Here is a 53,649-nt window from a genome sequence, read left to right on the forward strand (position 1 = left end):
CAGCGCAGCCAGGCGTCCTGGACCACGTCCTCGGCGTCGGCGACACGGCCGAGCATGCGGTAGGCGACGCCCGTGAGGACCGGGCGGTGTTCTTCGAAGAGGGCAGTCGCGGTATCGGTGGCCACGCGCCCCATCCAAGGCCGCGCGAGCGCCGCTGTCCAGGCACTTCCGCCCGTCGTGGCGCGGCGCACACAACCGCCGGACGGCGGGCGGCGGGCCTCCGGTTCTTGAACTGGGGGCTACCCAGGGGTAATTGTTGCTGACAAGCTGTCTACGACCCACCGGCGCCCTGACGAGGAGCAGCATGACGGCCCCTGTGTCCTTCACGTCCTTCACCATCGACACCGCGCACGGACCGCGCCCCGTGACCGTGGCGTACCGGCGCGCGGGCGCGGGCGAGCCGCTGCTTCTGCTGCACGGCATCGGGCACCATCTGCAGGCCTGGGACCCGGTGTTCGAGATCCTGGCGGCCGAGCGGGACGTGATCGCCGTGGACCTGCCGGGCTTCGGAGCCTCGCCCGCACTGCCCGAGGGCGCCACGTACGACCTGCCGACCGTCGTCGCCGCGCTGCGCGGGCTCTGCGAGGATCTCGGCGTGGGCACCCCGCATGTCGCGGGCAACTCGCTCGGCGGGCTGCTCGCCCTGGAGTTGGGCCGCGACAAGCTGGCGCGTTCGGTGACGGCGCTCTCGCCGGGCGGGTTCTGGAGCGAGGCGGAGCGGCGGTACGCCTTCGGTGTGCTGCTCGGCTTGCGGCGGGGAGCGCGGCTGCTTCCGCTGCCCGCGATCGAGCGGCTCTCCCGTACGGCGGCGGGGCGTTGGGTGCTGACGAGCACCATCTACGCCCGCCCGTGGCGCCGTCCACCGGAGGCGGTCGTCGCGGAGACGCTGGCGCTGCGGGACGCGTCGGGCTTCGAGCAGACGCTGGCCGCGGGCCGCGACGTGGTCTTCCGGGACGACGTGCGGGGCCTGCCGGTCACGGTGGCGTGGGGCACGAAGGACCGGCTGCTGCTGCGCCGCCAGGGAGTGCGCGCCAAGTACGCGATGCCGGATGCGCGCCTGGTCCGTCTGCCCGGCTGCGGGCACGTGCCGATGAACGACGACCCGGCCGCGGTGGCCCGAGTGATCCTCGACACGAGCCGCTGACCGGCCGGCCGCCCGGACGCGCCCGGCGGCACCCGCCGACAGGCCCGCCGTGACGCGGCGAGCGGTGCGGCGGCGGCGGGCGCCGGGCGGAAGATCACGGGGCGGCGGGAGTTGTGAGTCGGCTCACCCGAAGGCCTTACGGTCACGTCCGCACGGGCCGTCGAGAGCATCAACTCACCATGAGTGTGCCCGAGTTGAGGCCTTCACCCCGGCGGTTCCCACTTACGCCGGGCTGACACGGGTGTTCCGTACTCTGGCGGACATGGCCAGTTTCTCCTCGTACCGTCGAGCGCCGCGCTCCGCCGCGTCGGTGAACGCGGACATCCGTGCGCTCTGGGCGCGCGCCCGCGGACGGCTGTCCGCCGATGAGCGGGTGGCTTATGACCGGCTCGTCGTCGAGTGGGCCGCCGCCGTGCGCGGCGAGCAGCACCGCGCCGCCTGAGCCGGGCGCAGGCACGTCATGCGCCGCATCGATATCCGTACCCTTGTCCGTTCCATCCGTAAATCGCCAACCCCTTCGCCGCGCACACCGGCACCCCCGTCGCCCCGCCGTGTCCGGTCCCGGCTCGCGCAGGCGCCCGTGCTCGGGCTGCTGGGCGCGCTGGGTCTGGTCGTGGTGATCCGGCTCGACAGCGCGGCCGGGCCCACGACGGCCCGGCTCGCGCTCGTCGCCTGGGCCTCCGCGGGCACGGGCGTCCTGGTCGCGGCGATCCTCACGCACTGCCTGGCGCGCCGGAACGGGCGCGTCCGCGGCGACCGCCCACCGGGCGCGCCCGACCGTGCGCGGACACCGCGCGGCACGGTCACGTGACCCTCGGTTCAGCCTCCCTTCACCCATGACCGCAGCCTTGTGGCGCCCGACCTAGTAGCGTGCGGGCACCCGGGGCGGGCGTCGGCCGTCCCGTACGTGGATCGTCGTAGCCGTCACAGGAGGCGCATCGATGTCGCAAGGTCTGCCGAGCAACTCCCCCGGCCGTCGTGCCGTGCTCCGTGGTTCGGTCGCCGCTTCGGCCGCGCTGGCGCTTCCCGCGCTCGGCGGGGCCGCGCCCGCGCTCTCGCTGTCCGGGCGGCCGCGCGCGGCGTGGGGCGTGCAGGCCGGTGACGTCGGCGCGCACTCCGGGCTCGTCTGGGTGCGCTCGGACCGGCCCGCCCGGATGATCGTGGAGACCTCCGCCACCGAGTCCTTCCGCAACCCGAAGCGGTGGCACGGCCCGCTCCTCGGCCCCGGCACCGACTTCACCGGTACGACGCGGCTGCGCGGACTGCCGCCCGGCGAGCAGGTGCACTACCGGGTGTGCCTGGCCGACCCGGACGACCCGCGCCGCACGGGCGAGGCCGTCACCGGCACGTTCCGTACCGCGCCGGTGCGGCGGTCCGACGGGGTCCGGTTCCTGTGGTCCGGCGACATCGCGGGGCAGGGCTGGGGCATCAATCCGGAGCGCGGCGGCTACCGCGTGTTCGAGGAGATGCGCCGCCTGGACCCGGACTTCTTCCTGTGCAGCGGCGACACCGTCTACGCCGACGGCCCGATCCAGTCGAGCGTCACGCTCCCGGACGGCCGGGTGTGGCGGAACGTCACGACGGAGGAGAAGTCCAAGGTCGCCGAGACCCTCGCGGAGTTCCGCGGCAACTTCCGCTACAACCTGCTCGACACGAACCTGCGCCGCTTCAACGCGCAGGTGCCGTCGATCGTGCAGTGGGACGACCACGAGGTGCGCAACAACTGGTACCCGGGCCAGATCCTGGACGACGAGCGGTACACGGAGAAGGACGTCGACGTACTCGCGGCGCGTTCGCTGCGGGCCTTCGGCGAGTACTTCCCGGTGTCGTCACTCGCGTCCGGCGACCGGGAGGGCCGGATGTACCGGGTCGTACGGCAGGGCCCGCTGCTCGACGTGTTCGTGCTCGACATGCGGACGTACCGCAACGCCAACTCGCCCGGCCGACAGGTCGAGGACCCGGTCGGGATTCTCGGGGCCGAGCAACTCGACTGGCTGAAGCGGGAGTTGTCGCGGTCGCGGGCCGTGTGGAAGGTGATCGCCTCCGACATGCCGCTGGGGCTCGTCGTACCCGACGGCAAGGAGAACTTCGAGGCCGTCGCGCAGGGCGACCCGGATGCGCCGCTCGGCCGTGAACTGCAGATCGCGGAGCTGCTCCGGCACATCAAGCGCCGCCGGATCACCGGCACCGTGTGGCTGACGGCCGACGTCCACTACACCTCGGCGCAGCACTACGCCCCGGAGCGGGCGGCGTTCAAGGACTTCGCGCCGTTCTGGGAGTTCGTCTCGGGACCGCTGGCGGCGGGCGGGTTCCCGGCGCTGAAGCTGGACGGCACGTTCGGCCCGGAGCAGTCCTTCGTCAAGGCGCCGACGCGCGCGAACGTCTCGCCTGCCGAGGTGCCGCCGTACTTCGGTGAGGTCGAGATCGACGGCGGCAGCGGGGAGTTGACGGTACGGCTCCGGCAGGAGGGCGGCGGCGTGCTGTTCACCAAGGTGCTGCAGCCGGGACGGGTCGGGCAGTAGCGGCTCGGCCCGGACGGCGGCCGCGCGGTAAACACCAGCAATTCGGACAGAAGCCCTCTTAACCGATCAGTCACAAAGCGTTCGTGATCACGCAACACCGGTGGTCCAGAGTGCAGACATGACTGATCCGACCTCCGCGAAGCGCGCCCGCCGCACCCAGCACCACTGGCGGCGGGACGTCGTCGAACTCGCCGCCCTGTTCACGGCCGTGACCGTGGCCGACACCGTCGCCAAGACCGTGGTGCACGGCCCCGAGGGGCCCACCGCCCTGATCTTCTCGGCGGTGGCCCTGCTCGTCACGGCCGGCCTGCACACCTGGTGGGCGCGGCGCCAGGGCCACGCTCCCCCGAAGCCCGATACGAGCAGCGATACGGGCGGCGATACCGGCACCCCGCCCGCCGCGGGGACCACCGGGCAGACCGAGGCCGCGGGGACCACCGGGCAGACCCAGGCCGCGGGGACCACCGGGCAGACCCAGGCCGCGGGGACCACCGGGCAGACCCAGGCCGCGGGGACCACCGGGCAGACCCAGGCCGCGGGGACCGAAGAGCAGACCGAGGCCGCCCCGACCAGCCTGTGGCGGATGCGTACCACCGTGCGGGACGAGCCGGGCTCGCTCGCCGCGCTGTGCACGGCGCTCGCCGAGCGGCACGTCGACATCCTCAGCCTGCAGACGCACCCGCTCGCCACCGGCACCGTCGACGAGTTCCTGCTGCGCGCCCCCGGCGAGCGCACCGTCGCCGAGCTGACGCGTGCCGTCTCCGCGGCCGGCGGCTCCGGCACCTGGATCGAGCGCGCCGACGCCCACGACCTGGTCGACGCGCCGACCCGGATGCTGAACCTCGCCACCCGCACCGCCCTCGACGCGGCCGAACTCCCGCTCGCCCTGCGGCAGTTGCTGGGCCGCTGCACCATCCGCTCGACCCCCGCAGAGGCGCCGTCGAGGTCTCGGACGACGAACACGGCGGACGTCCCCGTGGAGGGCGTGCTCGACGGCACCCTGATGCGGCTGCGCGACCAGTCCGGCGGGCTGATCACCGTGGAGCGGGCGTATCTGCCGTTCACGCCCACCGAGTTCGCCCGGGCCCGCGCCCTCGTCGAGCTCGACTCCCGGCTCGGTCCGCGGATGCCGCGCAGCCAGGACGTCCTCACGCTGCCCGAAGGCCCGGACATCACGGTGCGCCGCGCCGACCTCGACGACCTGGAGGGCGCCAAGGCGATGCACGAGCGCTGCTCGAAGCGGACCCTGAGCATGCGGTACCACGGCCCCGTCGGCGACGCGGACCGCTACCTCAACCACCTGCTCAGCCCCCGCTTCGGCCGCACGCTGACCGTGCAGGCGCCCTCCGGCCGGCTCGTCGCACTCGGCCACCTGCTGTGGGACGGCGACGAGACCGAGGTGGCGCTGCTCGTCGAGGACGACTGGCAGCGCCGCGGCATCGGCTCCGAACTCCTCGGCCGACTGGTCGGGTTGGCGTTCGAGGCGGGCTGCGAGAGCGTCTACGCGGTCACGCAGTCGTCCAACACCGCGATGGTCGCCGCGATGCGCGGGCTCGGGCTTCCGCTGGACTACCAGATCGAGGAGGGGACGCTGGTGGTGACGGCGCGTCTGCAGGCGGCTCCGGTTGGTGCGGAGAAGGGTGCGGCTCCGTTGTAGGCACCCCCAGGGGGCTCCGCCCCCGGCCCCTGCTCCTCAAACGCCGGAGGGGCTGATTTTCAGCCCGCCGCCATCCCCCGAGCCACACCGACCCGCCCCGCTCCCTCTCCCGCCCCGCCCAGCGCCCTGTCAAGGTCCGCCCAAAGGTCCTCGACATCCTCAAGCCCCACCGACATCCGCAGCAGCTTCTCCCCGACCCCCGCCGCCCGGCGATCCCCCTCGGCCACGACCCGATGGCTGATGGACGCCGGGTGCTGGATCAGCGTGTCGACACTGCCGAGGCTGACCGCCGGGGTGATCAGCCGCACCCCGGCGATCACCTCGTGCGCCTCGCCGGTGACCTCGAAGGACACCATCGCGCCGCCGATCCGCGGGTAGTGCACCCGGCTCACCCGCGGGTCGGCGGCGAGGCGCCGCGCCAGCTCGGCGGCGGTCGCGGAGGCGGCCCGCATGCGTACGGGCAGGGTGGCGAGGCCGCGGTGCAGGAGGTACCCGGCGAGCGGGTGCAGCACCCCGCCGGTGGCGAAGCGCACCTGGCGCAGCGAGCGCGCGAACTCCTCGTCGCAGGCCACGACCCCGCCGAGCACATCGCCGTGGCCGCCGAGGTACTTGGTCGCGCTGTGCAGTACGAGCCGGGCACCGCTCTCCACGGGCCGCTGCAGGACGGGCGTGGCGAAGGTGTTGTCGACGAGCAGCGGCACCGTCCCGCACGCGTGCGCCACGGCCCGCAGGTCCAGCTCGGCCAGCGTCGGGTTGGCGGGCGACTCGACCAGGACAAGGCCGGTGTCTGGACGGATGGCCTCGGCTATCCCGGCCGGGTCGACCCAGGTCACCTCGGAGCCGAGCAGTCCGGCCGTCAGCAGGTGGTCGCTGCAGCCGTAGAGCGGCCGTACGGCCACCACGTGCCGCAGCCCGGCCGCGATGCGGACCATCAGCACCGCCGTCAGGGCGGCCATGCCGCTGGCGAACGCGACGGCGCTCTCGGCGCCCTCCAGGCGCGCGAGCCCGGTCTCGAACCGCCCGACGGTGGGGTTGCCGAGCCGCCCGTACACGGGCGGGCCCTCGTCCAGCACCCCGGTCGCGGCGAACGTGTCGATGCGCTCGGCCTCCGCACGGCTGTCGTACGAAGGGTACGTGGTGGACAGGTCGAGGGGTGGGGCGTGCAGGCCCAGTCCGGCGAGGTCCTCGCGGCCGGCGTGCACGGCTTCGGTGGTCAGGGCCCGCCGCGCGAAGGCGGGGTGTGCGGCGTGCGAGTCCCCGGCGTCTGTGTCCCTTGTGGAGTCCATGCCCAGAGCCTGAACACTGGCCGGGGCTATGGGGCAGAATCCCGTGCTACGTTCGACCGATGGCCGATTCCGTCGTACTGGACCCGGTGGACCTGCACATTCTGCGACTGCTGCAGAACGACGCACGGACCACTTACCGCGACCTCGCCACCCAGGTCGGAGTGGCCGCCTCCACGTGCCTGGACCGGGTGGCCCGGCTGCGGCGCGCGGGCGTGATCCTCGGACACCAGCTGCGGCTCGACCCGGCGCGCCTCGGGCGAGGCCTGCAGGCGCTGCTCTCCGTACAGCTGCGGCCGCACCGCAGGGAGATCGTCGGGCCGTTCGTGGAGCGGATCCGGGGTCTGCCCGAGGCCCTCGCGCTGTTCCATCTGGCGGGTCCCGACGACTACTTGGTGCATGTCGCCGTCGCCGACACCGCCGACCTGCAGCGGCTCGTCCTCGACGAGTTCACGTCCCGGCGCGAGGTGGCCCGCGTCGAGACCCGGCTGATCTTCCAGCGCTGGGACTGCGGGCCCCTTCTGCCGCCCGCGGCGCCTGGCACGCCCGGAGCGCACGGCCCGGCCGGAACGCCCGGAACCGTCGGAACCGCCGGAACCCCCGGCACCCCCGTAACGAAAACCGGCTCCCTACCCGACGAGCCCGGCGGCGTCACGGAAAAGTAGCCGAGAGCAGACCGGGCACGCCCAGAGCAGAATCGACTGACGCGAACCGGCCCGTCGTACGAGGATGTCCGCATGCCAGACACGACGCGCACCCCACTGCCCCGCCAGGTCGCCGACGCGTATGTCGACGCCCTCATCGCTCTCGACCCCATCACCGGCACCTTCCTCGGGGTGCGGGAGTGCTCGAACGCGCTGCCCGACCTCTCCCCCGCGGGCGCGCAGGCGCTCGCGGACCTCGCCCGCACCACCCTCGACCGGCTCGCGGAGGCCGAACGCGCCCCGGGCGGCGACAGCGACGCGGAGCGGCGCTGCGCCCGGCTCCTGAGGGAGCGCCTCACGGCGGAGCTGGCCGTGCACGACACCGACGAACATCTGCGCGCGGTCAGCAATCTCAGCTCGCCCGTGCACGCGGTGCGGCAGGTCTTCACGGTCACCCCGGTCGACTCCGAGGAGGACTGGGCGGCGGTCGCGGAGCGCCTCGCCGCGGTGCCCGCCGCCCTCGACGGCTACCGCGAGAGCCTCGCCCTCGGCCTGGACCGCAAGCTGCACGGCGGTCCGCGCGCCACCGAGACGTTCATCGACCAGCTCGCCGAGTGGTCCGGGGCGGACGGCGGCAAGGGCTGGTTCGAGCAGTTCGCCGCCTCCGGCCCCGAGTCCCTGCGCGAGCGGCTCGACACGGCGGCCGGGGCCGCGACCCGCGCGGTGGCGGAGCTGCGGGACTGGATGCGTGAGGTGTACGCGCCCGCGGTCACCGGCAGCGCGGACACGGTGGGCCGCGAGCGGTACGCCCGGTGGTCCCGCTACTTCAACGGCACGGACCTGGACCTGGACGAGGCGTACGCGTACGGCTGGTCCGAGTATCACCGCATCCTCGGCGAGATGCGCGTCGAGGCCGAGAAGGTGCTGCCCGGCGCGGACACGCCGTGGGCGGCCCTGAAGCACCTGGACGAGCACGGCGCGCACATCGAGGGCGTGGACGAGGTGCAGCGCTGGCTGCAGGGCCTGATGGACGAGGCCATGGACGCCCTGGACGGCACCCACTTCGAACTGGCCACGCCGGTACGGAAGGTGGAGTCCCGGATCGCCCCGCCCGGCAGCGCCGCCGCGCCGTACTACACGCCGCCGTCGGAGGACTTCTCCCGCCCTGGCTGCACATGGCTGCCGACGATGGGCCAGACCCGCTTCCCCGTGTACGACCTGGTGTCGACCTGGTACCACGAGGGCGTGCCCGGCCACCACCTGCAGCTCGCGCAGTGGGTGTACGTCCGGGAGAACCTCTCCCGCTACCAGGCCTCGGTGGGCATGGTCAGCGCCAACGCCGAGGGCTGGGCGCTGTACGCGGAGCGGCTGATGGACGAGTTGGGCTTCCTCACCGACCCGGAGCGGCGGCTCGGCTACCTGGACGCGCAGATGATGCGGGCGGCCCGGGTGATCGTGGACATCGGCATGCATCTGGAGCTGGAGATCCCGGAGCACTCGCCGTTCCACCCGGGCGAGCGCTGGACGCCGGAGCTCGCGCAGGAGTTCTTCGGCCTGCACAGCGGCAGGCCCGCGGACTTCGTGGAGAGCGAGCTGATCCGCTACCTCTCGATGCCGGGCCAGGCCATCGGCTACAAGCTGGGTGAACGCGCCTGGCTCCTCGGCCGCGAGAACGCCCGCAAGGCCCACGGCGACGCCTTCGACGCCAAGGCCTGGCACATGGCGGCACTGTCGCAGGGCTCGCTCGGTCTGGATGATCTGGTGGATGAACTGTCCAAGCTGTGACGGGCGTTGAGGATCGGGGCACGCCGACCGTGCCCCGATCCGGGCGCCCGTTCCTCGGTCCGGGCGACCGTGCCCCCGATCCGGGCGACGGTGTCCCCGATCCGGACGCCCCTGCCCCCGCTCCGGGCGACGGTGCCCCCGATCCGGGCGACCCCGCCCCCCGCTCCGGGTCCTACCTGCGGAAGCCGCCCTCGGAGTCGATGACGGTGCCGGTGATCCACTCGGCCTCGTCGGTGGCGAGCCAGGCGATCAGGCGGGCCGGGTCGTCGGGCATGCCCCAGCGCCCGCCGGGGAACATCGCGGCGACCGCGTCGTACACCTCGCCGGTGAGGTAATCCGTGTCCACGGGGCCGGGGTTGACGGTGTTCACGGTCACCGCGAGGTCGGCGAGCGTGGTGGCGAGGGTGCGGGTGGCGGAGGCGAGGGCGCCCTTCTGCAGCGCGTACGCCACCTCGCCGGGCATGCCGCCCGCCATGTCCTGGCCTGAGGTCATCATCACGACGCGCCCGCCGGGGGTGCGCGGCGGCAGCTCGGCCCGCAGCCGGGCGTAGGCCTGGACGAGCAGGACGACGGAGCGGGTGTCGACGGCCCAGTGCCGGTCGAGCATGCCCTGGTCGATGGCTTCGAGCGGGCCGTCGTCGCCACTGAGGGCGTGGTTGGCGACGAGCACGTCGACCCGCCCGCCGAGCGCCTCGACCGCCTCGGCGAGCAGCCGCGCCGGGCCGCCCGTCTCGGTCAAGTCGCCCGGCCCGTGCAGGACTTGGGCCCGCTGCGGATCCGGCGCCGCGTCCCGGACGGAGGCCACGACGTCCTCGGGCCGGTCGGCGCCCCACGGCAGGGCAGCGTCGTGCGGGACATGGTGGTGCAGATAGACGTGCGCGCCGTACGCGACGAGCCGGCGGGCGACGGCGTGCCCGATGCCGCCGCGCCGGCTGGCACCGGTGACGAGGGCGGTACGGCCGCGCAGCGGCAGCGGGTCACGGCGGAGCTGTTCGGGCGTGGGGTGCGGGAGTTGGGGCATGACAGATCATGATGGTGCCGGTACGGGATGGACGCCACCGGAAATCGCCGGGCCCCGGGGGGGGGTGCTGAGGGGCTGCTCAGCAACCGCAGTCCTCCCCCGCGACCGGCGCGGTCAGCGGGTCTGCGGCACGCTGCGGGGCGGGGCCTTCCCAGGTCTCGTACCGGAATCCCTCCCGCACCCAGTACTCGAATCCGCCGAGCATCTCCTTGACCTGGTAGCCGAGTTGGGCGAAGGCGAGGGCCGCGCGGGTGGCGCCGTTGCAGCCGGGACCCCAGCAGTACGTGACGACGGGCACCGCCGGGTCGAGCAACTGCCCGGCCTGCTCGGCGATCTGGGCGGTGGGCAGGTGGAGGGCGCCGGGGATGTGCCCCTGGTCCCAGGACTCGGTGGAGCGGGTGTCGACGAGCACGAAGCCCGGGTCGCCGTCGGCGGCGAGAGCGGCGGCGACGTCGGAGACATCGGCGTGGAAGGCGAGGGACGCCGCGAAGTAGGCGGCGGCAGCGGACGGGGAGGCGGGCGGGACCCGCAGCACGGGGCTGGTGGCGGAAGCGGCGAGGGTGGGGCTGACCTGTGTGTTCATGCCTGAAAATCTAATCCCGCCGAAGATCACGGTGAAGAGACGATCCCCGGCACCTCCCTTGTCCCGCCGGTGATTTCCCTGCTACTTCTCGCGTATGACCGCGCATTCCCCGGACGCCCCGCAGACGTATCCCTACCACCCGGACGCCACCGACCGGCGCATCCTCGACGTCCTCCAGCGCGAGGGCCGCGCCAGCTACGCGGAGCTGGCCCGCGCCGTGGCCATGTCGGCCAGCGCCGTCACGGAGCGGGTGCGGCGGATGGAGGAGGCCGGGGTGATCCAGGGGTATGCGGCGGTGGTGGACCCCGAGCGGCTCGGCCTGCCGATCCTGGCGTTCGTGCGGCTGCGCTATCCGCACGGCAACTACAAGCCGTTCCACGATCTGGTCGAGGCGACGCCGGAGATCCTGGAGGCGCACCACGTCACCGGCGACGACTGCTTCGTCCTCAAGGTCTCGGCCCGCTCGATGCGGCACCTGGAGGAGATCTCGGGCAAGGTCGGCGCGCTCGGCTCGGTCACCACGAGCGTCGTCTACTCCTCACCGCTGCCCCGCCGCCCGCTCGGCACCTGAGCGCGGGGGCCCTGGCCCGGTGGGCGTCCCGGTCCGCGATGAGTTCTCTCGCCGCGGGCGGTCTGTACCTACATGACCACGGAAGACACCACCCTCAGCACGCACCACCTCGACACGGCCGGAGCCCGCCTCGCCTACGACGTGCAGGGCCCGCTGCCCACCGCCGACGGGCGCCCGCCGCTGCTCATGGCGGGCCAGCCCATGGAGGCCTCCGGCTTCAGAGCCCTGGCCTCGTACTTCCCGGACCGGACCGTGGTCACGTACGATCCGCGCGGGCTCGGGCGCAGCAGCCGCGAGGACGGCCGGGTGGACCACGATCCCGCCGTGCAGGCCGGTGATCTGCACGCCCTGATCGAGGAGCTCGGCGCCGGTCCGGTGGAGATGTTCGCGAGCAGCGGCGGCGCGGTGACCGCGCTCGCGCTCGTGGCCGCCCACCCCGATGACGTCACGACGCTCGTCGCGCACGAGCCGCCGCTGCTCGCGCTCCTCCCGGACGCCGAGGCGGCCGGGCGTGCCCGCGCCAGGGTCAGGGACGCCTACGAGAAGAACGGCTGGGGCGCCGGCCTCGCGGCGTTCATCGCGTGGACGTCCTGGCAGGGCGAGTTCACCGACGCGTACTTCGCCCAGCCCGACCCGGACCCGGCCGCGTTCGGCCTGCCCACCGAGGACGACGGTACGCGCGCGGACCCACTGCTCTCCGACCGTTCCTGGGCGGTCAGCGGCTACCGCCCCGACGCGGCGGCGCTCACCGCCGCGCCGACCCGGATCGTGCTCGCGGTGGCCGAGGAGTCCGGCGACGCCCTGACCGGCCGTACGACCCACGCGGCTGCCGGACTGCTCGGCCAGAAGGCGACGGTCTTCCCCAGCCACCACGGCGGCTTCACGGACGAGAGCTCCGGCTTTCCGGGCCGGCCGGAGACGTTCGCGATCAAGCTCTGCGCGATCCTCGAAGCCTCCCGCTGAGCCCGGTTCGGTGCTCGGCGCGTGCCGGGCCTGTGGCCGACCGTCAGCCGAGGTCCGCGACCGGCTCGGCGTCCGGCGCGCCGAAGCCCTGCGCCGTGGCGACGACGGCGAGGACGGCGGTGGCCCGGAGGGTCGACTTCAGCATGGTGATGCTCCGATCTGGAGGAAGAGGGAGGAAGAGGAAGAGGAAGGTGATGTACGTCGATCGTCGCCGCCCCCTCCCGTGCCGGGCATCGTCCTCAAGTCGGGGCCGTATCCGCCGCGCGGCGGAGACGCGTGGGCGACGCGCGCCTCGGCGGCGCGACGCGTCTCAGCCCAACGCGATCCGGGCCGCGACCGGCAGGTGGTCGCTGCCGGTCCGGGGCAGGGTGCGGAGGTCGGCGACGGTCGCCCCGCGCGCCATCACCTGGTCGATCCGGGCGACCGGGAACGCGGCGGGGAAGGTGAACGCCAAGCCGCGCTCCGCGACGTTCAGCCGCGAGGTCAGCGGGTCCAACCCCCGGTCCTCGACCGTGCCGTTGAGGTCGCCGAGCAGGACCACCCGGCTCCGCCGCTCCGCGGCCACGGCCTTCCCGAGCAGCTCGGCGCTCTCGTCCCGCCGGGCCGAGGCGAGGCCGCCCGCCCCCACCCGGACCGACGGCAGGTGGGCGACGTACGCGGCGATGTCCCCGTGCGGAGTCCGCACCACCGCCCGCAGTCCGCGCCGCCAACTCTCCGTGATCCCACGGGGTTTGATGTCCACGAGCCGTGCCCCCGAGAGCGGATGCCGCGACCAGAGCCCGACCGTGCCCCGGACCGCGTGATACGGGTAGTCCGCGGCGAGCGTCCTCTCGTACACGGGCAACGCCGAGGGCACCAGCTCCTGCACGGCGATCAGGTCGGGCTCGGCGTCGGCCAGCGTGCGTGCGGTGCCCGCCGGGTCGCCGTTCTCGTCACTGACGTTGTGCTGCACGACGATCAGATCGCGCGGCCCCGCCTGCGCCTCGGGAAGCAGCAGCCCGCCGAAGAGGTACGTCCAGGCCGCCACCGGCAGCACCAGGGCGGCCAGGGCCAGGGCGGACCGGCGCACGAGCGCGATCCCGAACAGCACCACGACGACGAGCCCGAGCCACGGCAGGAACGACTCAAGGAGACTCCCCGACCGCACACCGGAGTTGGGCACCCACCGGTGCCCCAGGAGCAACACGGCCACCAGCACGGCGAGCCCGGCAAGCCACCCCCCGCGCCGCGCCGGAGCCGTCCCCCCGTTACCCACCCACGCCCCGCACCCGCACCCGCGACCCCGCCCGCCCCTTCACCACTTCCAGCTGGGCGTGCACCCGTCGTCGCAGGTCAGCGACGTGGCTGACGATGCCGACGGTGCGATCCCGCTCCCGCAACGAGTCCAGGACGTCCAGGACCTCGTCCAAGGTCTGGTCGTCGAGGCTGCCGAAGCCCTCGTCGATGAAGAGGGTGTCGAGGCGTACGCCGCCCGCCTCCTCGGTGACGACGTCGGCGAGGCCGAGGGCGAGGGCCAGGGAGGCGAAGAAGGTCTCGCCGCCGGAGAGGGTCGCCGTGTCGCGTTCGCTGCCGGTCCAGGCGTCCACCACGTGCAGGCCGAGCCCGGAGCGGCCGCGGCCCGCGCGGTCGTCGGAGTGGACGAGGGTGTAGCGGCCGGACGACATGCGCTGCAGGCGGGCCGTCGCGGCGGCGGCGACCTGTTCGAGGCGGGCGGCCAGGACGTACGACTCCAGGCGCATCTTGCGTTCGTTCTCCGCCGACGTGCCCGCCGTGAGGCCTGCGAGCCGGGCGACGCGGTCGAACTCGGTGCGCAGCGGCCCCAGTTGGCGTGCTTCGGTGGCCGACTGGCGGGAGAGGCGGTCGAGTTCGGCGCAGCGGTGGTCGGCGGCGGCGCGTGTCGTCACGGCGGTGCGGAGACGGCGGTCGGCCGCCTCCGCCGTGGCCTGCGCGGTGGCCGGGTCGGCGGGCGGCAGCCGGTCGGCGGCGGCCGTCTCGGGCTCGGCGAGGACCGCGCGCACGGCGGCCTCCTCCTGCCGGCGGGCGTCGATGCGGTGCTGGAGTTCGCGGTACGCGGCGTCGTCGAGCGCGGCGTCGGCGGCGTCCTGCGGGGTGGCGAAACCGGCGCGGTAGGCGGCGTCGGCGAGGCGGGCGTCGGCGTCCTTGAGGCGGCGGGCGGCGTCCTCGGCGGCGCGTACGGCGTCGGCCGCGTCGGTGAGCAGGGCCGCCTGCCGTTCCAGTTGCGCGGCGCGCTGGGCGACGCTCGGGGCGCCGCCCCTGGCCTGCGCCAAGTCCTCCTCCAGGGTGGCCTGTTCGCGGTCGAGGGACTCGCGCAGGGAGCTGCGGGACGCGGCGCGGGTGGCGGCCTGCTGGCGTTGGGCGAGCCGCCGCTCGTGCTCGGCCTCGGCGCGGGCGAGCGCCTCCCGGGCGCCGTGCAGGCCGAGCGCGAGCTGCCGGGCCTCGGCGTGTCGGCGCGTCAACTCCTCAGCGGTGTCGGCGAGTTCACGTGCGGGCCCGTCCCCGGCGGCGGCGGTCTGCGCGGCGAGGGCCTCGCGTACGTCGGCGAGGGCGCGCTCGGCCTCGGCGCTTCGCTCGTCGGCCTGCCGGTACGCGGCGAGCGCGGCCTCCTCGGCCTGGCGTCCGACGTGGCCCTCGACGGTGCGGGCGGGCTCCGGGTGCTCGGTGGCGCCGCAGACGGAGCAGGGCTCGCCGGGGGTGAGGCCCTGGGCGAGTTCGGCGGCGATGCCCTGGAGGCGGCGCTCCTTGAGGTGCAGCCAGTGCTCGTGCGCCGCACCGGCCGCCTCGCGGGCGGCCAGGGCCTGCTCCTTGGTCTGGCCCGCCTGGGCGTCGAGCCGGTCGCGGCGGTCGGCGGCGGCGGCGCGCTCGCGGGCGGGTGCGAGCTGACCGGCGAGGTGTTCGGCGCGGGTCGCGGCGTCCTGGGCGTGCTCGATCCGCTCCTGGAGCGTGCGGCGGCTCGTCTCCCAGCCGTCGAGCCAGGCGGCGGCCTCGTGCAGGGCCTCCGTGTCCGCGCGTTCCTGCCGGTCGGCCTCGGCGCGGCGCTCGGCGAGCTGGGCGATCCGCTGTTCGGCGCGGCGGGCGGATTCGAGGCCGCCGAGCTCCTCAAGTGCCTTGCGGGCGGCGGTGGTCAGGCCGGAGGCGGAGGCTCCGTCGAAGGCGTCGGGAAGCCGCGACCGCGCGCCCGCCTCCGCCCGGCGTGCGCTCTGGTGCTCGGCGTCGGTCTCGGCGCGCAGGGCGAGCGCGGGCGTCACGGCCTCGGCCTTGCGGGCCCGCTCCATCCGCTCCTGCCAGGCCCGCTGCTCCCCGGCGCGCTCGTCGAGCCGTACGGCCCGGGCCCGCGCCTCCGCGTACCGGGCCTGCAGCCGATGGGTCTCTCGTACGGTGTCGAGTGCGGTCTGGGCGTGGGCCTTGGCGGACTCGGCGGCGGTGACGGCGCAGGCGGCGACGGTGAGGCGCTCGCGGGCACCGGCGCGGGCCACGGCCGCCCACTGAGCCAGGGCGGCGGCGAGGCCGGGTTCGCCGGAGGCGATGTCGGGGAGCGGGAGTTCGGCGGCGTCGCCCGCGGCCTGCTGGATGCGGTGGGCGACGGCGATGAGCCGGTCGTCGCCCGCGGTGACCTGGGCCTGGGCGGCGCGGCGCCGCTCGGCGAGGTGGGTCTCGACGGCGGCGAAGCGGCGGGTGTCGAAGAGCCGTCCGAGGAGCTTGCCGCGCGCCTCGGCGTCGGCGCGCAGGAACCGCGCGAAGTCGCCCTGCGGCAACAGGACGACCTGGCAGAACTGTTCGCGGCTCATGCCGAGCAGCGACTCGATCTCGTGGCCGATCTCCTGGTGGGAGCGGCTGAGGTCCTTCCAGGTCCCGGTCTCGGCGTCGTACTCGCGCAGCCAGGACTGGGCCTTCTCGGTGGTGGTGCCGGTGCCGCGCTTCTTCGGGCGCTCCCAGGGCGGCTGCCGGGTGACCTCGATACGGCGTCCGGCGACGGTGAGGTCGAGACACACCTCGGTGCGTACGGCCGGGGCCGCGTGGTCGGAGCGCAGGGTGCCGCCGGGGGTCTGGCGGGCGCCGGGCACGGCGTTGTAGAGGGCGAAGCAGACGGCGTCGAGGACGGAGGTCTTGCCGGCGCCGGTCGCGCCGTGCAGCAGGAAGAGGCCGGCGCTGCCGAGCTCGTCGAAGTCGACCTCCTGGCGTCCGCCGAAGGGCCCGAAGGCCGTGACCGTGAGGTGGTGCAGCCTCACCGGGCGACCTCCTTCACCACGTCGGAGACGCGTACGTCGTCGAACGCGGCCTGCAGCACGGCCCGTTCGGCCTCGTCCGGCCCGGCGCCGCGGACATGGGCGACGAAGTCCTCGGCGATCTCCCGGCCCTCGCGGCCCGCCAGGCGCTGCGCGTACGAGACGACCGGATCGCCGTCGGGCCTGCGCGGGGCGAAGGCGAGGCTGAGGGTGTGCGGGAAGCGGGCGCAGAGCCGGGCCATGGGTTCCTGCGGCCGCACGGCGTCGGTGAGGGTGGCCTCCACCCAGGCGTCCTCGTACCGCTCCAACTCCGGTTCGGCGAGCAGCACTTCGAGTTCGCCCTCGATCCGGGCGAGGCGGCGCGGCACCGGGCAGTCGATCCGCTCGGCGGCGATCTCCCCGGCGGGCCCGAGGTCGACGATCCACATGGTCTTGCGGTGGTGCTGCTCGGAGAAGGAGTACGCGAGCGGGGAGCCGGAGTAGCGGACGCGCTCGGAGACGGTCTGGCAGCCGTGGAGGTGGCCGAGTGCGGCGTAGTCGACGCCGTCGAAGACGGCGGCCGGCACGGACTCGACGCCGCCGACGGTGATGTCCCGTTCGCTGTCGCTGGGTTCGCCGCCGGTGACGAAGGCGTGCGCGAGGACGACGGAGCGGGTGCCGGGCGGGCGCTCCGCCAGATCGGCCCGTACGCGGTCCATGGCGGCACCGATGACGGACTCGTGGGCGGCCTTCTTCACCTTGAACTCGTCCTTGACCAGGGCGGGTTCGAGGTACGGCAGGCCGTAGAAGGCGACGTCGCCGTGCTCGTCGGAGAGCACCACGGGCTCGTGGCAGGCGGCGGGGGCGGTCCGCAGGTGAATGCCCGCGCGCCCGATCAACCCGGCCCCGACGCCGAGCCGCCGGGCGGAGTCGTGGTTGCCGGAGATCATCACGGTCGGCACACCGAGTTCCGCGAGCCGGTGCAGCGCGTCGTCGAAGAGCTCGACGGCGGCGAGCGGCGGCACGGCCCGGTCGTACACATCGCCGGAGACGAGCACCGCGTCGACCTGCTCGGCGCGCACGGTGGCGACGAGATGGTCGATGAACGCGCGCTGGGCGTCGAGCAGATTCACGCGATGGAACGCCCGCCCCAGGTGCCAGTCCGACGTGTGAAGGAGCCTCATGATCCCCGAGGGTATCGGCCGGTCGGTGCTGCTTCTGCCGGTTTCGGGGCGTGCGGACGTCCCACGTGACGACGGTCACCGCCCGCCCGGTCGCCCTCGCTTCTCTTTCCCCTCCCCGCCCCTTCCCGAAAGTCCTGCGGACAGCTCCTGGGGGCCAGCCCCCAGACCCCCGCTCCTCAAACGCCGGAGGGGCTGAATTTGGCGGGGCGGGGCGGGGTTTTTAGGGGCGCGGGGAACTGCGCATCCTTTAGGGGCGCGGGGCTGTGACATCAGCGGCTCCGCCGCGGGGCGCGACCAGCCACGACGGCGCGGCAGCCGAACGACGGGCAAGGAAAGCCCCTCCGGCGATTGAGGAGCGGGGGGCCGGGGGCGGAGCCCCCTGGGGGAGGAGGGGGCGGTGCGCACATAGGCTGGCGGAATGCAGGACGAGTACCGCACCGTAGCCCGCGAGGGCATGCACGAGACCGAGGTCAACCGCTCCCGCTTCCTGTGCGCGCTCGCGCCGGCGGCGTCGGAGGAGGAGGCCCAGGCGTTCATCGCGCGCGTCCGCAAGGAGCACCCGGGCGCCAACCACAACTGCTGGGCGTACGTGATCGGCGCCGACGCCTCCGTACAGAAGGCGAGCGATGACGGGGAGCCCGGGGGCACGGCGGGCGTGCCGATGCTGCAGATGCTGACGCGGCGGGACATGCGGTACGTCGTCGCGGTCGTCACGCGCTACTTCGGCGGTGTGAAGCTCGGCGCGGGCGGCCTGATCCGGGCGTACGGCGGGGCGGTCGGCGAGGCCCTGGACGCGCTCGGCACGATCACGCGGCGCCGGTTCCGGCTCGCCACGGTGACGGTGGACCACCAGCGCGCGGGCAAGGTGCAGAACGATCTGCGGTCCACGGGGCGCGAGGTGCGGGACGTGCGCTACGGCGAGGCGGTGACGATCGAGATCGGCCTGCCGGACGCGGACGTCGAGGCCTTCCGCGGCTGGCTCGCGGACGTGACGGCGGGCACGGCGGAGCTTCGGCTCGGCGGGGAGGCGTACGGGGACGCGTGACGGCCCGACCGCCCCGGGCCGCTCACTCCTCGTCCGGCAGGGCCTCGTCGACCTCCGCGACCCAGCCGTACGGCAGCTCGTCGCCGTCGACGGTCGCGGCCTCGACGGTGCGGGTCGCCGGGTCGATGTCCACGTGCACGCCCTCGCCCGCGTACCGGGGGAATCCGCTCGCGCCGGTCTCGCCGGTGCGCACGACGGTGGCCGAGCGCAGCGCGGTGCCGTGGTCGGGATGGCCTTCGGCGTCGGTGAGCTGGGGCTTCAGGACGACAATGAACCGCTCCGGGATCGCGCTCATGCCCCGAGGCTAAGGCGCGCGCCCGCGCCCCGCCTCCCGTCGACCGGGCCCCAGGCGTGTCCGTCAAGTCCTACACCGCTGAATCGGACGCCCCACGCTCGCCGCCCTGTTCGAGCTGTGCGAGCGTCGAAGGCACGGCCCGCCTGCTCCCCTCGGGATGCCGGGCCTCCGGCGTACCGGTTCCAGTGAGCGGAGGGCCCATGCGCACCATGCCTCGCGGCTACTCGATCGACCTCGGCAGCGCGATGCTGCGGATCCTCGCCCGCAACGGGGAGCGGATCCTGCACATGCCGACGGTCGCCGCGCTCGACTTCGAGGGCCGAATACGCGCCCGGGGCAGCCGCGCCGTGGAGATCCAGAGCAGCCGTCCGGACATGCTGCACCTGGTCCGGCCGGTGCTGCAGCGGTCCGTCGCCGACCCGCTGGTCGCCGCGTATCTGCTGCGCGCCGCGCTGCGGGAGGTCTCGGGCGACGCCAAGGCCAAGCACTTCGCCACCGCGACGCTGTGCGTGCCGGACCGGATGGGCGAGCTACAGGCCGAGGCCCTGCTTGTGGCGTGCGAGACGGCGGGGCTGCGGCGGGTCCGCCTGGTCGCCAAGTCCCTTGCCTGCGCGGTCGGTTCGGGGGTTCCGCTGGCCGAGCCCGCGGGCGCGCTCGTCGTCGACGTCGGCGCCGAGCGCAGCTCCGCCGCGCTGCTGTCCTGCGGTGACGTGATAGCGACGAGCAGCTTCCCGGTCGGCGGCCTGGACGTCGACGAGGGTCTCGTACGGCTCCTCCGGCACCGGCACGGGCTGATCATCTCCCCGACCGAGGCGGAGCGCACCAAGGTCCGGATCGGCACGGCCGAGGCCGACAGCCTTCCGGTACGCGGCCACGACCTGCTCCGCGGCCTGCCCGACACCCGCACGGTCCCGGTGGCGGACCTGGTCCGGGTCCCCCTCGCCACGTACGACACCCTGGCGAAGCATGTGCTCGCCCTGCTGTCGGACAGTCCGCCGAAGCTGGTGGAGGACGTGCACGACCGGGGCCTCGTCCTGTGCGGCGAGGGCGCCCGCATGCGCGGCCTCGCCGAACGCCTCCGCGACCGCCTCAGCCTGCCGGTCCACGTTCCGGACCAGCCGGGGGACGTGGGGGTCCTCGGGGCCTGGGACGTGGTGGAGGTCTAACGGCCGGGCAAGGGGCTACTCCCCCGTCGCCCCGTCGATGCGCTCGCGCAGCAGATCGGCGTGGCCGTTGTGCCGGGCGTACTCCTCGATCATGTGCGTGAGGACGTACCGCAGGGTGTACTCCTCGCCGTGTGCCGTGCCGGTCACGTCGAGCGAGGTGGCCGAGGCGGTGAACTCCCTTGCGTACGCGCACTCTTCCCGCCACGCCGCGAAGGCCTCGCCGGGGTCGGCTTCGGCCACGTCGAACTCGGCGAACTCACCCGGCCGCGCGCCCGGCCAGCGCGTCGTGGTCGACTGCCCGGCGAGGACGTTGCGGAACCAGCTCCGCTCGACCTCGGCCGCGTGCCGGACCAGGCCGAGCAGGGTGAGCGCGGAGGGTTCGACGGCCCGCGTGCGCAGTTGCCCGGCGGTGAGACCCGCGCACTTGCGCTCGAGGATCGCCCGCTGGTCGTCGAGAAAGCGGCTGAGCGAGGCGCGCTCGTCCGCCTCGGTCCGCAGGGGCCGGGTGTCGTTCCGCTGAGTCATCCGGCCATCCTGCCAACGACGGCCGCGGGAATGCCCGCCGGGTCACGGCTGTTGGCGTGGACGGAGCTGCCGACTCGGCAGTGCGGCGAACCGACGGAGGCCGAAGCATGTACGCGGACCAGGCGACCATCCGCAGGATTCTCACGGAGACCGGGGACACCTGGGCGGTCGTCGGCCTCTCCGGCAATCAGGCGCGTGCCGCGTACGGGGTCGCCGAGGTCCTGCAGCGCTTCGGGAAGCGGATCGTCCCCATCCATCCGAAGGCGGAGACGGTGCACGGCGAGCAGGGGTACGCCTCGCTCGCGGACGTCCCCTTCCCGGTGGACGTGGTCGATGTCTTCGTCAACAGCTCGCTGGCCGGTCAGGTGGCCGACGAGGCGGTCGCGGCGGGCACCCGGGCGGTCTGGTTCCAGCTGGGCGTGATCGACGAGGCGGCGTACGAACGGACGCGCGCTGCGGGCCTGGACATGGTGATGGACCGGTGCCCGGCGATCGAGATACCCCGCCTGGGCTGAGCCCGGCGCCCCACGCGGAGCGCGCCGCTCAGCCCGCCGCCACCCCGAGCCCCTCGATGACGACCGCACCGGGCAGCTCCGCGAAGGCCTTGCCCGGCACGATCAGCTTGCCGCGCCTGCGGCCGCTGCCGACCAGGACGTACGGGACGTCGAGGACGGCCGCGTCCACGAGGACCGGCCACTCCTCGGGCAGCCCGATCGGCGTGATGCCGCCGTACTCCATGCCGGTCTCGCCGGTCGCCGTGTCCATCGGGGCGAACGAGGCCTTGCGGGCGCCGAGTTGGCGGCGGACCACGCCGTTGACGTCCACGCGCGCGCCGGACAGGACCAGGCAGGCCGCGAGGCTGCTCTCGCCGCCGCGCTTGCCGGAGACGACCACGCAGTTCGCGGACTGGTCGAGGAGTTCGGGCCCGTAGTGCTCCGCGAAGACCGCCGTGTCGGCGATCTCCGGGTCCGTGTCCACGTACACGAACTGCTCGGCGGGGACGCTGCCGCGCCAGTGGCGTACGGCGTTCGCGACGGGTGTGGTCAGCTCGTCCAGGCACTCGGGGGCGGGACGGGCGTTGTCGAAGGAGCCGAGGGGAGCGCGCATGGACAGAACGTAACAGCGCCCCCCAGGTCGGAGCCGGGCCGTCTCACTCAGCGGGCGCCCCGGCAAGCCCCTCAGGTGGCCGGCGGGATGGACACCGCCATCGTCATCTCCACCGGCACGTCACCGTCGTTGTGGTAGCCGTGCGGGACGTTCGACTCGAAGGTGGCCGAGCACCCGGCCGGTACGGAGTGGTCGACCCCGTCCACCCGCAGGGTGAGGTCGCCCGCCGAGACGTGCACCAGCTCGACCGTGCCGCGCGGGTGCGGATCGGACTCGCTGCTCTCGCCGGGCATGATCCGCCAGGACCAGAGTTCGAGCGGGCCGCGTTTCTCCGTGCCGACGAGGAGTTTGGTCCAACTCCCGGCCTCCGTCGACCACATGCGCACGATCTGCTCCTCGGGCACGATGCGGACGTGCCCGCCCTGCTCGTAGTCGAGGAGCGTGGTGATGCTGACGCCGAGCGCGTCGGCGAGCTTGACCGTCGTCCCCACGCTGGGGTTCGTCCGCGCCTGCTCGATCTGGATGATCATGCCGCGGCTGACCCCTGAGCGGGCCGCGAGGGCGTCGAGCGTGAAGCCGCGCTCGCCGCGCCAGCGCTTCAGATTGCGGGCGAGCGACTGGGTGAGCTGATCGAGGTCCGACACGTCCCGTCCATGGTCGAGTCTGCGGGCAGAAACCGGCGCCACCACGCGCAGTCGCATATTCTGGATGACAGAGTTCAATCCATTGAACTACGGTGTGGTGCACCAAACGTCCAGCACACTGTACTGCGAGGTCGCCGCATGTCCGCACTCTTCGCCCTGGCCACCAGCCTCCTCTGGGGGCTCGCCGACTTCGGCGGAGGGCTGCTCACACGACGTATCCCGGCCCTGACGGTCGTGGTCGTCTCGCAGTGCGTCGCGGTGGTCGTGCTCGGCGCGATCGTCGTCGCGACCGGCGCGTGGAGCGAGTGGGGCCCGCAGCTGTGGTTCGCGGTCGCCGCCGGTGCCGTCGGCCCGGTCGCGATGCTCGCCTTCTACCGGGCCCTCGCCCTCGGCCCGATGGGCGTGGTCTCCCCGCTCGGCTCGATCGGCGTGCTCGTCCCGGTCGGCGTCGGCCTGCTCCTCGGCGAACGGCCGGGACTCCTGCAGTACGGCGGGATCGCGGTCGCCGTCGTCGGCGTACTCCTCGCGGGCGGGCCGGAGTTGCGGGGTGCGCCGGTGCAGCGGCAGGCCATTCTGCTCACCTTCGTCGCGGCGTTCGGGTTCGGCGCCGTGATGGCCCTGATCGCGGAGGCCTCGACGACGGTCACCGGGCTGTTCCTCGCGCTCTTCGTGCAGCGCGTGACCAACGTCGTGGCGGGCGGCTCGGCCCTCTGGCTCTCGGTGCGGCGCGGGGCGCGGGCCCTGCCGGAGGAGGGCGGTTTCCGGGTGGTGTGGGCGGCGCTGCCCGCACTCGCGTTCGTGGGTCTCGCCGATGTGGCGGCCAACGGTACGTACGCGATGGCCGCGCGGACCGGACCCGTCACCGTCGCCGCCGTACTCGCCTCGCTCTACCCGGTGGTGACGGCGCTCGCCGCCCGCGGAGTGCTCAAGGAGCAACTGCGTACCGTCCAGGCCGCGGGCGCGGGACTCGCCCTCCTCGGGACCGTTCTCCTGGCCGGGGGCTAGCCCTGGGGCTGCTGTTCTCCTGGCCGGGGGCTAGCCCTGGGGCTGCTGTCCGGCCGCCGGGCTGTTCTCGGCGGCCTTCAGGTGCTCCGCCAACTCGGCGAGCGCGCGCAGCTCTTCGGGGGTGACGCCCTCCGGGATCGGCACCGGCGCCGGGGTGCGCAACGGCGGCTGCCAGCCCTGCTCGGCGTCCCAGGTCCGCACCACCCGCGCGGGCGCCCCGGCCACCACCGCGTGGTCGGGCACCTCGCCCCGTACGACGGAACCGGCCGCCACCACCACGTTCCGGCCGATGCGCGCGCCCGGCAGGATCACGGCGTTGGTGCCGATCCAGCAGCCGGGGCCGATCTCCACCGGCTCCATCCGCGGCCACTGCTTGCCGACCGGGGTGGTCGGGTCGTCGTAACTGTGGTTCGTGGACGTGACGTAGACGTGCGGGCCGAAGTAGCAGTCGTCGCCGATCGTCACCGAGGTGTCGGCGATGACATGGCTGCCGCGGCCCAGGACCACACCGTCGCCGATACACAGGATCGGCTCGGGCCCGAGGTCCAGGTCCGGCATCAGGCCCGCCGTCAGCGTGACCTGCTCGCCGATGACGCAGTGCGCGCCGAGCCGGATCCACGGTTCGCCGAAGACGGTGCCCTGCGGGAACGCCAGCCTGGTCCCCGTACCGATCGCGCCGAAGCGCAGCCGCCCCGGGCGGGCCTCCGTGACCGCGCCGGCGCCCTGCACCCAGCGCCAGCCGGCGTGCACGGCGCGCGTGACGGCGCGGCGGCGCCAGGCGGCGAGAGCACTGCCCGGCCCGCCCGTCCGGCTGCCCGTCCTCCTGCCCGTCCGCCTGCCCGCGAATGAGAACGCGTTCTTGTTCTTCGGCACCCGCTCACCGTACTCAGCGCCGCGGCGGCCGACAGGCCCGTGAGCTGTGATCTTCACCCCACCCGGCGCGCACGGCCCGAGGGCCGTGACTTACGGTTCCGGAAAGGACATGGGCGCGACGGACACGAACGACAACCAGGAGACGCAATGGCAGAGCGGGCGTTGATCGCAGGCGTCGGCGGCGCGGAACCCGAGGTGGACGAGACGGCCTTCGCCGCGCCCACCTCCGTCGTCATCGGCGACGTGACCCTGAAGGCGGGGGCCAGCGTCTGGTACCACGCGGTGCTGCGCGCCGACTGCGGCCCGATCGTCCTCGGCGCCGACAGCAACATCCAGGACAACTGCACCGTGCACGTCGACCCGGGCTTCCCGGTGACCATCGGCGACCGGGTCTCGGTGGGCCACAACGCCACGGTGCACGGCTGCACGGTCGAGGACGACTGCCTCATCGGCATGGGCGCGACCGTCCTCAACGGCGCGGTGATCGGCGCCGGTTCACTCGTCGCGGCGCAGGCGCTCGTACCGCAGGGACTTCAGGTGCCGCCGGGTTCGCTGGTCGCGGGCGTACCGGCGAAGGTGAGGCGCCCGCTGACCGACGAGGAGCGCGAGGGCATCAAGCTGAACGCGGCGATGTACACGGAGCTGGCGAAGACGCACGCGGCCGCGCACGGCGAGTAGGGCTCACGTGGTCCGCTGCGGTGCCGTCGACGGCGGCACCGCAGATCGCCCTCCGGGCTCGTCCTCACTCTCCCCCGGCCTCCGGCCGGGAGGTGCCCCCAGACAGGCTCCTTTTTGGCGCCGCTTCAGCACCAGCATCGAGATCACCCCGAAGGCCACCGCGAGCACCAGCCCCAGCCAGGAGAACCGCTTCAGCCACGCCTCGGCGACCACACCCACGTAGTAGATGACGGCCGTCGTGCCGCCCGCCCACACGATGCCGCCGAGCACGTTGGCGGTGGCGAACTTCCAGTACGGCATGCGCAGTACGCCCGCGAGCGGGCCCGCGAAGATCCGCAGGAGCGCGACGAAGCGGCCGAAGAACACCGCCCACATGCCCCACTTCTCGAAGGACCGCTCGGCGGAGGCGACGTTCGCCTCGCTGAAGTGCTTGGGGAACCTGCGGCCGAGCCGGGCCAGCAGCGGGCGCCCGCCCTTGCGGCCGATGGCGTACCCGATGGAGTCGCCGACGATGGCGCCGCCGGTCGCGCAGGCGCCGAGCACCACGGGGTCGATCCCGCCGCTCTGCGAGGCGAGCAGGGCCGAGCTGACGAGGATGATCTCGCCGGGGAGCGGGATGCCGAGGCTCTCCAGACCGATGACCACCCCCACCAGGATGTAGATGCTGACCGCGGGAACGGTCTCGAGCCACTCCTGGACGTGCAACGCCGGTCCTCCGAACTTCCCTGGTGCCACTGCGCGTGTGCGCTCCCCCGGGCGCACGCGGCGCAGCCTACTGGATCACGCAGGACGGCCCCGCTCCCCTGCCTGCGGCGTGGGGGCGGGGCCTTGGCAGGTGCGGCTCAGCTGTTGGGGCGCAGCGTCCAGACGACCGTCATCTCGGTGGTCACGGCGCCGTCCTCACGGGTGACGGCTACGGCCACGGGGAACTCGGGCCGCTTGCCCTCGTCCAGCTCCGCGAGCACGTCGGCGATCGGGCGGCCGAGGGTCGCGGTGGCGGTGACGCGGCCCGTGGCGATCTTCTTGAACGCGATGTCGGCTGTGACCGGCAGCGGCACGGCACGCGACAGCTGGTCCGCGAACGCGGCGAGGACGATGGCGCCGCTGGCCGACTCCCCGAGCGTGAAGATCGCGCCGGCGTGCGGGCCGCCGACGTGGTTGCGGTAGTCGGGGTCGTCGGGCAGGTGGAGGACGGCCCGCTCGGGCGTGGTCTCGGCGTACTCCAGGTTCAGGGTCCGGACCATCGGGACGGTGGCGGCGAGCATCTCGCCGATGGACATCTGGTCAGCGCTCATGACCCCGGATGTTACCCGTGGGTATCTTCTGCGGCCGGGGACGCCCCGGTGACGTACGTCACGCAGCCCTGAACCGACCCGGACCGGTACCCATATGCGCAGGTCACCCCCTTTGCCCGAGCCCTCGGGCGGCCCGCAGGTCACAATTGGGGGCGCGCGTGGCAGGCGGGCCCGCGGCACCTCTATCGTTACGGGCCATGTGGCCAGGACAGCAGCCGCCCGGGGGCGAGCAGAACCCGCAGGACCCTGATCAGCAGCAGTACCAGCAGCCGGGGTACCCGCAGTCGGGACAACAGCAGCCCAACCCGTACGCGCAGCCGGGCTATCCGCAGCAGGCCACGCCTCCCGCGGGGGCGCCGATGCAGCCGGGCACTCCGCCCCCGCCGCCCGGTGCGCCCATGCAGCCCGGCACACCGCCGCCCGGCGCGTACCAGCAGCAGGGCGACTACCAGCAGCAGGGCGGACCGCACTGGAACGTGCCGACCACTCCGCTCGGTGCGCCCCAACCCCCTGGCGGCGGCCGGAACAAGACGACCGTCACGGCGATCGTCGCGGCGACCGCGGTCGTGATCGCCGCCGGCGTGACGGGCTTCCTGGTCCTCGGCGGCAAGGACGAGAACACCAAGGACGAGTCCAAGGGCAGCGAGAAGAAGCCCACGTCCTCCGCCCCGGCCACGCCCAGCGAGGAGCCCTCGCCCACGGAGGAGGGCCGCGGCAACGGTCCGTCGGTCGAGCCGGTCATCGACGGCTGGCAGGTCGTGGTCAACCCCAAGCGCGGCACGGCCTTCGACGTACCCCCCGGCTGGGTCGTCAAGGAGCCGGACAGCCAGCTGAGTTACATCGACCAGAAGACCGATAAGCCGGTCACCACGATGACGGGCATCACGGAGTACAAGCCCGACTGGTGCCAGTACGACGACGACAACGACGGCGAGAAGGACAGCTGGAAGCTGGCCGCCGCGGGCACCAAGGGCGCCAACGGCGCGAAGAACACCGGCGAGGCCGCGCAGAACACCGTCGGCTGGTGGGTCTACGGCCCGTACACGCAGCCCAGCCAGAAGAACATCGGCCTGTCCAAGCCGTCCAAGTACAAGTCGAAGCTCACCGGCCTCGAGGGCAGCATCGCGTACGCCGAGTCGCAGGGCGTGCCGAAGTCCAAGAACCCGTGTGCCACCGAGGGCAAGGCCCTGTCGTTCGCCTTCAAGAACAAGGCCAACGACTTCGTGGTGTGGTCGCTCTTCGGCCCGAAGGACGTGAAGGACGAGCTCAGCGAGGCCACGATCAAGAAGATCCTCAGCTCGGTGCGGCTCGCGGGCATGCCGCGGAGCTGACCTCTTCCGCTGAAGCGGTTTGGCGGGCCAGGGGCGGTGCGGCGATAGTTCAGCGGTGGACAACGCCGTGACGCCCCGACTACGCCGCCCCGTCTGGGCCGGCCGCAACTACACCCTGCTGACCGCGGCCGCGGTCGTCACCAACCTGGGCAGCCACGGCGCCCTGATCGCCGCGGCCTTCGCGGTCCTCGACGCCGGAGGCGACGGCGGTGACGTGGGGCTCGTCGCCATGGCCCGTACGATCCCGCTCGTCGTCTTCCTGCTCATCGGCGGCGCCGTCGCCGACCGGCTGCCGCGGCACCGTGTGATGGTCGCCGCCAACACCCTCAACTGCCTTTCCCAGGCGGCGTTCGCGGTCCTGGTCCTCGCCGGGGAACCGCAGCTGTGGCAGATGATGCTGCTCACCGCGCTCGGCGGTACGGGCCAGGCGTTCTTCAGCCCGGCCGCCGAGGGCATGCTGCTCTCCAGCGTCACCGGGGACCAGGCGAGCCGCGCGTTCGCCCTCTTCCGGATGGCCATGCACGGCGCCGCGATCGGCGGAGCGGCGCTCGGCGGCGCCCTGATCGCGGCGATCGGGCCCGGTTGGGTGCTCGCCGTGGACGCGGTCGCGTTCGCGCTCGCCGGTGCGCTGCGCGCGTTCCTGCGGGTGACCGACGTGCCCGAGCGCGCGCCCGGCGGCGGGATGCTCGCCGATCTGCGGGACGGCTGGCGGGAGGTGATCGGCCGCCCCTGGCTGTGGACGATCGTCGTCCAGTTCTCCGTGGTGGTGGCGGTGATCGGCGCTGCCGAGGCGGTCTACGGCCCGCTGGTCGCCCGGGACTCGCTCGGGGGTGCGGCGCCCTGGGGCCTCGCCCTGAGCGCGTTCGGCGTGGGCACCATCGCGGGCGCGTTCCTGATGATGCGGTGGAAGCCGCGGCGGCTGCTGCTCGCCGGTTCGCTGTGCGTGTTCCCGCTCGCGCTGCCTTCGGCGGCGCTGGCGGTGCCGGTCCAACTCCCGCTGCTCGCCGCCGCGATGTTCGTCAGCGGCGTCGCCATCGAGGTGTTCGGCGTCTCGTGGATGACGGCCCTGCACCAGGAGATCCCCGAGGACAAGTTCTCCCGGGTCTCCGCGTACGACTGGTTCGGCTCCGTCTCCCTCGTCCCCCTGGCCACCGCGCTCGCGGGCCCGGCCGAGACGGCCTTCGGCCGGGGCACCGCGCTGTGGGGCTGCGCGCTGCTCGTCGTGCTGATGACGGCGGCGGTCCTGTGCGTCCCGGACGTACGCCGCCTCACGCGGCGCACCGAGGAGAGGGTGGCGGGCTCCGGTCCGGCCGGGACGGAGGTCTCAGCCGACGCTGAAGGTGCCGCCGGGCGGCTCGGGTGAGGCCACGGCGTCCTGCTCGGCCACGGGGCGCGCGTCCCCGACGAACCGCCGCAGCGCCGCGCCGCTGGTGACACGCGCCGGGAACACGTCACCGGCGGTACGCCGCGCGAGGGCGGCGGTGTCCGGTTCGCGGTGCGCGGCGACGAGAACCGCGTTGCCGAAGCGCCGACCGCGCAGCACGGCGGGTTCGGCGATGAGCAGCAGCTCCTCGAACACCGCCCGGAACGTGGCGAGTTGGGAGCGCAGGAAGGTGAACGGGGCGCTGTCGGGGAGGTTGGCGAGGTAGATCCCGCCGGGCCGAAGCACGCGCTCGGCCTGGCGCGCGTAGTCGAGGGTGGTCAGGTGCGCGGGCACCCGCGAGCCGCCGAAGACGTCCCCGACGACGATGTCCGCGCTGTCGTCCGGCGCCGCCTCCAGCCAGGCGCGGGCGTCGGCGCGATGCGTACGGATCCCGGAGCCCGCGGGCACCGGCAGCACTTCGTCGATCAGCCGGGCCAGACCCCGGTCGGCCTCGACGACGTCCTGCGCCGAACCGGGCCGGGTCGCGGCGAGGTAGCGTGGCAGCGTGAGGGCACCCCCGCCGAGGTGCACGACATCGAGGGGCCGCCCCTCGTCCGCGGCGAGATCGAGTACGTGCGCGAGCCTGCGGGCGTACTCGAACTCCAGGTACGTGGGCTCGTCCAGATCCACGTACGACTGCGGCGCACCGTCGACGGTCAGCAGCCAGGCCCGAGGGCGGTCGACGTCCGGCAGCAGCTTGGCGGTGCCGTGGTCCACGGGGCGGGTGACGGGGATCGGCTCGTCCGCCGGGGGTGTCGATGCGTCCACGGGGTCATTGTGCCGGGGGCCGAGGAGGCCATTTCCCCTCCCCGCTCAAAATTGAGCCCCTCCGGCGATTGAGGAGCGGGGGTCCGGGGCGGAGCCCCCGAAGCTCCGCAGGATTTCGGGAAGGGGCAGGGAGGGGATCAACTCAGCCACACCCGCTCCACCTCCCCCACACAAGAACCCGCCTGCGCCAACCCCGCCCGCGCCGCAGGCGCCCTGCGGGCCGGGTCCAGGGTCCGGCGCCCGAACGCACGGCGCGCCTCCGCGTTCGGCGTGATCACCGACACCTGCGCACCCCCCGCTGCCAAACGGTCCGCCTGACGCCGCGGCGAGGGCAACGGCCCGCCTCCGGCCGGCTGCGGGGCGAGGATCACCACCCGCGCGTACCCGGCGGCCAACTGCACGTTGGCGCAGGAGTGGATCCCGCCGTCGATCCACTTGCGCCCCTCGATCGTGACGGCAGGCCACACCCCGGGCACCGCACAGCTCGCCGCGACGGCGTCCACGACCGGCACCCCGCTGGACGCGTCGAAGGCGCGCAACTCCCCGGTGGCCGCGTCGACCGCGGTGACGAGCAGACGCCGCTCGGGCCAGCTGTGGGAGACGAGGCGCCGCGCGATCACCTCGCGCCGCGACGCCTCGTCCCCCGTATCGGCGGCCACGGCGAGCGCGCCGAGCTTCCTGCCGTACGCCTCCGGGGTGCGTGAACCGAGTACGGCGCGGGCGTACTTGAGGACGAGCCCCGCGCCCAGCTGGCCGGGGATCTCCCCTGCGGGATCGGCGAGTTGGCGCTCGTACAGCTCGGGCAGCGTCAGCTTGCCGGAGGTGAGCTGGGCGCCGACGACGGACCCTGCGGAGGAGCCGACGACCAGGTCGGCGTCGCTGAGGTCCACGCCCGCCTCGGCGAGGCCGTGGAGCACGCCGATCTCCCAGCCGACGCCGGTGAGTCCACCCGCTCCGAGCACCAGTGCCGTCCGCGCCATGACCGCCGCCCCTCCGCCGTACCGCCGTACCGCCGTGACCGCCGTGCCGGTGCACGGCTCGCAGGGGCAGCAGTGTGGCGCACGGCGCCGCGCCAGGTCGCACCGGGATCAGGCTCCGACGTTCTTGAGCGCCTCCCGCACCGACAGCGGCGCGAGCCGGTCGGCGTGGTCGGCGACGAAGGCACGGACGGCGTCCGGGTCCGTCTTCGCGTACTCCCGCAGGCACCAGCCGACCGCCTTGCGGATGAAGAGGTCGGGGTGGCCGGACTGGCGCAGGCAGTAGCCGAAGAGGCGTCCGGTGTCGGTGGCGTCCTTGAAGCGCAGCTGGTGCAGGAGTGCCGTACGGGCCACCCACCGGTCGTCGTCCTCGATCCAGCAGTCCATGTCCCGCCCGAGCCCCGGGTCGGCCGCGACGAGCCCGCCCACCACATGCGCGGCGAGGAGGTCCACGGTGTCCCACCACGGGAGGGTCGTCACGAGATGCCGGGCGACGGGCAGGAACGCGGACGAGCAGGCGCTCACGTACCGCCGCAGGTAGTCCACGGCGAAGTAGTGGTACTCCCGTTCCGGCAGCCGCCAGCAGCGCAGCGCGACCGCCGCGCAGTCCGCCTCGTCCGGCCGTGGCAGCCCGGCGAGCACAGCGCGGGACAGGGCGCGCCGCTCGGTCGACATGATCCCGAGGAACGGCGCGACGCCCTTCATGTACGCGGCCATCTCCACGGCACGCTCCGCGTCGGCGCCCCCGGGGTAGGTGACGACCAGTCGCGCGAGCATCTCGTCGGCGAGCTCACTGGCGGGAACCGCGGGCGCCCCGGGGGACGTGGCGGACTCGGCGAACTCGGCGAACTCGGCGAACTCGGCAAACTCGGCGAACTCGGCAAACTCGGCGAACTCGGCGGAGCCGGACGGCACTGTGGCGCACATGAGACGCACGATACGGCGATCACACATATGTGTCGGTTAGTCTCCCCGGATGTTCGATCCCGTGCCGCGGCCCGCGGCCGCCGCCCCCGAGGCCTTCGCCGTGCGCCTCGGCCGCGCGCTGCTCGCCCCGTGGTCCCGGTTCGCCCTGCTCGTCGTGTTGCTCGCGGCGGCCGGCACGAGCGTTCTCGTTCTTGAACCGCAGCGGCTCATCGCGGACGGCTGGCCGGTGCGGCTGAACGGCGCGACGGCGGTGGTCGTCTTCGCGGTCGCGTACGGACTGTGCACCGCCGCGTTCGTGCCCCGGCCGCTGCTCAACCTGGCGGCGGGTGCCCTGTTCGGTACGCAGGCGGGGCTTGCCGGGGCGATCGCGGGCACGGTCATCGGCGCGGGTATCGCCTTCGGCCTCGGCCGGGTGCTCGGCCAGGACGCCCTGCGACCGCTGTTGCGCGGCCGCGTCGCGCACGCGGTGGACGGCCAGCTCAGCAGGCACGGCTTCCGCTCGATACTGGCGGCGCGGCTCTTTCCCGGGGTGCCGTTCTGGGCCTCCAACTACTGCGCGGCGATCTCCCGGATGGGCTGGTTCCCGTTCCTCCTCGCCACCGGCCTCGGCTCGATCCCGAACACGGCGGCGTACGTGGTGGCGGGCAGCCGCGCGAGTACGCCGACCTCCCCCGCCTTCCTCGTCGCGATGGGCTTCATCGCCCTGTCCGGTCTCGCCGCGGCGATCGTCGCCTGGTGCAAGCGCCACAAGCTGCGCGGCGACAGCGCCGCGGGGTGACGGCCGACCGCGCCCCCGGCGCTTGACCGTCACAACCCCTGGGCGAGCCCCCGAACGGCTGCCGCTACGCTTCCCCTGAACAACGGCGACGATCACAGAGCCAGATGCCTAAGCCGACACCTCGACCGTCCATCCACTCAGGGGTCCTGACCTGCCAGTTCGCTGGTCAGTCCATGATCAGTACGCGAATGGCCTAGCACCCACATGTCTTGGTTCGAATCCTTCATCCTCGGACTCGTGCAGGGGCTCACCGAGTTCCTCCCCATCTCATCCAGCGCCCATCTGCGGCTCACGGCGGCCTTCGCGGGCTGGCACGACCCGGGCGCCGCGTTCACGGCCATCACGCAGATCGGCACGGAGACCGCGGTCCTCATCTACTTCCGCAAGGACATCGTCAGGATCGTCTCGGCCTGGTTCCGCTCGCTCACCGACAAGGAGATGCGCGGCGACCACGACGCCCAGATGGGCTGGCTGGTGATCGTCGGCTCGATCCCGATCGGCGTCCTCGGCCTCACCCTCAAGGAACAGATCGAGGGCCCGTTCCGCGATCTGCGGCTGATCGCGACCATGCTGATCGTCGTCGGCATCGTCATCGGCATCGCCGACCGCGTCGCCGCGCGCGACGAAGCGGGCGGCCGCCACCGCGCCACCCGCGAGCGCAAGACCCTCAGGGAACTCGGCGTACGCGACGGCCTGATCTTCGGCGTCTGCCAGGCCATGGCCCTGATCCCCGGCGTCTCCCGCTCCGGCGCGACCATCAGCGGCGGCCTGTTCATGGGCTACACCCGTGAGGCGGCGGCCCGGTACTCCTTCCTGCTCGCCATCCCGGCGGTGCTCGCCTCGGGGGCGTACGAGCTGAAGGACGCGGGTGAGGGCCATGTCTCCTGGGGGCCGACGATCTTCGCGACGATCATCGCCTTCATCGTGGGCTACGCGGTGATCGCCTGGTTCATGAAGTTCATCACCACGAAGTCCTTCATGCCCTTCGTCTACTACCGCGTCGTCCTCGGCATCGCCCTGTTCATCCTCGTGGGCATGGGTGTGCTGAGCCCGCACGCGGGAGAGTCCGCGGGCTGACACCCCTGATCGTCGGCACCGCTCAGGAGCGGGACTTCAGCTCTGCGGCGGGCCTTCCTGCCCCCTGTCCTGGTCCGAGCCCATCTGTCCCCTGAGCTTTTCCTGGGCGGTGTCGACCTGGCTGCTGTACTTGCCCTGGGTCTTCTCGTCGACGTAGTCACCGGCCTTGTCGACGCCCTTGCCGGCCTGGTCCTCGTGGCCCTTGAGCATCTGCTTGAGCTTGTCCATCACAGACATGGCAGCCCTTCCTGCTTGGCTTTCTCGGGTCCCTCCAGCATCGCGGACCTGTGCTCGGGGTGCATCCGCTGACGCGATACACCGGCTCCGCCGCAGCTCAGGGGCGCTGGTCAGGCGGTGCGAAATCCAGCTGCCCGGTGCCCGCACCTGTCCGTAGCGTGCGGCCATGAGAATCATGCGGAGCCATCTCATCTGCCTCGGCTGCCGGCACGCGTTCAAGAAGGCGTCTCCGGTGCCGGTTCCCTGCCCCACCTGCCGGGTGCCGATGATCGACGCCGGTGAGCAGCTGGCCGTACCGCCGCGTCGGGACCTGGACGGCTGGTACGCGAACGCCAAGAGGTCGCCGACCGGACCGGCCGTCCCCTCGCGGAAGTTCTCGCCGACCCCGACCCCTGGACCGAAGAAGGGCAAGGGTGAACACCGGCGACTTCCACGCATATTGCCGTGGGTGTGACCGGATAGGCACAGAAGTCGCGCTCAGGGCACGGTCGTTGTCATACCCAGGCCCTAGACTCTTTCACATGATCGCCACTTCGCCCGATGGTGCCCCGTGGTCCGCCGACCAGTTGAACGAGCGGATACGCGGCCTGATGCTCTGCTCCGGCGGGCGGTTGAGCGATGAACAGCGTGCTGAGTACCAGGTCCTCGTGGTCGCCTGGTCAGCGGCCATTCGTGAAGAGGTAGTGAAGGTGGCCTGACCGGCAGGCGACCAGCGCCGGTCCGCGCACGCCCCTTGGCCTGGCGGCTCCGGGCGACAACACTGAATCGATGACGCAGCGCGTGGACCTCGCAGCCGTGATGGACCGGCTGGCCATCGACACCCTCATCACCGACTACGCCGCGGCCGTCGACGACGGCGACTGGCTCGCGTACCGCGGCCTCTTCACCCCCGACGGCCGGGCCGACTACAGCTCCGCGGGCGGCATCGAAGGCGCCGCCGACGAGGTCGCCGAATGGCTGGCCGGCACCCTCCAGCTCTTCCCGATGCGCCAGCATCTGATCGTCAACCGCAGACTCCGCTTCGGCCCGCTCGAAGGGGACGTGGGCGACACCGCCCAGGTGCGGGCCGACTACACCAACCCGATGCGCACCCGGCCCGACGGCGGCGCCCCGGACTTCGAGTGCGGCGGGCGGTACACGTTCTCCGTCCTGCGCACCCGCGTCGGCTGGCGCGTCACCAAGGTCGTCGTACGCGAGAAGTGGCGCCGTACGGCGATCGAGGGGCCGGACCCGGAGGAGGGTCGGGAGCGGCCTCCCGCCCCGCGCAGGCACCCCGACGGCTCCTGACCTCGCCCTCCGCGACCGAGCCGGTACGCCACGCGCCACGCCCCCTGTCGAAGATCGCGAAGCGGGCGCACACTGGACGTACGTACGCACGGGACCGTACGCACCGGACGTCCGGTGCCGAGGGAGGCACGGCATGGAGCTGACCGGCCGGTCGACCGGCGTACTGCGCAGGGTCGGCTTCCGGGACGGTGGCCCGAAGGGCCTGTCGCGGCCCCGGCACCCCGGAGGCGATGCCCGGACGCGCGGCCCGGGCCGGAGCGGGCCCGGCGGGCGGCTGCTCGACTCCCGCTGGGGGCGTGGCGCCCTCGCCGTCCTCGCGGGCGCGCTGCCCGCGCTCGCCTTTCCGGAACCGTCCTGGTGGTGGTTCGCGTACGTCACGCTCGTGCCCTGGCTGCTGCTCGTCCGCTCGGCGCCGACGGCGCGCAGAGCGGTGTACGACGGCTGGCTCGGCGGGGCCGGGTTCATGCTGGCGGTGCACCACTGGCTGCTGCCGAGTCTGCATGTCTTCACGTTCGTGATCGCCGTGCTGCTCGGCGCGCTGTGGGCCCCCTGGGGGCTGCTCGTACGGCGTCTGCTCGGCGGTTCGCCCGCGCCGCGGCGGGTCGCGGCGGCTCTGGTGCTTGTGCCCAGTGCGTGGTTGATGGTCGAACTGGTGCGGTCCTGGGAGGGGTTGGGCGGTCCGTGGGGGCTGCTCGGGTCGAGCCAGTGGCAGGTCGAGCCCGCGCTCCGGGTCGCCTCGGTGGGCGGGGTGTGGCTGGTGAGCCTGCTTGTCGTCGCCGTGAACACCGCGTTCGCCGTGCTGATCGCGGTGGAACGGGCGCGGGTCGCGGCGGTGGCCGGAGCGGTGGCCGTGGCCGTCGTCGCCTCCGCGGCCTGGGCGTGGGCACCCCGCCCCCAGGCGGCGGGTTCGGCGCGGGTCGCCGTCGTGCAGCCCGGCGTGATCGACGGCGTGGGCAGCGTCGCGAAGCGCTTCGCGCGCGAGGAGGCGCTGACCCGCACGGTGGCGGGGCGCGGCGTCGACCTGGTCGTGTGGGGCGAGAGCAGCGTCGGGTACGACCTGGACGAGCGGCCCGACCTCGCGGCACGCCTGGGGCAGCTGTCCCGTGAGGTCGGCGCGCAGATCCTGGTGAACGTCGACGCGCGCCGCTCCGACAAGCCCGGAATCTTCAAGTCCGCGATCCTCGTGGGGCCCGAGGGCCCGACTGGCGAGCGCTACGACAAGATGCGGCTGGTGCCGTTCGGCGAGTACGTACCGGCGCGTGCTCTGCTCGGCTGGGCCACCTCGGTCGGCGAGGCCGCGGGCGAGGACCGCAGACGCGGCGAGGCCCCCGCGATCCTGCCGGTGACCGGCAACGCGGACGCCTCGGGCGCCCGGGCCTGGGGGAAGGTCGGGCCGCTGGTGTGCTTCGAGTCGGCGTTCCCCGACATGAGCCGCCATCTGACGCGCTCGGGTGCGCAGTTGCTGCTGGCCCAGTCGGCGACGTCCACGTTCCAGGACAGTTGGGCGCCCGCCCAGCACGCCTCGCTCGCCGCCGTACGCGCCGCCGAGAACGGCCGCCCGATGGTGCACGCCACGCTCACCGGCGTCTCCGCGGTCCACGGCCCGGACGGCGCACGCGTGGGCACCGCCCTGGGTACGGAGGAGAGCACGGCCCGGACGTACGACGTCCCGCTGGCCACCGGCACGACGCTGTACGTCCGCTTCGGCGACTGGGCGGTGTACGGAGCGGTCCTCGCGCTGGCCCTGCTGTGCGGCTGGGAGGCAGCCCGCGCCCTCAGGCGCCGCTAGGCCTGTCCGTAAAGTCCCGCCTGCCCGGCCCTCCCTCAGGCGCCGGGCGCCCCCGCGGCTCCCGCGGTTCCCGCCAGGGAGTCCCGTACCACCCTTTCGCAGAGCTCGTGCGTCGCCAGCGCGTCCCGGGCGCTGACCACCCGGCCCGCGCGGACCTCGTCGAGGAAGGCGTGCACCGACTGCTCGATGCCGCGCTGGCGGGCGACCGGGACCCAGTCGCCGCGTCGGCGGATCGTCGGCTGGCCCTTGTGGTCGATGACCTCGGCGAGGTTGCGCACCTCGCGCTTGGTGTCCTGGCCCGAGACCTCGAGGATCTCCTCGGTGGACCCGCTGAGCCGGTTCATGATGCCGAGCGCCGTGAACCCGTCACCGGCGAGCTGCAGCACCACGTGGTGCATCAGACCGTCCCGTACGCGGGCGCGCACGGAGATGTCGTCGACCGGTCCCGGCGCGAGGAACCGCAGGGTGTCGACGACGTGGATGAAGTCGTCGAGCACCAGCGTGCGCGGATCCTCGGGCAGTCCGACCCGGTTCTTCTGCATCACGATCAGCTCGCGCGGATGCTCGGCGCACTGCGCGTACCCGGGCGCGAGGCGGCGGTTGAAGCCCACGGCGAGGCTGACGTTCCGCTCCTCGGCGAGCGCCACGAGCCGCTCGGACTCGGCGAGTTCGTACGCGAGCGGCTTGTCGACATACGTCGGCACGCCCGCGTCGAGCAGCCGCGTGACGATGTCGGGGTGCGCCACCGTCGGCGCGTGCACGAAGGCCGCGTCGAGGCCCTGGGCGAGGAGCCCGTCGAGGTCGGCGTGGCACTGCTCGACCGGCACGCGGTGCGCGGCGGCGACGCGTTCGAGCGTGGCGGGCGTGCGGGTCTGCAGATGCAGCTCCGCCCCGGGGAGGGCGCCGAGGACCGGCAGATAGGCCTTCTGCGCGATGTCGCCGAGCCCGATGCAGCCGACCTTCACGTACGTACTCCCTGAGGTTCGCGGTGGTGCGAGCGCCGCTCGCGGTGCGGAATGCCCGGAAGCATACGTGCCGCTCGGGGCGGAGGGCAGGGCGGAGGCCACGGCGCGGGGCGCGGCGCGGGGCGCGGCGCGGCGCGGGGCGCGGGGCGCGGCCGGTCAACTCCGGGGCCGGGACGCCTCCGTGCGCTCAGCACCGGCCCGCGGGTCCTGCGGCGGGTGCCAGTCCATGATGCCGTCGAGGGTGCGCAGGACGAGGTTCGGTCCGGCCTTGTTCACGCCCGCGATCAGCGCGTTCCGCAGCAGCGTCGCCGTGCGGCCGCAGGGTGTGGTGTTGATACGGCCCATGCGGTACGCCTTGGCGACGATGCCCATCGTGCGCGGCAGCCGCTCCGCCGAGTACGCGGCGAGGGCCGGGCCCGGATCCCGGTCCGGGTCGACGTGGTGGGCGAGGACCACCGCGTCCTCGATGGCCTGGTTGCCGCCCTGTCCGAGGCTCGGCGTCATGGCGTGCGCGGCGTCGCCGAGCAGCGCGACCCGGCCCTTGTGGTAGGCGGGGAGCGCGTGGCGCGTGTAGTACACGTCGTGCCGCAGGATCTGCTCGGGCGTCACGCTGTCGAGGATCTCCGGGATCGGCTCGTGCCAGTGCCCGAACCTCCGTATCAGCTCCGCCCGTTCGCCGCCGGGCGCCTTCCACCCGGCGGGCACTCCGGCCGCCGCGTACGCGTACGCCGTACCGTCCTTCATCAGGTGCGAACCCCACAACTCGCCCCGCCCCCAGGTCTCGTGCGAGCCGAAGTGCCGCTCGGGTGCGGGCACGACGACCCGCCAGGTGGTGAACCCCGCGTACGTCGGACCGGGGTGCCCGGGGAACAGCGCCTTGCGCACGACCGAGTTGATGCCGTCGGCGCCGACGACCAGCTCGGCCTCCAGGTCCCCCGCGTCGCACGTCACCGTGGCGGGTCGGCCGGGTCCGCCCGGGTCGGCGAGGCGCGCGGCCAGGCCGGTGCGGACGGTGCCGTCCGGCAGCCGGGAGCGGAGCACGTCGACCAGGGTGGCGCGGTGCAGCAGCACGAGCGAGCCGCCGAACCGCTCGGCGATGGCCTCGCTGCTGGTACGGGAGAGCCAGCGGCCGCTGGGCGTCCGCAGTCCGCCGTCGCGCTGCCAGGCGGCGAGCGCCCGGATCTCGTCGCCGAGTCCGACGACGTCGAGGGCGCGCTGGGCGTTGGGCGCGAGGGAGATCCCGGCGCCCACGGGCTCAAGGGCGGGCGAGCGCTCCAGAACGGTCACCGCCCAGCCCTGCTGATGCAGCACGGCGGCCGCGGTGAGACCGCCTACGCCGCCTCCGATCACGATGGCACGGGCCATGACGACTCCTCCTCTTCCCGTTCTCTTCCCGGAACTACAGCTGTAGTGGGGTACGCGGACGACGTTACTACAGGTGTAGTCGTACGGGATAGGGTGGCCCCATGCCTGAACGCCCCTCCGCTTCCCCTCGCGGCCCTTCCTCCTCCCGGGCCGAGCTGATCGCCGACACCGCGATCACCCTGCTCGCCGAGCGCGGCATGCGAGGCCTCACCCACCGCGCGGTCGACGAGGCGGCGGGGCTGCCGCAGGGCTCCACCTCCAATCACGCGCGCACCCGGCTCGCCCTCCTGGAGGCCACCGTGCGACGGCAGGCGGAACGCGAGGCGCGGACGCTGATGCCGACGCAGATGCCCGACCCCGAGGGCGGCACCGAGGCGCTGGCCGACACCCTCGCCCTCGCCCTGCACCGCGCCCTCACCGAGCACCGCCAACTCACCGTCTCCCGCTACGAGTTGGCCCTCGAAGCGACCCGCCGCCCGGAACTGCGCGCGTTCTACGACCAGCAGGGCGCGCAGTTCCGCGCCATGGTCGAGTCCCTGCTGACAGCGGCCGGTTCCCCCGCCCCACGCCGCCACACCCTGTCCCTCGTGGCCTGGAGCGAGGGCCTGATGTTCTCCTGCGCGGCCGGCTCGTACCACGCGGAGGTCCCGTCCCGCGACGAACTACGGTCGGGCTTCCGGGAGTTGCTGGGCGGGATGCTGGGGTGTGGTGAGCGCGCGTAGGGGGCTTCGGTGACTTCGGTGCCACGGCTCGCGGGGAAACGTCCGGGACGCAGGTGGAACGGCCCGGCGGGCGCGGCACCGTCGTCCGTGTCGATGGCCGTACTGGGTGTGCTCCTGACTGTCGCCGCCACGGCACTGCTCGCCGCGTTCCCCCAGGGCCCGGCCACGTTCATGGCTGTGGCGGTGACCGGCGCGGCGGGACTGGTGACGATCGGCACGCTGAGCGCCCTGCTGACGGCCGCCTACGTCCTGCCCACTCTCGCCCTCGGCCACTGGCTGGCACGGCGCACCGGGCACGGCGAGCTCGGCGGCAGGCGGCCCTGGCGATGGGTGGTCGCGGGCACCACGCTCGGGCTGCTCCCCACGGCTGTTCTGCCCACGCTGGCGCGGCCTCTGATCGCCGGAGGCCCGGACTCGCGTCAGGTCATCGGGGAGGGGCTGGTATTCGCGGCCGCTCTCTGGGCGACCTCGACTCCGGCCGCGCTCGCCGCCCACACGACCCTGCGGCGCGAGGCCGCGGAACGGCCGATCCGGCCTGTCGGCGCCATCCTCCTCGGCGGCGTGCTGGTGCTCTCGGTCGAGCTGACGGTTCTCGCGGCGACCCTCTGAGCCGTCACCGCGCCCCCCCACCCCGCCAGACACCGGCGGCCGCGTTCACACGTGCGGGGCAATCTCCTCTCGATCTCTCGCTCAAGAGGCCGTCCGCACACCAGAGTTGCGCAGATGCACCGAACGAGGACCGCAGCGGCCCTGCTCATCGCCATGACCGCCTCGGCCGTCAGCGGCTGTGTCTCCGTGGGCGGGGCGGACGCGCCGCACTCCCGGTCCGACGCATCCGAGTCCGAGCCCGAGCCCGCCCCGCAGGCCCGTGGCGACGCCGAGCCTCGCCTGGTTACCGCACCGGCCCATGAGGCGCTACGGATGATGAAGCCGGACGCCCCCAGGTCCAAGGACGCCCTGCGCCGGCCCGAGCAGCCGAAGCGCGACCGCGCCCCAGGAGCCGGGGCCACCCAGGCCACCCAGCCCGACCAGCCCGACCAGCCCCGACAGCAGCACACCGGCGGAACCAACGCCTCCGGCCCCGCCGACGGCTCCCCCCTCCGCGGCGCCCCCGTACCCCCCGAGTCGATGCTGCCCGAGGCCGACCTCTGCGGGCTAGGCGAGCGCTACGGGCGGTGGGAACCGGACAGTCCGCAGGCGCGCATCTGCCGGGAGAAGTACGGGAGTTGAGCCGCCTGGGCCGGGCCGGTGAGGTCGCCTACTCCTCCCGGCGCGGCGGACCCACCGGCCCGCCGTCCCCGCCCTCCCCGAGCCGCAGCTCCAGGCGTTCGATCGCGGCGCGGATGCCGTTGCCGTAGGCGTCGTCACCGAGGGTGCCGATGGCTCCGCGGGCGCGGCGGATGTGGGCGCGGGCCTCGTCCTCGCGGTGGAGCTTCACGTAATCCGCCGCGAGGTTGAGGTGCAACGACGGGTAGAACGCGCGCACTTCGAGCGATCTGTGGTGCTGCCCGACGCGCTCGTCCGTCAGGACGTCCGCGGCCGTGAGCGCCCGCAGGTCCCAGGCGAGTTCATCGGCCGGGTCGTCCTGGGTGTCCGCCATGTAGTGCGCGATCGTGACGCGGTGCAGCGGGTCGCCGTGCTCCCCGATCTCCGTCCAGAGCTCGAGGAGGCGATTGCGCGCCTCCTCGCGGTCGCCCGCGCGATGCAGCATGACTGCTTGCCCCGCCCGTGCCATCACGGCGTCCTCGGACGACTGGTCCTGCTGCTCCGCCATGCGTTCTCCCGACTCGTACGACCATCTGCGAACACCACCGACGCTATCCGCCGCCACTGACAATCCGGCTCAGGCGCGGGCGCTCAGGAGACGGAGTCGGCCAGGTCCGGGATGCGCCAGTCGATGGGCGTGTGGCCCTGGGCGGCGACCGCCTTGTCGATCTGCGTGAAGGGCTGGGAGCCGAAGAACTTCTTCGCGGAGAGCGGCGAGGGGTGGGCGCCCTTCACGACGATGTGCCGCTCGGTGTCGATGAGCGGGAGCTTCTTCTGGGCGTAGTTCCCCCACAGCACGAAGACCGCCGGGTCGGGGCGGGAGGCGACCGCGCGGATCACGGCGTCCGTGAACTTCTCCCAGCCCTTGCCCTTGTGCGAGTTGGCCTCGCCCGCGCGGACCGTGAGCACGGCGTTCAGGAGCAGCACGCCCTGCCGGGCCCAGGGCATCAGATAGCCGTTGTCCGGGACGGGGGTGCCGAGCTCGGCCTGCATCTCCTTGTAGATGTTGCGCAGGGAGGGCGGGGTCTTCACGCCAGGGCGGACCGAGAAGCACAGGCCGTGGCCCTGGCCCTCGCCGTGGTACGGGTCCTGGCCGAGGACGAGCACCTTCACCGCGTCGTACGGCGTGGCCTCCAGGGCGGCGAAGACCTGCTCGCGGGGCGGGTAGACGGGGCCCTTCGCGCGCTCCTCCTCGACGAACTCGGTGAGCTCCTTGAAGTAGGGCTTCTCCAGCTCCTCGCCGAGAACCTCGCGCCAGGACGCGGGGATCAGGGCTGCGGTGGTCGGGTCCGTCACGTGAACAACCTCCAGTGTGCGGTCACTTCTCACCCTCGAACCTACCGGCGACCACTGACAACGCCGAAGGGCGGCCGGAGTTCCGGCCGCCCTTCGGGGTCGTGCGGTGCGATCACTCGGACCGGCGCCTACCAGCTGGTCTTCCGGCTCAGCTCCCACATAGTCATGATCGTCGAGGGGTCGAGGGCACGCTCGCCGCCGGCGATCTCCTCGGAGGCGGCGACGTACTGCTTGCCCTGCCACAGCGGCAGCAGCCGGACGTCCTCGACGAGGATCTCCTGCGCCTTCTCGAACTCCTCGGCCACGGCGCCGCGGTCCGTCTCACGGCGCGACTGGGGCAGCAGCTGGTCGGTGATGCGCGGGCTGGCGTACGGGATGCCCAGGTTGTTGCGCTCGCCGACGAACGGCGCGATGAAGTTCTCCGGGTCCGGGAAGTCGGGGAACCAGCCGCGGCCGAAGACCGGGTACTCGCCGCTGCGGAAGCCCTTCTCGAACTCCTTCCAGGGGCGGCCCTTGACCGTCACATCGAAGAGACCGGACGCGTTCAGCTGGCGCTTGATCTCCTCGAACTCCGGCTTGGTGACCGAGCCGTAGCGGTCCGTGGTGTACCAGAGGGTCAGCGGGACCGGCTCCGTGATGCCCGCTTCGGTGAGGATCTTCTCCGCCTTGGAGGGGCTGGGCTTCCCGTACGTGTCGAAGAAGCCCGTGGTGTGGCCCGCGAGGCCGGTCGGAACCATCGAGTAGAGCGGTTCGACGGTGTCCTTGTAGATGTTGTGCACGATCGCGCCGCGGTCGATGACCTGGGCGAAGGCCTCGCGCACGGCGGGGTTCTTCGCCCACCGGTCCTTGGGGTTGAACACCAGGAAGCGGGTCTCGGTGCCGGCGCCCTCGACGAGCTGGAGCTTGTTCTCACCGGCGGCGGTGCCCTGGAGGTCGACGATGTCCTGCGAGGTCAGACCGCGGAACGTGACGTCGATGTCGTGCTTCTTGAGGGCCTTCACCATGGCGCCGGAATCCTGGAAGTACCGGATGGTGACGGCGTTGTTCTTGTGCTCGGCGAAGCCCTTGTAGTTCGGGTTCCTGGTGAGTTCGGCGGTCTTGTCGGCCTCGTACGAATCGAGTTGGTACGGGCCGGAACCGACGATGCTGCCCTTCTTGCGGAGCGAGTTCGCCGGGTACTCCTGCGGGTCCACGATCGACATGGCCGGGGTAGCGAGGACGAACGGGAAGGTCGCGTCGGCCTTCTTGAGGTGGAAGGTGACGTCGCGGTCGCCGTCGGTCGTGACGCGATCGAGGCTGCCGAGCAGACCCGCGGGGCCGCCCTCGACACCGATCTTGCCGATCCGGTCGATGGAGTGCTTCACGGCCTTGGCGTCGAGCGGGTCGCCGTCGGAGAACTTCAGGCCCTCGCGCAGCTTGCAGTGGTACGCGGTGTTCGACTCGTCGGTGAACTCGCAGGCCTCGGCGGCGTCCGGCTCGGGCGTCGCGGCGCCGGTCGGGTAGCTGACCAGCGTCTGGTAGACGTTCCGGTACAGCTCCCAGGATCCGTCCCAGGCCGCGGCGGGGTCGAGGGTGCTGGGCGCACTGGTGGTGCCGACGACGATGGGCTTTTCCTCGTCGGTACTTTCGGAAGTGAAGACACCGCATCCCGCGAGCAGGGATATGGACGCAAGAGTCGCAGCGGCCTGCAGACTTCGGGTCCGGTTGAACACGCGCACGCTCCTCGATCAACCACGCCAGGGGGTTGGCGCACCTTACCGCAGTGCCCTGCCGGGCCAACGTTCAGGCCGGACAGGGCACTTGATGTACTGAGTCATCACATTCAGCCGGTACGCGGGCTACGTACCGGCTTGGGCGTTTGGTCAGCCGACGCCCGCATTGAGGAAGATGCCGCCGTCCACGACGAGCGTCTGCCCGGTGACCCAGTCCGACTGGTCCGAGGTGAGGAACGCGGCGGCCCCGCCGATGTCCGCCGGTACGCCGAGGCGGCCCAGCGGGTAGGCGGAGACGACCTCCTCCTCGCGGCCCTCGTACAGCGCCTTGGCGAACTTGGTCTTCACCACGGCGGGCGCGATGGCGTTGACCCGCACCTTGGGCGCGAACTCGTGCGCCAGCTGCAGCGTCAGGTTGACCATCGCGGCTTTGCTCATGCCGTACGCGCCGACGAACGGGGAGGCCGAGACGCCGGCGACGGAGGCGATGTTGACGATCGCGCCGCCGTTCTCGGACTGCCAGGCCTTCCAGGTCCGCTGGGCGAAGCCGAGTGCCGAGATCACGTTGGTCTCGAAGACCTTGCGCGCGACGTTCAGGTCCATGTCGGCCATCGGCCCGAACACCGGGTTCGTACCGGCGTTGTTGACCAGGAAGTCGACCCGGCCGAAGGCCTCCATGGCGCGCTCCACGGCGACGGCCTGGTGGGCCTCGTCGTGCGCCTTGCCCGCGACGCCGATGACCCGGTCGGCGCCGAGCTGCTCGACGGCCTCCTTGAGCGCGTCCTCGTTGCGTCCCGTGATGCAGACCCGGTCGCCGCGGGCGACGAGCGCCTCGGCGATGCCGTATCCGATGCCGCGGCTCGCGCCGGTGACGAGGGCCGCGCGGCCGCTGTCCTGCACGGTCATGTTGCTGTCCTTTGCGTCTGTCGGGGTGCGGCCGGTCAGTTGAGCGGGCCGCCGGCGACGTACATGACCTGGCCGGAGACAAAGCCCGCCGCGTCGCCGGTGAAGAAGGCGATGGCGTTGGCGATGTCGTCCGGGCGGCCGACGCGCTGGACCGGGATCTGGGTGGCGGCCGCGGCCTGGAAGTCCTCGAAGCCCATGCCGACGCGCTCGGCGGTGGCCTTGGTCATCTCGGTGACGATGAAGCCGGGGGCGACGGAGTTGGCGGTGATGCCGAACTTGCCGAGCTCCTTGGCGAGGGTCTTGGTGAAGCCCTGCAGGCCGGCCTTGGCCGCCGAGTAGTTGACCTGGCCGCGGTTGCCGAGCGCGGAGGAGCTGGACAGGTTGACGATCCGGCCGAAGCCCGCGTCCACCATGTGCTTCTGGCAGGCCTTCGACATCAAGAAGGCGCCGCGCAGGTGCACGTTCATGACCGTGTCCCAGTCGGAGGCGCTCATCTTGAAGAGCAGGTTGTCGCGGAGCACGCCCGCGTTGTTGACGAGGACCGTGGGAGCGCCGAGCTCGTCCGCGATCCGGGCCACGGCGGCCTCGACCTGCGCCTCGTCGGAGACGTCGCAGCCGACGGCGATCGCCTTGCCGCCGGCGGCCTGGATCTGCTGGACGGTGTCCTTGCAGGCGGCCTCGTCGAGGTCGATGACGGCGACGGCGCGGCCCTCGGCGGCCAGTCGGATCGCGGTGGCGGCGCCGATGCCGCGCGCGGCTCCGGTGACTACGGCGACGCGCTGCTCGGTGGTGGACATGCTGGTTCTCCCTCGCCCTTGGAATGCGGCTCTCGCGGCGCTCCCGCCAGGACCTTCCCCAGGCCGGTGAGCGACCGCTTAGTACCTACGCATCCGTGACGCTAGAAGCCCTGGCACCCGGTGTCAACGGCCCACCGCGGTCCAGGGCTTCCCGAGGGACGGAGTTCAGCCTCGGGCTCAGCGCACGAGGAGGTCCAGGAGCCGCTCCACCTCGGCCTCCGGGTCGGCCGTCAGACCGGAGTGCACGGGGCCCGGCTGGACCACCGTGGAGCGGGGCGCGATCAGCCAGCGGAAGCGCCGGCCGACGTCGTCCCGCGCCGCCTGGCCCGCGTCCTCGCCGCCCCGGCAGACGCCCTCGACGGCGCGCAGCGCGGCCCGTACGCCCGCGACGTCCGCGGCCGGGTCGAGCGCGGTCAGCTTGCGCTCGTCGAGGTGGGTGCGGGCGGCCACGAAGGACTTGGCGCGGCAGTAGACCACCACGCCCGCGTTGAACTGCTCGCCGCGCTCCACGCGCGGGACCACCCGCAGCAGCGCGTACTCGAACACATCGCGCTCGCTCATTGGCCCGCGCCCTTCTTGTCCTTGGTGGGGTGCGGCCACGGGGTGAGGTGGTCGGTGAGCCACCCCGGCGCGTTGGACTGCTTGCGCTCGACGCGCGGGCCGAGGGTGATCCGCTCGGCGAGGCCCCGCACGCGCGCGTGCAGCACGTCGACGTAGGCGCGGCGCAGCTCGTCCGGGCTGTCGAAGCCGGGCTCGTCGACCAGCCACTCGTCGGGGACGTCGGCGGCGACCTCGGTGAGGAGTTCCTCCGTCACGCGCGGGGCGAGTTCGGCGGTGGCCGCGGCGATGTCCGGGCCGAAGGGCGCGAGCGTGTGGTCGGAGGCGTCGTACGGCTTCGCGGCCGCGGCCTGGGCGGTGCGCCAGTTGTGGTGCCAGATCATGCTCGCGCCGTGGTCGATCAGCCACAGGCCGCCGTGCCACACCAGCATGTTCGGGTTGCGCCAGGAGCGGTCGACGTTGTTGATCAGCGCGTCGAACCAGACCACGCGCCCCGCCTCGACGGCGCTCACCTCGTACGCGAGCGGGTCGAAGCCGAGGGAGCCCGGCAGGTAGTCCATGCCGAGGTTGAGGCCGCCGCTGGCCTTGAGCAGCTCCTGCACCTCCTGGTCGGGCTCGGCCAGGCCGATCACGGGGTCGAGCTGGATCTGCACGAGGTCGGGCACCCGCAGCCCGAGCCGACGCGCCAGCTGCCCGCAGACGACCTCCGCGACGAGCGTCTTGCGGCCCTGTCCGGCCCCGGTGAATTTCATGACGTACGTCCCGAGATCGTCGGCCTCGACGATGCCGGGCAGCGAGCCGCCCTCCCTCAGGGGTGTGACATAGCGAGTCGCAACGACTTCTGTAAGCATTTCTCGAGGTTATCCGGCCGATCTCACCTTTGGATCCTCGGTCGGTTCAACGACGTCGCTCAGTCGGCCGACCCACCCGATCGTCCTCGGGGAGAATCTGGGGAGCCCTCGCCTCACATCCGGTCACCGCGCATCCAGGCTCGGCCGGCCTCTACTGCGGCACCCCGACTGGGCTGTCCGCCCGGCTGTGGTCGGGAGGCCATTCCCATGTGGGCACGACGGCACCGCTTTCAGAAATCCCTCCGTCAGATCGTTATGCGCGGCGCTTGGGCGGATTCGGTAACTGTTTCATGCACCTCTGCAAGGGCACCCCGAGAGGGCAGGGTGGGCGCAGGGCCGGAGGAGAGTGCGATGTTGATTCCGAACAAGGCCGATGTCGCTCGCGCGCTTATGGAATACCGAAAATCCGTATGGCTGTTCCAGAGGAATTCAGGAGAGCCCGGCGCGCTCGCCCGTATGGACAGCGACGGCTACACGTTGTGTGTGCTCATGGGTGAGCGGCAGGTTGATCAAGCCGTAGCTGCGGCGGAGGCCTATCTGCACGACGAGCCGAATCGAGCCCTCTCCCGCTCGACCGATTCAGGAGCATGAGCGATGACGACACCCGACCCTGACCCGGAACGCACACCAGGGCTCGAACCAGGAGGCAAAGTGCCGCCTGGTGAAACACCACCCGCCGAGGGCGGCACTTCTGGCATTTCACATCCGGAGCCGCCTGAACTGCGCAAGGGGTGGGGGGCGATGCCACTGGTCTTGATCATGGTGGTCGTCGCCTTGGTCGCTATCGGTCTGATTGCGATGGTCGTGGCGCTGTAGACCGTGATGGGAGTGGCTGGCGGCGCCATCCCTTTCTCAGTGGAATGGCACGCCCTGCCCCTGCGGGAAAGGCTTCAGAGCCTCCAGTTCCGAGGAGGTGGTCGATGAGGTCGCCGGAGGGGAGGCCGATCGCCCGGTGGATGGCGTGGGTGGACACCCGGTGCCCGGCCTGCCGGAAGGCCTCCCACCAGCACGTCACATGCAGGTGGTTGGTGTCGACCAGTGTGCCGTCGACGTCGAAGAGCGCCGCGTACGGGCCGCTCCGCCCGGACGTCACGCGGTGCCGCGCAGGCGGGGCAGGACCTCGGCCCCGTAGAAGTCGAAGAAGCCCTGCTGCTCGCTGCCGATCTGGCCGATGTACACCTCGTCGAAGCCGGCGTCCTCGTACGCGCGGACGGAGCTCAGGTGCTCGTCCAGGTCGTCACCGCACGTCATGTCGGAGCGGACCATGTCCTCGGTGACCAGGTCGACGGCCTGCTCGAAGTGTTGGGGCGTCGGCAGGAGTTGGCCCAGCTCGCCCGGCAGTAGGAGGTTGGCCCAGAGGCGGTGCGCGGTCTTGACGGCCTGATCGCGGTCGCGGCCCCAGCAGACCTTCAGCCCGCCCAGGACCGGTTTGCCGGTGCCGCCCGCGTCGCGGAAGTGCTCCACGAGTTCCCCGTCGGGCGTCATGGTGACGAAGCCGTCCGCGATGCGCCCGGCCAGGGCGGCCGCCTGCGGGCCGAAGGCCGATACGTAGAGCGGTGGCGGCTCGTCGGGGAGGGTGTGGATGCGGGCGTTCTCCACGGTGTAGTGCTGTCCGCGGTGGGTGGTCCGGCGGCCGGTGAGGAGCTGCCGCATGACCTCGACAGCCTCCTCCAGCATGGCGAGACGCTGATCGGCCGCGGGCCAGGCGCCGCCCAGGACGTGCTCGTTGAGCGCCTCGCCGGTGCCCAGGCCGAAGCGGAAGCGCCCGTTCGTCAGCACCGCGGACGTGGCCGCCGCCTGGGCGTTGAGCGCCGGGTGCATCCGTACGGTGGGGCAGGTCACGAGCGTCGTGACCGGCAGGGAAGTGACCTGGGAGAGGGCCCCGATCATCGACCAGACGAACGGACTCTGCCCCTGCGCGTCCGTCCAGGGGTGGTAGTGGTCCGAAATGGCGAGGGCGTCGAATCCGGCCTGTTCGGCCGCCTTCGCCTGGGCGAGGAGCTCGGCGGGACCGAACTCCTCGCTCGCCAGGAAGTATCCGTACCGGGTCATGAGGTCCTCACGCTGCTCGACGGGTCAGGCTCGGGCGGCGGGCCTTCGCCTTACGGCACAGGAAATTCGTCATCCGCCGAGGGCCTTGCGCAATTCGTCCTTGGTCATGGAAGAACGGCCTTCGATATTGCGCCGCTGGGCCTCTTCGTAAAGTTGCTCCTTCGTACGCCCCTGCTTTCCGGTGTGCGAACGCTCGCCGCCCTTCTGGGACGGGGACTTGGAACCGCGGGTGGAGCTCTTGCTCGCCGTCTTCGATTCGCCGGAACGCGCTCGTTCCTTGTTCACCGTGGCCGCCGCGATTTCCTTGGCGCGACTGGTGGAGGTGCCGCGTTTCTGGGCGCCTTCCTTGATGTGCTCGTACTGCCGCTCTCGCTTGGGACTCGATCCTGCCGGCATCATTCAGCGCCCCTTTGTGCTGGTGGTGGCTGGGTCAGCGACTTCTTCGCAGAGAGCTTGCGAGCAACCACAGTGGGTGCCCCGAGTCCCCGCTCACCCCCACCTCAAACCCGCGCAATTGGGCACCGCGACAAATGCGAGCCCATTCGGGTTGCGAACGCAGGCGTGCCATGGCTGCCGAGACGGGGCGCGGCGCGCGCTTGCCCGGTCGAGGTGGTCGACGAGTCGGGGCCGGGCCGTGTCCGTGTCCCGCCGCTTCTGCGTCGCGATCTGCCCCCCTTTCCAGCGCCCTGATAACCGTGCTGACCGCCGAAGACTGCCAACTCCCCGAACAGGGAAGGGCGTTGGGGGCCGATCCGTACGGCGAGGATCTGCAGCTCGCCCTCTACGTCCTGTACGTCCTGTACGAGCTGCACTACCGGGGCTTCAACGGCATCCCCGCACCTGGAACGCGCGGGCGAGCTGTGGCAGCACAGGCTCACCAACATTCGGCCGGAGTCAGGAAGAGATCGCGTTCAAGGACGAGGACGAGGTTGAAGCGCGTTCACGGTGGGCTGCGTGTCACCGTTGTCCGCGTCCAGGCCCGCGAGCAGGCGCAGCCCGTCCTCGGAGGGGCTGCCGGGGGCCGCGGACAGCACGAGCAGCTCCATGCCTGATTCGTCCGGTAGGGCGAAGTTCTCCTGGTGCAGTTCCAGCAGTCCGACCAGCGGGTGTCGGTACGCCTTGCGGCCATGTGTGCGGGCGCGCACGTCCGCGCGGGCCCAGAGGCGGCGGAAGCGCTCGCTGCCCATCGCCAGCTCGCCGACGAGCGAGGCCAGGCGGGGGTCATCGGGGTATTTGCCGGCGGCCAGGCGCAGGTGCCCGACGACGTCGAGAGTGCACGTCTCCCAGTCCGCGTAAAGGCCACGCTCGGCCTCCTCGAGGAAGATGTGCCGGGCGGTGTTCAGGCCCGGTATCGGCAGGCCGAAGAGGAGCCCCGCGAGGCGGTTCCCGGCGAGCACGTCCAGGCGGTGGTCCATGATCAGCGCGGGTGCGTCGGTGACCAGGTCGAGGACGCGCAGCAGCTCCGGCCGGACCCGTCCGCCCGGCGCCTTCGCCCGGCGGCGGCGCTGCCGCGCGAGCCGGTCAAGGTGCCCGCGTTCGGTCTCGTCGAGGCCGAGGACGCGGGCGAGCGCGTCGAGGACCTGCTCGGAGGGCTGCGTCGCGCGCCCCTGTTCCAGGCGTACGTAGTAATCCACGCTGACTCCGGACAGGTGCGCGACCTCTTCGCGGCGCAGCCCTTCGACCCGGCGGCGGCTGTCGGTGGGGATGCCGACGGCCGCCGGGTCGACCCGGGAACGCCGCGTCCGCAGGAAGCTCGCAAGATCGTCCATGCGTCTCAGTATGGGCTCGGTGGTGCCGGTGAAGGTGGCCCTGCTGGTACCAGGAAGTCCCGTCCGATGGAAGAGGCGCCCCTGAACGCCGGGCGACGCGGCTTACAGGATCGAGGGCAACCGATCCGAAGGAGTTCCCATGAAGACGCTGATCGTCTACGCCCACCCGGAGCCGAAGTCGCTCAACAGCTCGCTGAAGGACCTCGCGGTGTCCACCTTGGAGGCCGCCGGGCACGAGGTTCGGGTGAGTGATTTGTACGCGATGAACTGGAAGGCGGTCGTGGACGCCGCGGACTACGGCCCCGAAGCCTCAAGTCCGCTGAAGGTCGCCCGGGACTCGGGCCGGGCCTTCGACTCCGGGACGCTCACCCCGGACGTCCGCGCCGAGCAGGAGAAGCTGCTGTGGGCCGACACGATCATCTTCCAGTTCCCGCTGTGGTGGTACGCGATGCCGGCGATCCTCAAAGGCTGGGTCGACCGGGTGTTCACCTTCCACTTCGCGTACGGCGTCGGCGAGCACAGCGACACCAAGTACGGCGAGCGCTTCGGCGAAGGCACCCTCGCAGGCAGGAAGGCCCTGCTGTCGGTGACCGCCGGCGGCCCGGAGTCCCATTACGCCGCCCGCGGGATCAACGGCCCCATCGACGACCTGCTGTTCCCGATCCACCACGGCATCCTCTACTACCCGGGCATCGAGGTGCTGCCGCCCTTCGTGCTGTACGGCACCGACCGGATGACGGGCGCGGATTATCCGGACGTCGCCAAGGCATGGGAGCAGCGCCTCCTCACCCTGGAGTCGACCGAGCCGATCGCGTTCCGGCGGCAGAACTTCGGTGACTACGAGATCCCCTCGCTGCACCTGAAGGAGGGGTTGGAGCCCTCGGGCCGCACGGGTTTCGGGCTGCACGTGCGCGGCTGACAGCCGGTTCGCGCACTCGCGTCGCGCCTCGCGCCTTGGGCCTTGCGCCTCGCGCCTCGCGCCTGTGCCGGGATCGCTCGAATCGTGACCCATCGGCACGGCAGAGATGGCTGCGGCAGGTCAGGGGACCTTGCCGGTGATGCCGTCGTCGCTGCCCGGCAGTAGCCATATCGCGCTCTCCCTCGCGTCCGAGCGGGGCACCGCAAGATCGGACTTTCCGTCGCCGTTGGCGTCGAACAGTTCCAGAAGCGAGTCCACGGCATCGGACCAGCCCACTTCGTCCGTGTTCCGCTCCGGTCCGGCGTCCACGGACTGCGCACGGGAGCCGGTCAGGCCGTCCTCGCCGCCACGCAGCACGATGATGGTTCCGGCGCTGCCGACGTCTCGCGCGTCGTCGCCGAAGTCGCCGACCGCGATGTCCGCGTAGCCGTCGCCGTTGACGTCACCGGCCGCCAGGGAGCTACCGAATGCCTCGTACTTGCCCTTCTTCTCTCCCGGTACGCCCTTGGTGTCCTGGTCGATCCGGATGCTCCGCGCCTCCGCCCGGCCTGGTCCCTTCGGGTCGCCATGCAGCACCGTGACGGTGCCGCCGGGGTCGTTGTCCTGTCCGTGTCCGGGCAGCTCCCCCAGCACCAGGTCGCCGTAGCCGTCGTTGTCGACGTCGCCGACGGTCGCGGTGTCGCCGCCCGCGAAGACCTCGCCGCCCTGCGTGAAGCCTTCCTTGCCGCCCGCCATGAAGTGGCCCAACTCGGGCTCGTCGTAGGTGAGCGCGTCTTCGTACTGGTGGAGGCTGACCAGGTCGTCGATGCCGTCGCCGTTGAGGTCACCGGCGATCACGTCCATCACGTCCATCCGCTCAGGCACGTCGGGTGTCGGGACGGCGGCGGTCCGGGCGGGCTGGCCTTCCCGGCTGAACGGCCCTTTCAGCAGGCCCTTTTCGTGCTCGACGCCCAGCACCAGGTCCGCCTTCCCATCGCCGTCGAAGTCGCCCGCCGCGGTCTGCCCGTACTCCAGATCGCCGGGTACGTCCTTGACGTACGTGGCGGGCGCGCCCTCGCCGATGCCCTCGCTCGAACCGAAGAGCATGATGAGGCCGCGCTCGTCCTCGGCGTCGTTGTCCGAGGCCTTCTTCTTGTTCACGGTGACGGCGAGGTCGGTGTAGCCGTCACCGTCGAAGTCGCGGGCGAGTGGCCGCCCGCCGAAGCCCGCGCCCTCCACCGCTTCGCCCGGCACTCCCGCGTCGTCCTGCGTGATCCGGTCGCGCCGGCCGGCCGGCGGGCTCCGCGCCGTCGGCCCCGTACTGCACGGCCGCGTACCCGGCCTCCGGTTCGCTGCCGGCATCGCCTCGGCTGCCGTCCAGCGCGAGGTCGGCGTGGCCGTCGTCGTCGAAGTCGGCCTCCGCGGCGGTTCCGGCGGGACCCGTGGGCGCGTCGCCGGTGGAGCCGGACCGGCTCGGGCCGGTGTTGTCCGACGAGCCGTCGGCCTCGTCGTCCGCACCGTTTCCGCCTTTGCCGCTGAAGTCCTCCGGTGTGAGCGACCGGGCGTCCTTGCCGGTCAGTCCGTCGTCCGTGCCGTGCAGCACGCGCACCTCGCCGGTGTCCTCGTCCTCACCGGGCGCCCCGGCCGCGAGGTCGGCGTGGCCGTCGCGGTCGGTGTCGACAAGG

General features: G+C 72.5%; 60 protein-coding genes and 1 pseudogene (2 of these 61 only partly in view). 28 read left to right on the top strand and 33 right to left on the bottom strand.

The window, feature by feature from the left end:
- Positions 1-125: the start of an RNA polymerase sigma-70 factor gene (locus QIT00_RS07060; RefSeq protein WP_282534233.1), read on the bottom strand. Its footprint begins 757 nt before the window's first position; 125 of the gene's 882 nt are visible here — the first part of the coding sequence; the start codon lies at positions 123-125; its stop codon lies beyond the left edge, outside the window.
- 179 nt (positions 126-304) lie between these two features.
- Between QIT00_RS07060 and QIT00_RS07065 the strand changes: the two genes are divergently transcribed.
- From QIT00_RS07065 to QIT00_RS07085, 5 genes are all read left to right on the top strand, one after another.
- A complete protein-coding gene (locus QIT00_RS07065; protein WP_282534234.1) occupies positions 305-1,144 on the top strand; it encodes an alpha/beta fold hydrolase in 840 nt (279 codons plus the stop codon).
- 262 nt (positions 1,145-1,406) lie between these two features.
- The gene (locus QIT00_RS07070; RefSeq protein ID WP_282534235.1) at positions 1,407-1,586 is read left to right on the top strand and encodes a hypothetical protein; all 180 of its coding nucleotides are present in this window, start codon (positions 1,407-1,409) and stop codon (positions 1,584-1,586) included.
- A gap of 138 nt (positions 1,587-1,724) precedes the next feature.
- Positions 1,725-1,955: a hypothetical protein gene (locus QIT00_RS07075; RefSeq protein ID WP_282534236.1), complete on the top strand. Its 231-nt coding sequence runs from the start codon at positions 1,725-1,727 to the stop codon at positions 1,953-1,955.
- A gap of 130 nt (positions 1,956-2,085) precedes the next feature.
- Entirely contained in the window at positions 2,086-3,666 is a 1,581-nt protein-coding gene (locus tag QIT00_RS07080; protein ID WP_282534237.1) for an alkaline phosphatase D family protein, read from the top strand.
- Between the two features lie 118 nt (positions 3,667-3,784).
- Positions 3,785-5,323 carry a GNAT family N-acetyltransferase gene (locus tag QIT00_RS07085; RefSeq protein ID WP_282534238.1) on the top strand — a complete coding sequence of 513 codons (1,539 nt, stop codon included), beginning with the start codon at positions 3,785-3,787 and terminating at the stop codon, positions 5,321-5,323.
- Between the two features lie 59 nt (positions 5,324-5,382).
- On the opposite strand, the gene QIT00_RS07090 is transcribed toward QIT00_RS07085, so the two are convergent.
- On the bottom strand, positions 5,383-6,609 hold the full coding sequence (locus QIT00_RS07090) for a trans-sulfuration enzyme family protein (RefSeq protein ID WP_282534239.1): 1,227 nt from the start codon (positions 6,607-6,609) through the stop codon (positions 5,383-5,385).
- A gap of 59 nt (positions 6,610-6,668) precedes the next feature.
- On the opposite strand from QIT00_RS07090, the gene QIT00_RS07095 reads away from it, so the two are divergent.
- Positions 6,669-7,271 carry an AsnC family transcriptional regulator gene (locus QIT00_RS07095; protein ID WP_282534240.1) on the top strand — a complete coding sequence of 201 codons (603 nt, stop codon included), beginning with the start codon at positions 6,669-6,671 and terminating at the stop codon, positions 7,269-7,271.
- 72 nt (positions 7,272-7,343) lie between these two features.
- Positions 7,344-9,035, top strand: a complete 1,692-nt coding sequence (locus QIT00_RS07100) for a DUF885 domain-containing protein (protein ID WP_282534241.1) — start codon at positions 7,344-7,346, stop codon at positions 9,033-9,035.
- A gap of 172 nt (positions 9,036-9,207) precedes the next feature.
- Here QIT00_RS07100 and QIT00_RS07105 read toward each other — a convergent pair whose 3' ends face one another.
- Entirely contained in the window at positions 9,208-10,056 is an 849-nt protein-coding gene (locus QIT00_RS07105; protein WP_282534242.1) for an SDR family oxidoreductase, read from the bottom strand.
- 79 nt (positions 10,057-10,135) lie between these two features.
- Positions 10,136-10,639: a rhodanese-like domain-containing protein gene (locus tag QIT00_RS07110; RefSeq protein ID WP_282534243.1), complete on the bottom strand. Its 504-nt coding sequence runs from the start codon at positions 10,637-10,639 to the stop codon at positions 10,136-10,138.
- 94 nt (positions 10,640-10,733) lie between these two features.
- Between QIT00_RS07110 and QIT00_RS07115 the strand changes: the two genes are divergently transcribed.
- Both QIT00_RS07115 and QIT00_RS07120 read left to right on the top strand, forming a co-directional pair.
- Positions 10,734-11,210, top strand: a complete 477-nt coding sequence (locus QIT00_RS07115; RefSeq protein WP_282534244.1) for an Lrp/AsnC family transcriptional regulator — start codon at positions 10,734-10,736, stop codon at positions 11,208-11,210.
- A 72-nt stretch (positions 11,211-11,282) separates the two neighbouring features.
- A complete protein-coding gene (locus tag QIT00_RS07120) occupies positions 11,283-12,173 on the top strand; it encodes an alpha/beta fold hydrolase (RefSeq protein WP_282534245.1) in 891 nt (296 codons plus the stop codon).
- Positions 12,174-12,483: 310 nt separating this feature from the next.
- On the opposite strand, the gene QIT00_RS07125 is transcribed toward QIT00_RS07120, so the two are convergent.
- The 3 genes from QIT00_RS07125 to QIT00_RS07135 are packed head-to-tail and all read right to left on the bottom strand — an operon-like array spanning position 12,484 to position 17,580.
- On the bottom strand, positions 12,484-13,428 hold the full coding sequence (locus QIT00_RS07125; RefSeq protein WP_282534246.1) for an endonuclease/exonuclease/phosphatase family protein: 945 nt from the start codon (positions 13,426-13,428) through the stop codon (positions 12,484-12,486).
- Positions 13,421-16,420 (bottom strand): AAA family ATPase, encoded by a 3,000-nt coding sequence (locus QIT00_RS07130; protein ID WP_282534247.1) that lies wholly within the window; start codon positions 16,418-16,420, stop codon positions 13,421-13,423. Before QIT00_RS07130 ends, QIT00_RS07125 begins: the two co-directional genes overlap by 8 nt.
- Positions 16,417-17,580 (bottom strand): exonuclease SbcCD subunit D, encoded by a 1,164-nt coding sequence (locus QIT00_RS07135; protein WP_282534248.1) that lies wholly within the window; start codon positions 17,578-17,580, stop codon positions 16,417-16,419. The genes QIT00_RS07130 and QIT00_RS07135 overlap by 4 nt, the downstream gene beginning before the upstream one ends.
- 418 nt (positions 17,581-17,998) lie before the next feature.
- Between QIT00_RS07135 and QIT00_RS07140 the strand changes: the two genes are divergently transcribed.
- Complete coding sequence (locus tag QIT00_RS07140) at positions 17,999-18,625, top strand: YigZ family protein (RefSeq protein WP_282534249.1); 627 nt, start codon at positions 17,999-18,001, stop codon at positions 18,623-18,625.
- 22 nt (positions 18,626-18,647) lie between these two features.
- On the opposite strand, the gene QIT00_RS07145 is transcribed toward QIT00_RS07140, so the two are convergent.
- The gene (locus QIT00_RS07145) at positions 18,648-18,920 is read right to left on the bottom strand and encodes a hypothetical protein (protein WP_282534250.1); all 273 of its coding nucleotides are present in this window, start codon (positions 18,918-18,920) and stop codon (positions 18,648-18,650) included.
- Between the two features lie 200 nt (positions 18,921-19,120).
- On the opposite strand from QIT00_RS07145, the gene QIT00_RS07150 reads away from it, so the two are divergent.
- Positions 19,121-20,086 (top strand): rod shape-determining protein, encoded by a 966-nt coding sequence (locus QIT00_RS07150; RefSeq protein WP_282534251.1) that lies wholly within the window; start codon positions 19,121-19,123, stop codon positions 20,084-20,086.
- A 15-nt stretch (positions 20,087-20,101) separates the two neighbouring features.
- On the opposite strand, the gene QIT00_RS07155 is transcribed toward QIT00_RS07150, so the two are convergent.
- A complete protein-coding gene (locus tag QIT00_RS07155) occupies positions 20,102-20,611 on the bottom strand; it encodes a DinB family protein (RefSeq protein ID WP_282534252.1) in 510 nt (169 codons plus the stop codon).
- 107 nt (positions 20,612-20,718) lie between these two features.
- Between QIT00_RS07155 and QIT00_RS07160 the strand changes: the two genes are divergently transcribed.
- Positions 20,719-21,126 carry a CoA-binding protein gene (locus tag QIT00_RS07160; RefSeq protein WP_282534253.1) on the top strand — a complete coding sequence of 136 codons (408 nt, stop codon included), beginning with the start codon at positions 20,719-20,721 and terminating at the stop codon, positions 21,124-21,126.
- A 28-nt stretch (positions 21,127-21,154) separates the two neighbouring features.
- Here the strand turns inward: QIT00_RS07160 and QIT00_RS07165 are convergent, their stop codons facing one another.
- Positions 21,155-21,718 carry a YbaK/EbsC family protein gene (locus QIT00_RS07165; protein ID WP_282534254.1) on the bottom strand — a complete coding sequence of 188 codons (564 nt, stop codon included), beginning with the start codon at positions 21,716-21,718 and terminating at the stop codon, positions 21,155-21,157.
- Positions 21,719-21,789: 71 nt separating this feature from the next.
- Entirely contained in the window at positions 21,790-22,362 is a 573-nt protein-coding gene (locus QIT00_RS07170) for a helix-turn-helix domain-containing protein (protein ID WP_282534255.1), read from the bottom strand.
- A 138-nt stretch (positions 22,363-22,500) separates the two neighbouring features.
- Here QIT00_RS07170 and QIT00_RS07175 point away from each other — a divergent pair, with 138 nt between their 5' ends.
- A complete protein-coding gene (locus tag QIT00_RS07175; protein WP_282534256.1) occupies positions 22,501-23,367 on the top strand; it encodes an EamA family transporter in 867 nt (288 codons plus the stop codon).
- Between the two features lie 30 nt (positions 23,368-23,397).
- Here QIT00_RS07175 and QIT00_RS07180 read toward each other — a convergent pair whose 3' ends face one another.
- Positions 23,398-24,240 carry an acyltransferase gene (locus QIT00_RS07180; protein WP_282534257.1) on the bottom strand — a complete coding sequence of 281 codons (843 nt, stop codon included), beginning with the start codon at positions 24,238-24,240 and terminating at the stop codon, positions 23,398-23,400.
- A gap of 147 nt (positions 24,241-24,387) precedes the next feature.
- Here QIT00_RS07180 and QIT00_RS07185 point away from each other — a divergent pair, with 147 nt between their 5' ends.
- Positions 24,388-24,918: a gamma carbonic anhydrase family protein gene (locus tag QIT00_RS07185; protein WP_282534258.1), complete on the top strand. Its 531-nt coding sequence runs from the start codon at positions 24,388-24,390 to the stop codon at positions 24,916-24,918.
- A 3-nt stretch (positions 24,919-24,921) separates the two neighbouring features.
- Here the strand turns inward: QIT00_RS07185 and QIT00_RS07190 are convergent, their stop codons facing one another.
- Positions 24,922-25,623, bottom strand: a complete 702-nt coding sequence (locus QIT00_RS07190; RefSeq protein ID WP_282534259.1) for a DedA family protein — start codon at positions 25,621-25,623, stop codon at positions 24,922-24,924.
- Between the two features lie 137 nt (positions 25,624-25,760).
- Positions 25,761-26,198: a DUF4442 domain-containing protein gene (locus tag QIT00_RS07195; RefSeq protein ID WP_282534304.1), complete on the bottom strand. Its 438-nt coding sequence runs from the start codon at positions 26,196-26,198 to the stop codon at positions 25,761-25,763.
- A gap of 212 nt (positions 26,199-26,410) precedes the next feature.
- Here QIT00_RS07195 and QIT00_RS07200 point away from each other — a divergent pair, with 212 nt between their 5' ends.
- Both QIT00_RS07200 and QIT00_RS07205 read left to right on the top strand, forming a co-directional pair.
- Entirely contained in the window at positions 26,411-27,544 is a 1,134-nt protein-coding gene (locus tag QIT00_RS07200; RefSeq protein WP_282534260.1) for a hypothetical protein, read from the top strand.
- Between the two features lie 55 nt (positions 27,545-27,599).
- On the top strand, positions 27,600-28,907 hold the full coding sequence (locus tag QIT00_RS07205; RefSeq protein WP_282534261.1) for an MFS transporter: 1,308 nt from the start codon (positions 27,600-27,602) through the stop codon (positions 28,905-28,907).
- Here QIT00_RS07205 and QIT00_RS07210 read toward each other — a convergent pair.
- The 3 genes from QIT00_RS07210 to QIT00_RS07220 all read right to left on the bottom strand — a co-directional run bounded on the left by QIT00_RS07210 (position 28,869) and on the right by QIT00_RS07220 (position 31,489).
- Positions 28,869-29,735: a spermidine synthase gene (locus QIT00_RS07210; protein WP_282534262.1), complete on the bottom strand. Its 867-nt coding sequence runs from the start codon at positions 29,733-29,735 to the stop codon at positions 28,869-28,871. The genes QIT00_RS07205 and QIT00_RS07210 overlap by 39 nt on opposite strands.
- 137 nt (positions 29,736-29,872) lie before the next feature.
- Complete coding sequence (locus QIT00_RS07215) at positions 29,873-30,715, bottom strand: patatin-like phospholipase family protein (protein WP_282534263.1); 843 nt, start codon at positions 30,713-30,715, stop codon at positions 29,873-29,875.
- 108 nt (positions 30,716-30,823) lie between these two features.
- Positions 30,824-31,489 (bottom strand): DNA alkylation repair protein, encoded by a 666-nt coding sequence (locus tag QIT00_RS07220; protein WP_282534305.1) that lies wholly within the window; start codon positions 31,487-31,489, stop codon positions 30,824-30,826.
- Positions 31,490-31,688: 199 nt separating this feature from the next.
- On the opposite strand from QIT00_RS07220, the gene QIT00_RS07225 reads away from it, so the two are divergent.
- Positions 31,689-32,417 (top strand): TVP38/TMEM64 family protein, encoded by a 729-nt coding sequence (locus QIT00_RS07225; protein ID WP_282534264.1) that lies wholly within the window; start codon positions 31,689-31,691, stop codon positions 32,415-32,417.
- A 204-nt stretch (positions 32,418-32,621) separates the two neighbouring features.
- Entirely contained in the window at positions 32,622-33,494 is an 873-nt protein-coding gene (locus QIT00_RS07230; RefSeq protein ID WP_282534265.1) for an undecaprenyl-diphosphate phosphatase, read from the top strand.
- A 36-nt stretch (positions 33,495-33,530) separates the two neighbouring features.
- On the opposite strand, the gene QIT00_RS07235 is transcribed toward QIT00_RS07230, so the two are convergent.
- Positions 33,531-33,731, bottom strand: a complete 201-nt coding sequence (locus tag QIT00_RS07235; protein ID WP_282534266.1) for an antitoxin — start codon at positions 33,729-33,731, stop codon at positions 33,531-33,533.
- Between the two features lie 166 nt (positions 33,732-33,897).
- Here QIT00_RS07235 and QIT00_RS07240 point away from each other — a divergent pair, with 166 nt between their 5' ends.
- From QIT00_RS07240 to lnt, 4 genes are all read left to right on the top strand, one after another.
- Positions 33,898-34,185, top strand: coding sequence for a hypothetical protein (locus QIT00_RS07240; RefSeq protein ID WP_282534267.1), 288 nt, complete (start codon positions 33,898-33,900; stop codon positions 34,183-34,185).
- A 67-nt stretch (positions 34,186-34,252) separates the two neighbouring features.
- On the top strand, positions 34,253-34,429 hold the full coding sequence (locus tag QIT00_RS07245; protein ID WP_282534268.1) for a hypothetical protein: 177 nt from the start codon (positions 34,253-34,255) through the stop codon (positions 34,427-34,429).
- 70 nt (positions 34,430-34,499) lie between these two features.
- Entirely contained in the window at positions 34,500-35,018 is a 519-nt protein-coding gene (locus QIT00_RS07250; RefSeq protein WP_282534269.1) for a nuclear transport factor 2 family protein, read from the top strand.
- A 133-nt stretch (positions 35,019-35,151) separates the two neighbouring features.
- Positions 35,152-36,807: an apolipoprotein N-acyltransferase gene (gene lnt / locus QIT00_RS07255; protein ID WP_282534270.1), complete on the top strand. Its 1,656-nt coding sequence runs from the start codon at positions 35,152-35,154 to the stop codon at positions 36,805-36,807.
- Positions 36,808-36,842: 35 nt separating this feature from the next.
- On the opposite strand, the gene QIT00_RS07260 is transcribed toward lnt, so the two are convergent.
- Both QIT00_RS07260 and QIT00_RS07265 read right to left on the bottom strand, forming a co-directional pair.
- Positions 36,843-37,772 (bottom strand): Gfo/Idh/MocA family protein, encoded by a 930-nt coding sequence (locus QIT00_RS07260; protein WP_282534271.1) that lies wholly within the window; start codon positions 37,770-37,772, stop codon positions 36,843-36,845.
- Between the two features lie 156 nt (positions 37,773-37,928).
- Positions 37,929-39,137, bottom strand: a complete 1,209-nt coding sequence (locus QIT00_RS07265) for an FAD-dependent monooxygenase (protein ID WP_282534272.1) — start codon at positions 39,135-39,137, stop codon at positions 37,929-37,931.
- A 101-nt stretch (positions 39,138-39,238) separates the two neighbouring features.
- Between QIT00_RS07265 and QIT00_RS07270 the strand changes: the two genes are divergently transcribed.
- The 3 genes from QIT00_RS07270 to QIT00_RS07280 all read left to right on the top strand — a co-directional run bounded on the left by QIT00_RS07270 (position 39,239) and on the right by QIT00_RS07280 (position 41,089).
- On the top strand, positions 39,239-39,859 hold the full coding sequence (locus QIT00_RS07270; RefSeq protein WP_282534273.1) for a TetR/AcrR family transcriptional regulator: 621 nt from the start codon (positions 39,239-39,241) through the stop codon (positions 39,857-39,859).
- 9 nt (positions 39,860-39,868) lie between these two features.
- Positions 39,869-40,468 (top strand): hypothetical protein, encoded by a 600-nt coding sequence (locus tag QIT00_RS07275; RefSeq protein ID WP_282534274.1) that lies wholly within the window; start codon positions 39,869-39,871, stop codon positions 40,466-40,468.
- Between the two features lie 114 nt (positions 40,469-40,582).
- A complete protein-coding gene (locus QIT00_RS07280; RefSeq protein WP_282534275.1) occupies positions 40,583-41,089 on the top strand; it encodes a hypothetical protein in 507 nt (168 codons plus the stop codon).
- 28 nt (positions 41,090-41,117) lie between these two features.
- Here QIT00_RS07280 and QIT00_RS07285 read toward each other — a convergent pair whose 3' ends face one another.
- The 7 genes from QIT00_RS07285 to QIT00_RS07315 all read right to left on the bottom strand — a co-directional run bounded on the left by QIT00_RS07285 (position 41,118) and on the right by QIT00_RS07315 (position 47,245).
- Positions 41,118-41,633: a hypothetical protein gene (locus QIT00_RS07285; protein WP_282534276.1), complete on the bottom strand. Its 516-nt coding sequence runs from the start codon at positions 41,631-41,633 to the stop codon at positions 41,118-41,120.
- A gap of 83 nt (positions 41,634-41,716) precedes the next feature.
- Positions 41,717-42,421 (bottom strand): uracil-DNA glycosylase, encoded by a 705-nt coding sequence (gene ung / locus QIT00_RS07290; protein ID WP_282534277.1) that lies wholly within the window; start codon positions 42,419-42,421, stop codon positions 41,717-41,719.
- Positions 42,422-42,549: 128 nt separating this feature from the next.
- Positions 42,550-44,133: an ABC transporter substrate-binding protein gene (locus QIT00_RS07295; protein WP_282534278.1), complete on the bottom strand. Its 1,584-nt coding sequence runs from the start codon at positions 44,131-44,133 to the stop codon at positions 42,550-42,552.
- A gap of 150 nt (positions 44,134-44,283) precedes the next feature.
- Complete coding sequence (locus QIT00_RS07300; protein WP_282534279.1) at positions 44,284-45,039, bottom strand: SDR family oxidoreductase; 756 nt, start codon at positions 45,037-45,039, stop codon at positions 44,284-44,286.
- A gap of 35 nt (positions 45,040-45,074) precedes the next feature.
- Entirely contained in the window at positions 45,075-45,836 is a 762-nt protein-coding gene (gene fabG / locus QIT00_RS07305; protein ID WP_282534280.1) for a 3-oxoacyl-ACP reductase FabG, read from the bottom strand.
- Positions 45,837-46,013: 177 nt separating this feature from the next.
- Positions 46,014-46,397, bottom strand: a complete 384-nt coding sequence (locus QIT00_RS07310) for a DUF3037 domain-containing protein (protein WP_282534281.1) — start codon at positions 46,395-46,397, stop codon at positions 46,014-46,016.
- A complete protein-coding gene (locus QIT00_RS07315; RefSeq protein WP_282534282.1) occupies positions 46,394-47,245 on the bottom strand; it encodes a HipA family kinase in 852 nt (283 codons plus the stop codon). Before QIT00_RS07315 ends, QIT00_RS07310 begins: the two co-directional genes overlap by 4 nt.
- Positions 47,246-47,596: 351 nt before the next feature.
- Here QIT00_RS07315 and QIT00_RS07320 point away from each other — a divergent pair, with 351 nt between their 5' ends.
- Both QIT00_RS07320 and QIT00_RS07325 read left to right on the top strand, forming a co-directional pair.
- Positions 47,597-47,836, top strand: coding sequence for a DUF5133 domain-containing protein (locus QIT00_RS07320; protein WP_282534283.1), 240 nt, complete (start codon positions 47,597-47,599; stop codon positions 47,834-47,836).
- A 3-nt stretch (positions 47,837-47,839) separates the two neighbouring features.
- Complete coding sequence (locus QIT00_RS07325; RefSeq protein WP_282534284.1) at positions 47,840-48,061, top strand: DUF6480 family protein; 222 nt, start codon at positions 47,840-47,842, stop codon at positions 48,059-48,061.
- Between the two features lie 88 nt (positions 48,062-48,149).
- On the opposite strand, the pseudogene QIT00_RS07330 reads toward QIT00_RS07325, so the two are convergent.
- The 4 genes and pseudogenes from QIT00_RS07330 to QIT00_RS07350 all read right to left on the bottom strand — a co-directional run.
- Positions 48,150-48,338: pseudogene (locus tag QIT00_RS07330) on the bottom strand (HAD family hydrolase); the annotation flags it as partial.
- Complete coding sequence (locus QIT00_RS07335; protein ID WP_282534285.1) at positions 48,335-49,297, bottom strand: LLM class F420-dependent oxidoreductase; 963 nt, start codon at positions 49,295-49,297, stop codon at positions 48,335-48,337. The pseudogene QIT00_RS07330 and the gene QIT00_RS07335, both read right to left, overlap by 4 nt.
- A gap of 69 nt (positions 49,298-49,366) precedes the next feature.
- Entirely contained in the window at positions 49,367-49,693 is a 327-nt protein-coding gene (locus QIT00_RS07340) for a plasmid stabilization protein (RefSeq protein WP_282534306.1), read from the bottom strand.
- Between the two features lie 515 nt (positions 49,694-50,208).
- Entirely contained in the window at positions 50,209-51,066 is an 858-nt protein-coding gene (locus tag QIT00_RS07350; RefSeq protein WP_282534286.1) for a helix-turn-helix transcriptional regulator, read from the bottom strand.
- A gap of 139 nt (positions 51,067-51,205) precedes the next feature.
- On the opposite strand from QIT00_RS07350, the gene QIT00_RS07355 reads away from it, so the two are divergent.
- A complete protein-coding gene (locus QIT00_RS07355) occupies positions 51,206-51,985 on the top strand; it encodes an NAD(P)H-dependent oxidoreductase (RefSeq protein WP_282534287.1) in 780 nt (259 codons plus the stop codon).
- Between the two features lie 120 nt (positions 51,986-52,105).
- On the opposite strand, the gene QIT00_RS07360 is transcribed toward QIT00_RS07355, so the two are convergent.
- Positions 52,106-53,218 (bottom strand): FG-GAP and VCBS repeat-containing protein, encoded by a 1,113-nt coding sequence (locus QIT00_RS07360; RefSeq protein ID WP_282534288.1) that lies wholly within the window; start codon positions 53,216-53,218, stop codon positions 52,106-52,108.
- Positions 53,151-53,649: the 3' portion of an FG-GAP and VCBS repeat-containing protein gene (locus QIT00_RS07365; protein WP_282534289.1), read on the bottom strand. The gene runs 1,343 nt beyond the window's last position; only the last 499 of its 1,842 coding nucleotides appear in the window; its start codon lies beyond the right edge, outside the window; the stop codon is at positions 53,151-53,153. The genes QIT00_RS07360 and QIT00_RS07365 overlap by 68 nt, the downstream gene beginning before the upstream one ends.

Origin of the sequence: Streptomyces luteolus, from assembly GCF_029968015.1 — a bacterium.
GTDB classification, from domain to species: domain Bacteria; phylum Actinomycetota; class Actinomycetes; order Streptomycetales; family Streptomycetaceae; genus Streptomyces; species Streptomyces luteolus.

Bases quoted from the DNA above. Each gene is read 5' to 3' on its own strand.
- QIT00_RS07065 (WP_282534234.1), top strand. From the start codon at position 305: ATGACGGCCCCTGTGTCCTTCACGTCCTTCACCATCGACACCGCGCAC.
- QIT00_RS07070 (WP_282534235.1), top strand. From the start codon at position 1,407: ATGGCCAGTTTCTCCTCGTACCGTCGAGCGCCGCGCTCCGCCGCGTCG.
- QIT00_RS07080 (WP_282534237.1), top strand. From the start codon at position 2,086: ATGTCGCAAGGTCTGCCGAGCAACTCCCCCGGCCGTCGTGCCGTGCTC.
- QIT00_RS07085 (WP_282534238.1), top strand. From the start codon at position 3,785: ATGACTGATCCGACCTCCGCGAAGCGCGCCCGCCGCACCCAGCACCAC.
- QIT00_RS07090 (WP_282534239.1), bottom strand. From the start codon at position 6,609: ATGGACTCCACAAGGGACACAGACGCCGGGGACTCGCACGCCGCACAC.
- QIT00_RS07095 (WP_282534240.1), top strand. From the start codon at position 6,669: ATGGCCGATTCCGTCGTACTGGACCCGGTGGACCTGCACATTCTGCGA.
- QIT00_RS07100 (WP_282534241.1), top strand. From the start codon at position 7,344: ATGCCAGACACGACGCGCACCCCACTGCCCCGCCAGGTCGCCGACGCG.
- QIT00_RS07105 (WP_282534242.1), bottom strand. From the start codon at position 10,056: ATGCCCCAACTCCCGCACCCCACGCCCGAACAGCTCCGCCGTGACCCG.
- QIT00_RS07110 (WP_282534243.1), bottom strand. From the start codon at position 10,639: ATGAACACACAGGTCAGCCCCACCCTCGCCGCTTCCGCCACCAGCCCC.
- QIT00_RS07115 (WP_282534244.1), top strand. From the start codon at position 10,734: ATGACCGCGCATTCCCCGGACGCCCCGCAGACGTATCCCTACCACCCG.
- QIT00_RS07120 (WP_282534245.1), top strand. From the start codon at position 11,283: ATGACCACGGAAGACACCACCCTCAGCACGCACCACCTCGACACGGCC.
- QIT00_RS07135 (WP_282534248.1), bottom strand. From the start codon at position 17,580: ATGAGGCTCCTTCACACGTCGGACTGGCACCTGGGGCGGGCGTTCCAT.
- QIT00_RS07140 (WP_282534249.1), top strand. From the start codon at position 17,999: ATGCAGGACGAGTACCGCACCGTAGCCCGCGAGGGCATGCACGAGACC.
- QIT00_RS07145 (WP_282534250.1), bottom strand. From the start codon at position 18,920: ATGAGCGCGATCCCGGAGCGGTTCATTGTCGTCCTGAAGCCCCAGCTC.
- QIT00_RS07150 (WP_282534251.1), top strand. From the start codon at position 19,121: ATGCGCACCATGCCTCGCGGCTACTCGATCGACCTCGGCAGCGCGATG.
- QIT00_RS07155 (WP_282534252.1), bottom strand. From the start codon at position 20,611: ATGACTCAGCGGAACGACACCCGGCCCCTGCGGACCGAGGCGGACGAG.
- QIT00_RS07160 (WP_282534253.1), top strand. From the start codon at position 20,719: ATGTACGCGGACCAGGCGACCATCCGCAGGATTCTCACGGAGACCGGG.
- QIT00_RS07165 (WP_282534254.1), bottom strand. From the start codon at position 21,718: ATGCGCGCTCCCCTCGGCTCCTTCGACAACGCCCGTCCCGCCCCCGAG.
- QIT00_RS07175 (WP_282534256.1), top strand. From the start codon at position 22,501: ATGTCCGCACTCTTCGCCCTGGCCACCAGCCTCCTCTGGGGGCTCGCC.
- QIT00_RS07185 (WP_282534258.1), top strand. From the start codon at position 24,388: ATGGCAGAGCGGGCGTTGATCGCAGGCGTCGGCGGCGCGGAACCCGAG.
- QIT00_RS07195 (WP_282534304.1), bottom strand. From the start codon at position 26,198: ATGTCCATCGGCGAGATGCTCGCCGCCACCGTCCCGATGGTCCGGACC.
- QIT00_RS07200 (WP_282534260.1), top strand. From the start codon at position 26,411: ATGTGGCCAGGACAGCAGCCGCCCGGGGGCGAGCAGAACCCGCAGGAC.
- QIT00_RS07215 (WP_282534263.1), bottom strand. From the start codon at position 30,715: ATGGCGCGGACGGCACTGGTGCTCGGAGCGGGTGGACTCACCGGCGTC.
- QIT00_RS07220 (WP_282534305.1), bottom strand. From the start codon at position 31,489: ATGCTCGCGCGACTGGTCGTCACCTACCCCGGGGGCGCCGACGCGGAG.
- QIT00_RS07225 (WP_282534264.1), top strand. From the start codon at position 31,689: ATGTTCGATCCCGTGCCGCGGCCCGCGGCCGCCGCCCCCGAGGCCTTC.
- QIT00_RS07230 (WP_282534265.1), top strand. From the start codon at position 32,622: ATGTCTTGGTTCGAATCCTTCATCCTCGGACTCGTGCAGGGGCTCACC.
- QIT00_RS07235 (WP_282534266.1), bottom strand. From the start codon at position 33,731: ATGTCTGTGATGGACAAGCTCAAGCAGATGCTCAAGGGCCACGAGGAC.
- QIT00_RS07240 (WP_282534267.1), top strand. From the start codon at position 33,898: ATGAGAATCATGCGGAGCCATCTCATCTGCCTCGGCTGCCGGCACGCG.
- QIT00_RS07245 (WP_282534268.1), top strand. From the start codon at position 34,253: ATGATCGCCACTTCGCCCGATGGTGCCCCGTGGTCCGCCGACCAGTTG.
- QIT00_RS07250 (WP_282534269.1), top strand. From the start codon at position 34,500: ATGACGCAGCGCGTGGACCTCGCAGCCGTGATGGACCGGCTGGCCATC.
- lnt (WP_282534270.1), top strand. From the start codon at position 35,152: ATGGAGCTGACCGGCCGGTCGACCGGCGTACTGCGCAGGGTCGGCTTC.
- QIT00_RS07265 (WP_282534272.1), bottom strand. From the start codon at position 39,137: ATGGCCCGTGCCATCGTGATCGGAGGCGGCGTAGGCGGTCTCACCGCG.
- QIT00_RS07270 (WP_282534273.1), top strand. From the start codon at position 39,239: ATGCCTGAACGCCCCTCCGCTTCCCCTCGCGGCCCTTCCTCCTCCCGG.
- QIT00_RS07280 (WP_282534275.1), top strand. From the start codon at position 40,583: ATGCACCGAACGAGGACCGCAGCGGCCCTGCTCATCGCCATGACCGCC.
- QIT00_RS07285 (WP_282534276.1), bottom strand. From the start codon at position 41,633: ATGGCGGAGCAGCAGGACCAGTCGTCCGAGGACGCCGTGATGGCACGG.
- QIT00_RS07300 (WP_282534279.1), bottom strand. From the start codon at position 45,039: ATGACCGTGCAGGACAGCGGCCGCGCGGCCCTCGTCACCGGCGCGAGC.
- fabG (WP_282534280.1), bottom strand. From the start codon at position 45,836: ATGTCCACCACCGAGCAGCGCGTCGCCGTAGTCACCGGAGCCGCGCGC.
- QIT00_RS07310 (WP_282534281.1), bottom strand. From the start codon at position 46,397: ATGAGCGAGCGCGATGTGTTCGAGTACGCGCTGCTGCGGGTGGTCCCG.
- QIT00_RS07315 (WP_282534282.1), bottom strand. From the start codon at position 47,245: ATGCTTACAGAAGTCGTTGCGACTCGCTATGTCACACCCCTGAGGGAG.
- QIT00_RS07320 (WP_282534283.1), top strand. From the start codon at position 47,597: ATGTTGATTCCGAACAAGGCCGATGTCGCTCGCGCGCTTATGGAATAC.
- QIT00_RS07325 (WP_282534284.1), top strand. From the start codon at position 47,840: ATGACGACACCCGACCCTGACCCGGAACGCACACCAGGGCTCGAACCA.
- QIT00_RS07335 (WP_282534285.1), bottom strand. From the start codon at position 49,297: ATGACCCGGTACGGATACTTCCTGGCGAGCGAGGAGTTCGGTCCCGCC.
- QIT00_RS07340 (WP_282534306.1), bottom strand. From the start codon at position 49,693: ATGCCGGCAGGATCGAGTCCCAAGCGAGAGCGGCAGTACGAGCACATC.
- QIT00_RS07350 (WP_282534286.1), bottom strand. From the start codon at position 51,066: ATGGACGATCTTGCGAGCTTCCTGCGGACGCGGCGTTCCCGGGTCGAC.
- QIT00_RS07355 (WP_282534287.1), top strand. From the start codon at position 51,206: ATGAAGACGCTGATCGTCTACGCCCACCCGGAGCCGAAGTCGCTCAAC.